The sequence below is a fragment of the Streptomyces sp. NPDC086549 genome (assembly GCF_044746205.1).
Classification (GTDB): Bacteria; Actinomycetota; Actinomycetes; order Streptomycetales; family Streptomycetaceae; genus Streptomyces.
In genome coordinates, this window is record NZ_JBIVBS010000003.1 from 647,346 (window position 1) to 702,980 (window position 55,635).

The following is a 55,635-nucleotide window of genomic DNA, read 5'->3' on the forward strand; positions in this document are numbered from 1 at the left end:
GGGCTCAGACGCCGAGTTCCGAGCCGTCTTTCCAAGGAACGGGTGGAGGGCCTCAGGGGGGCCCCCCCCCCCCCCCCCCCGCGGGGGGGGGGGGGGGGGGGGGCCCCCCCCGCCCCCCCGGCCGGCTGCTGTAGCGGACAGGGACGCGGTGGGCGTGGAACACGCCGAGCCGGTGCGGCAGCGGCACAGAACTGTCGTCGAGGGCGCTCCTCGCCCGGTAAAGGTCTCCGCCGCGTCGACAACGGCAACGCGAGCCTGCCGCCCCGGCATCCCGGAGCCCGGTTCCGGTCAGTGCGGGGGCCAACCGGCCCCAGGCATCGGGTGGTTCGCCCGTCACGGGTCCGCATACCGCAGCGCCCCGCTCGCCCCGGTGTCGCGGCGCGTCGGGCGTGGCCGGACGGTCCCGGTGGTGCGGCCGGGCGGTATTGGCGCGTACCGGATGCACCGGATGCACCGGACGCACCGGATGCACCGGATGCACCGGATGCACCGGATACACCGGAGCGCGCGGAACGCGGGTCACCGGAAACACGCCGGACACAGCCTCGGCCACGCGCCGAATTCCGGCCCGGATTGCCGCGAAGCGCTTTCTTGGCGAGGACTTGGCCTCACGTACCGTCGGGCGTCACATCGGCGCCACCGGACCCTTCCCTGACGTTTGCTGCTCTTGGAACACTCGCACCGCGCACGATCCGACATCTGTTCCAAGTTCCGGCCATCCCGCTCATCAGGATGAGAGGTTCCTCGCTCATGCCCGAAGTCAACCGGCGCCGATTCCTCCAACTCGCGGGCGCCACCACGGCGTTCACCGCGCTCTCCAGCAGCATCCAGCGCGCCGCCGCACTGCCCGCGAACCACCGCACGGGATCGATCGAGGACGTCGAGCACATCGTCGTCCTCATGCAGGAGAACCGCTCCTTCGACCACTACTTCGGCTCTCTCAGAGGCGTCCGCGGCTTCGGTGACCCGCGTGCGGCCGTCACCCGGCAGGACGGCAAGCCGGTCTGGTACCAGTCGGACGGCACCAAGGACCTCCTGCCCTTCCACCCGGACGCCGACGACCTCGGCATGGCCTTCGTCCAGGACCTCCCGCACGGCTGGAACGACGGCCACGCGGCCTTCGACGGCGGCAAGTACGACAGGTGGGTGCCGTCCAAGGGGTCCACGACGATGGCGTACCTGACCCGCGACGACATCCCGTTCCACTACGCGCTCGCCGACGCCTTCACCATCTGCGACGCCTACCACTGCTCGTTCATCGGCTCGACCGACCCGAACCGCTACTACCTGTGGACGGGCTACACCGGCAACGACGGCCAGGGCGGCGGCCCGGTCCTCGGCAACGACGAGGCCGGCTACAACTGGACGACCTACCCCGAGCGCCTGGAGAAGGCCGGGATCTCCTGGAAGATCTACCAGGACGTCGGCGACGGCCTGGACGCGAACGGCTCCTGGGGCTGGATCCCGGACGCCTACCGCGGCAACTACGGCGACAACTCGCTCCTCTACTTCAAGCAGTACCAGAACGCCCAGCCCGGCGACCCGCTGTACGACAAGGCGCGCACCGGCACCGACGCCCGCAAGGGCGAGGGCTTCTTCGACCGGCTCAAGGCCGACGTGAAGGGCGGCACGCTGCCGCAGATCTCCTGGATCGTCGCCCCCGAGGCCTTCACCGAGCACCCCAACTGGCCCGCCAACTACGGCGCCTGGTACGTCGCCCAGGTCCTCGACGCGCTCACCTCCGACCCGAAGGTGTGGGCGAAGACGGCCCTGTTCGTCACGTACGACGAGAACGACGGCTTCTTCGACCACCTGGTCCCGCCGTTCCCGCCGGCCTCCGCCGCGCAGGGCAAGTCGACCGTCGACGTAGGCCCGGACCTCTTCAAGGGCGACGGCAGTCACGTGGCCGGTCCCTACGGTCTCGGCCAGCGCGTCCCGATGCTCGTAGTCTCCCCGTGGAGCAAGGGCGGCTTCGTCTGCTCCGAGACCCTCGACCACACCTCCGTCATCCGGTTCATGGAGCACCGCTTCGGGGTGCGCGAGCCGAACATCTCGCCCTGGCGGCGCGCGATATGCGGCGACCTGACCGCCGCGTTCGACTTCTCCCGCAAGGACACCCGGCCGGTCACGCTCCCGGACACGGCCGGCTACCGGCCGCCGGACAACGTCCGCCACCCGGACTATGTGCCGACGCCGCCCGCCAACCCCGCCCTGCCCGTGCAGGAGCGCGGCCACCGGCCCACCCGCCCGCTCAGGTACGCGCCCTTCGTGGACGGCTCGGCGGACAGCGCGGCCGGGAAGTTCACGCTCACCTTCGCCTCCGGCGTCAAGGCCGGGGCCGCCTTCCTCGTCACCTCCGGCAACCGCACCGACGGCCCCTGGAGCTACACCACCGAGGCCGGCAAGACGGTCGCCGACACCTGGAACTCGGCGTACTCGAACGGGTCGTACGACCTCACCGTGCACGGTCCGAACGGCTTCCTGCGCGTCTTCCAGGGCCCAGGCAAGGCCGCCGGCCCCGAGGTCACCGCGCGGCACTCCGGCGACGACGTCGAGCTCACCTTCACCAACAAGGGCTCCGGCACGGTCGAGCTGAAGCTCGTCAACGGCTACACCGGTACCGGGCGCCCGCTGACGTTCCAGGTGCGGCCCGGCGCCACCGTGCGGCACGCCGTCGACCTGGCGGCGAGCCGGCGCTGGTACGACCTGACCGTCACGTCCGACGAAGCCCCGGGCTTTGTGCGGCGGTTCGCCGGACATGTCGAGAACGGTTGCCCCGGTGTGAGCGATCCCGCGATCGTTACGGAGTAACAGGGCGATGAATCCCGCATCGTGGGGACTGGTCAGGTACCGGTCAGCTCAGGGTAGTGTGCCCCGGTGACCACGCAATCGAACACTCCTGCAGGCTGGTACCCCGATCCCCACGGGGCAGCCCAGACGCTCCGTTACTGGGACGGTGCGCAGTGGACCGACCACACCAGCCCGGCCCAGCAGGGCACCCAGCAGGCGCCGCCGCAGGCCGCCGTTCCGCACCAGGCGGGCGGCGACGCGAAGGTGCAGCGTCAGGTGCAGCAGCAGGCCGGGGTCGCCGCGGGCGGTCCCGGCGGCGGCACCCTGTTCACCGAGCCGGTCCTGGTGGTGAACCAGAAGGCCAAGCTGATCGAGCTGACCAACGAGTACAAGGTCATGGATCAGAACGGCCGCGAGATCGGCTCGGTCGGCGAGGTCGGGCAGGGCGTACTGAGGAAGATCTTCCGCTTCATCTCCAGCTGGGACCAGTTCCTCACCCACAAGCTGGAGATCCGCGACGCCCACGGCCAGCCGCTGCTGCTGCTGACCCGGCCCGCGAAGATCTTCAAGTCCCGGGTCATCGTGACCCGCCCGGACGGGTCGCCCGTGGGTGAGATCGTCCAGAAGAACATGATCGGCAAGATCAACTTCGCGATGAACGCGAACGGCCAGCAGGTCGGCGCGATCAAGGCGGAGAACTGGCGGGCCTGGAACTTCGCGATCGTCGACCACGCGGACAACGAGGTCGCCCGGATCACCAAGACCTGGGAAGGCCTCGCCAAGACGCTGTTCACGACCGCGGACAACTACGTCCTGCAGATCCACTACCAGCTCCCCGAGCCGCTGCTGAGCCTCGTGGTGGCGACGGCCCTGACGGTCGACACGGCGCTGAAGCAGGACAGCAGGGGCTGGGGCTGACCCAGGCCGGAACCAGAACGAACGGCGACGGCGGCCGGTGCACGCGGAGTTCCGCAGGCACCGGCCGCCGCCTTTGTGTCCGTTGTGTCCGTCTACAGCGGGGTGAGGTGCCCCGAGTCCGACTTCCGCGGTCGCGGCACGAACGCCGGTTCCGGGGACGCCGTACGCGGCTCCAGCGCGAGCACCGCGGCCACGGGGTGTTCCTCGTCAGGGTCGGCCGGGCCGGGCGCCACCCGCGTCAGCAGCACCACGCCCCAGGACGCCAGCCCCGCCCCGGCCAGCGCGAGGAGCACGCCCGCCACGCCGCCCTGGAGGCCCTGTCCGAGCAGCGTCAGGCCGATCGCCGCGGCCGCCAGCGGGTTGACGAGCGTCACCACCGCCAGCGGGGCGCCGAGACCGCCGCGGTAGGCCGTCTGCGACAGCAGCAGCCCGCCCGTGGCGAACGCGGCGACGAGCAGTGCCACCACGACCACCTCCGTACCGAGCAGCGGACCCGTGCGGTCCGTCGCCGCCACGGTCACCGTCTGGGTGAGCGCCGAGGCCACGCCGGAGGCGAAGCCGGACGCCGTCGCGTGCCGCAGGCCCGGCCGGGCGCCGGGCCGGGACAGGGCGCCGATCAGGACGGCGGTCGTACCGGCGACCGCCAGCGCCTCGGTCAGGCTCAGCACGCGCTCGGGTGCCGGACCCGAGGCGGTCACCAGCAGGGCGGCCAGCCCCAGCAGGGTCAGGGCGGTGCCCCGCCACTCGGCCGTGCTGACCCGCCGCCCGGCCGCCCGTGCCCCCATCGGGACCGCCGCGACCAGGGTGAGCGCGCCCAGCGGCTGCACCACGGTCAGCGGACCGTACTTGAGGGCCGCGACGTGCAGCAGCGCGGCGGCCGCGTTCAGCCCGACCGCCGACCACCACGCGCCGGTGCCGAGCAGCCGCAGCAGGCCGGAGTCGGGGCCGCGGGCGGCGAGCCGGGCCTGGGCGACCGCGGCGGCCGCGTAGGCGACGGCCGAGACCAGGGACAGGGCGACGGCGACCAGGACGGCGGTCATCGGCCCGCTCCCACCAGGACGGGCTCCTCGGCCGGTACGAGTATGGGTGTGCCGCGTCCGGCCGTGATCGCCGTGCGGTGCGGCGGGTGGATGAGCGCGAGCGCGAGACCCAGCATGGCCGTGGCGACGATCGCGTCGAGCCAGTAGTGGTTGGCCGTGCCCACGATCACCAGCAGGGTGACCGCCGGGTGCAGCAGCCACAGCCAGCGCCACCGGGAGCGCGTCGCCACGATCAGGCCGACCGCCAGCATCAGCGCCCAGCCGAAGTGCAGCGACGGCATCGCCGCGAACTGGTTGGAGAGGTGGTCGGTCCGCGGCGGGCCGTACACGGACGGGCCGTACACCCGGGCGGTGTCCACCAGGCCGGTCGCGGCCAGCATGCGCGGCGGGGCGAGCGGGAACGTGAAGGGCAGCACCAGGGCGGCGGTGGTGACCGCGGCGAGGATCCGGCGGGCCCAGACGTAGTGCGCCGGGCGCCGCAGATAGAGCCAGACCAGGAAGGCCAGGGTGGCCGGGAAGTGGACGGTCGCGTAGTAGGTGTTCGCGAGGCGCACGAGGGTGTCGCTGTGCAGCAGCGCGGACTGTACGGAGCCCTCGCCGGGAAGGTGCACGGTCCGTTCCAGGTCCCACACGCGGTGGGCGTTGTGGAGAGCCTCGCCGGTGTGGCCCGTGGCCAGCTGCCGGCCGAGCTTGTAGACGAGGAAGAGTCCTGCGACGAGCAGGAGCTCACGGACGAGCGGGGGCCGGGTTATGGCTCCTGGCTCGGGTTCTGCAGGCTCGGTGCGGGCATTCATCCCCCGGCCCCTTCGCTGACGGTGGTGCGTGTGGTGGTGCGTGTGGTGGTGCGTGTGGTGGTGCGTGCCGAGTCCGGGCCGCGGCCCGGACTCGGCACGTCGCCGTACCGATACGCGAGTGTACCGATACGAACGAGTACCGATACGTCAGTGTACCGATACGCTTGAGTACCGGTACACTTGCGTATCGATAGACGTACGACACACTGGATACAGGTTTCGCAGCCGCGATCGAGGACCGCTTGAGACGGGGTCGAGGACCGGCAGGGCACACAAGTTGCACACGAGTGAGGAGAGAGGGCATGACGCCGCAGGCCGCGGACGGACCGGGGACGGTCGCCGCCACGAGCCGCTCCAAGATCACGCCGGAGCGTGAGCGGGAGTTCTTCGACGCCGTGCTCGAACAGATCCGTGAATGCGGCTACGACTCCCTCACCATGGAGGGCGTGGCCGCCAGCACCCGGTGCAGCAAGTCCACGCTCTACCGCCAGTGGAGGACGAAGCCCCAGTTCGTGGCGGCGGCACTGCGCGCCAACCGCAAGGTGCGCTTCGCCGGCATCGACACAGGATCACTCGCGTCGGACCTGCGCGAGGCCGCGCAGGCCGCGGGCGACGACTGGTCGGGCAAGGACACCCGGCTGCTGCAGGCCCTCGGCCACGCCATCACGCAGGACCCCGAGCTCCAGCAGGCGCTGCGCGAGACCCTCATCGACCCCGAGATCGCCGCGCTCAAGGAGATCCTCAGGCGCGCGGTGGAGCGGGGCGAGGTGCGGGCGGAGCATCCGGCGCTGGAGTACATCCCGGCCATGATGTTCGGCGTGCTGCGCGCCCGGCCCGTGCTGTGCGGTCAGTACGCCGACGCCGACTACCTCGTCCGGTTCGTGGATGCCGCCGTGCTGCCCGCGCTCGGGCTGACCTGAGACCCAGGCCGCCGTCCACGGGATGACTGGACGGCGACCTGCTCGCGCCGCACCGTGGGGACGGGGGCGGCGCGCACCCCCCGGCCGGGTGGGATTCCTCTTGAGCGGAGGGGAATCCCACCCGGCCGCAGTATGCGCGGGGCGTCCGGGGGCCGGCCGGGCGGTCAGACGTTCTGGCCGCTGCCGCCGCCCGACGACACCTTGATCCCCTCGGTGATCTCGTCGATGACCGACAGCTTCTCTCCGACGTCGACGCCGAAACGCACCACCACGATCTGCCGCGGGCGCGCCGGGGAGGGGAAGGCGAGCGACTCGACGTAGCCGTCGGCGCCCTTGCTGGTGACCGCCTTCCAGCGGACCAGGTAGCCCTTCTGCCCGGCCACGGTCACCGCCTTGGAGGCCAGCACCTCGTGCGAGGTGATGCTGCCGTAGGTGGTACCGCCGTAGGACTCCTTGGCGTTCGCCGCGATGTCGGCCTTGGCGACCTCCTCGGCCGTGCTGCCCAACACCTGCGCGGGTGCCGAGTAGGCACCGCCGGCCGTGCAGTCCTTGGACGTGTCGCCGGGGCACTTGTAGGACTTGCCCGACGTGACCGCGGCGCCCGCGATGCCCGCCTTCCCGGTCCAGCCCTTCGGCACGGGCAGACTGATCCCGTTGACCGGGTCCGGCACGGTGCCGCCGCCCTGGATCTCCGGCGCCTCGGACCGGCCCGGCGACGGCGACTGCCCGCCGGAGCCCCCCGAACCGCCGGAGCCACCCGAACCACCTGAACCACCCGAACCGCCGCCGGGTCCGCCGAACGGGCCGCCCTCGCCGCCCTGTCCGTTCGGGCCCTGCTGCGAACCGGCCCGGTCGCCGCCGCCGGAGCCGCTCTTGGAGAGCGCGTACACGCCGACCCCGATGCTCGCGAGCACCGCGGCGGCCACCACGACGGCTATGCCCGTGCGCAGACCGCGCCGGGTGCCGGCCGGCGGCTGGGCGGGATACCCGGGGTAGGCGGCGTAGGCCGGGTACGGCCCGGCGTCCTGCGGCTGCGTCGGGGGACCCCATACGGCGGCCGAACCGGCGGGGCGGGTCTGGTCCGTCCATGCCTTGCCGTCCCACCAGCGCTCGGTGGGCGGACCGTCATTCGTCTGCCCGGGGTCGGGGTACCACCCGGGAGGAGTCACCTGCGTCATGAGCCCACCGTATGAGGCGTCGGTGAAAGCGGGATGAGAGGGCCCGGCAACAGTTCGGTGCCGGCGTCCCGCGACAGTGGATTCCCGGCCATGGTCACTCCAGTTCCAGCCGTACCGGCGCCCGCCGCGCGGGCGGCGGCAGCCGCAGCCCGTCCCGCCCCGGAGTCACCGACCCCAGAATGCTCGGATGCCGGGCGCCGGTGCTGACCGGTTCGGTGCCCGCGAGCCCGTGCGCGGTGAGGAACCCGAGGACCGCGAAGGCGTACGCCTCCTTGGCCTGCGACGGCAGCCCCAACGCGTCGGAGACGCGCACCGCCACCCCGGGCAGCCGGTGCCGCAGCATCGCCATCAGGGCTGGGTTGCGCGTGCCGCCGCCCGAGGCGACCACCTCCGTGGCGCCCACGGACCGTACGGCGTCGGCGACCGTACGGGCCGTCAGCTCGGTGAGCGTCGCCAGCACGTCCTCGGCCGGCAGGCCGTCGACTCCGGCCGCCCGCAGATACCCGGAGTGGAACAGCTCCTTGCCCGTGGTCTTCGGCGCGGGCCGCGCGTAGTACGGCTCCGCGAGCAGCCGGTCCAGCAGCGGCCCGTGCACCCGGCCGCGCGCGGCCAGCGCGCCGTCGGCGTCGTACGCGAGGCGCCCGCCGCTGAACTCCCACGCCGCCGCGTCGGTCAGCGCGCAGCCGGGCCCGGTGTCGAAGGCCGTCCCGTCGGGCGCGGTGAGGTTGGCGATCCCGCCGATGTTGAGGGCGACCGGTGTGCCCGCCCTGCCCCGCAGCCACAGCAGGTCCACCAGGCTGACCAGCGGCGCGCCCTGGCCGCCGGCGGCGACGTCACGCGGCCGGAAGTCGGCGACGACGGGCAGCCCGGTCGCCTCCGCGATCCAGGCCGGCTGCCCGAGCTGCAGCGTGCCGTGCACCCGGCCGCCGTCCGCCCAGTGGTAGACCGTCTGCCCGTGCGAGGCGACCAGCTCGGCCCGCCCGTCGCACAGTTCACGATCGGCCCGGACGGCCGCCGCGGCGAACGCCTGCCCGATCCGGGTGTCGAGCCGGCACACCTGGGCGAGGGGGACGGCCGCCGGGGGCAGCGCCGCCGCGAGCAACTCCCGCAGCGCGCCGTCGTACGGCTCGCTCACCGTCCCGAGCGGCTTCAGGACGAGGGCGTCACCGTCGAGGCGCAGCTCGGCGGCCGCCGCGTCGACGGCGTCGTACGACGTCCCGGACATCAGACCGATCACCAGCACCTGGTCGACCCACCTTCCCGGCCGGGCGCACCAGGAGCGCGAGCGCGCTCACCGCGCAGGCCGTCGCCGCGTAGTACGCGGGCACGTCCGCATTCCCGGTGCGTCGCACCGTCTCCGTGATGATGAGCCCCGCGCACCCCGAGAACACGGCATTGGACAGGGCGTAGGCGAGTCCGAGGCCCGTACAGCGCACGCGCGTCGGGAACATCTCGGCGAGCAGCGCGGGCCCCGGCCCCGCCATGAGCCCCACGACCGCCCCCGCACCGCACACGGCCGCCCCCTTCACGGCGCTCGAAGTCCCGCCGCTCTGCAGGAGGTCGAACAGGGGCACCGCCAGCGCCACCACCAGCACCGCCCCCGTCAGCATCACCGGCCGCCGCCCGACGCGGTCGCTCAGCAGCCCCGCCGGGATGATCGTTGCCGCGAAGCCCAGGTTGCCCAGGACCGTCGCGATCAGCGCCTGCCGGAAGCCGGTGTGCAGCGTGGTCTGCAGATACGACGGCAGCACGACGAGGAAGGTGTACCCGGCCGCCGACCAGCCCATCACGCGCCCGGCCCCGAGCGCGACGGCCCCCACGACCTCCCGCACGGTCGGATCCGGCACGCCCTCCGGCACTGACGGATCCGGCACGCCCTCCCGCGCGGACGGCTCCCGCGAGGCCCTCTCCCGCTCCCTGAACGGCGGCGTCTCGTCCAGTCGCACCCGCAGCCACAGCGCCCCCAGCCCCATCGGCAGCGCGAGCAGGAACGGCAACCGCCACCCCCAGGCGGTCAACTGGTCCTCGGTCAGCACGGTCGCCAGAGAGGCCGCCGCACCCGCCCCGCCCAGCAGCCCCAGCGCCACGGTGAACGACTGCCACGACCCGTACAGCCCACGCCGCCCCGGCGGGGCGAACTCCGTCATCACCGAGACCGCGCCGCCGAACTCACCACCGGCCGACAGCCCTTGGACGACCCTCAGGAACGTGAGCAGCCAGGGGGCCAGGACGCCGGCCGTGTCGTACGTCGGCAACACGCCGATCAGCGTCGTCGCCCCGGTCATCAGCGCGACCACCAGGATCAGTACCGGCCGACGCCCCGTCCGGTCGCCCAGCCGGCCGAACAGGGCCGCGCCCACCGGCCGGAAGAAGAACGCCAGCGCGAACGACGCGTACGCCTTCACCAGCCCCTCCACCGCGCCGCCGCCCTCCGGCGTGAAGAACCGCTGCGCGACGACCGTGGCGAAATAGCCGTAGACACCGAACTCGTACCACTCGATGAAATTACCGACCGAACCCGCGGCCAGCGCCCGCAGCGAGGACGCCTTCGCCGTGTCCCGGCGGTCTTCGAAAATCAGCTTCATTTCCAGGCCCGTTCACCAGTGCGTCGCTCCACAGCGGCCGGCCCGGGCCGGGGCGTGTCGTCCGCGCGCGCTCCCGTTCACCCGGCACGGCAACACCTGCCCGGACCGGCCTCCCCCCAGCCAAGCCGACGACTACGCTCGTGGTCTGTACGTCGTCCGGGCGACATCGGGGAGGTAACGGGATGACGGAGGCACGGCCCCCTGTGGCCGCCTCGGCCTCCCTGTGGGAGCGCGAGGCGGAGATCGCCGCCGTGACAGAGGCGCTCGACGCACTGTGCGCGGACCGCTCGTCCTGCGGGAACCTCCTTGTGCTCCAGGGGGAGGCGGGACTCGGCAAGACGGCACTGCTCGCCGAGACGCGCCGCATCGCCGAACGGCGCGGCTGCACCGTGTGGTCCACCCGCGGCGGCGAGACGCTGAAGTCCGTTCCGTTCAACGTGGTGCGGCAGTTGCTCCAGCCCGCGCTCGTGTCACTGATGCCCGAGGAGGCCCGCGAGTACCTCGGCGACTGGTACGACATCGCCGGCCCCGCCCTCGGCGTCACGGACCCCGGCGACCGGCAGACCGACCCGCGGGGCGTCTGCGACGGCCTGGTCGCCGCCGTACGCAGGCTCGCCAAACGGGAGTGGCCCCTGGTGCTGCTGATCGACGACGCGCACTGGGCCGACCAGGAGACCCTGCACTGGCTCGCCGCGTTCACCGAGCGGCTCGACGACCTGTCCGTGCTGGTCGTGGTCGCCCGCCGCCCCGGTGAGGTGAGCGGAGACAGCGCCCGCCTCCTGGACACGATCGCCGCCGCGGCGGGCCGCCCCGCCACCACCCTGAGCGCCCTCACCCCGGACGCCACCGCCGGACTCACCCGGGCCACCCTCGGCCGGCACGCCGACGCCCCGTTCTGCCGCGAGGTCTGGGCCGTCACCGGCGGCAACCCGTACGAGACCGTCGAACTCCTCGCCAAGGTGCAGGACAGCGAGTTGGAACCGGTCGAGGCCCACGCCGGTGAACTCCGCCCCCTGAACCGCTCCGCCCGCGGCGGCGGACTCGTCGCCCGCTTGGAAGGCCTCGGCATCGACGCCACCCGGTTCGCCTGGGCCGCCGCCATCCTCGGCACCGGCATCACCGTGGACCTGGTCGCCCAGCTCGCCACCCTGAGCATGGACGTCGCACAGCGCTGTGCCGAACTGCTGTGCGGCGCCCGCATCCTCACCGGACCGGATCCCGCGGGGGCCCGGCCGGACGACGGGGACCTGGAGTTCGTCCACCCGCTGATCGCCTCCGCCGTCTACAACTCCATCCCCGAGGCCCTGTGCACCGCCATGCACGGCATCGCGGCCGAGGTCGTCACCGACTCCGGGCGCGGTGCCGCCGCGGCCTCCCGCCACCTCCTCCAGGTGCACCCGGACGACGACGAGGAACTCGTCGTGCAGCTCCGCGAGGCAGCCCGGGAACACCTCGCCGTCGGCGCCCCCGACGCGGCCCGCCGCTGCCTGGAACGCGCCCTGCTCGAACCGCCCCTGCCCGAGGTCCACGCGCACGTGCTCTACGAACTGGGCTGCGCCACGCTCCTGACCGCGCCCGCCACCACCATCGAGCACCTGCAGACCGCGCTCGGCCTGCCCGGCCTCGACGGCGCCGAACGCGTCGACGCCGTCGTCCGCCTCTCCCAGGCCCTGCTCCACAACAACCAGCTGGAGGAGGCCGTCCGCACCGTCGAGGCCGAGGCCGCCCGCCACGAACCCGGGCCCGCACGGATGCGCCTGCAGGCCGTGCAGTACATGTGCGAGGGCATCCACGCGGGCGAGGCGACCTCGGCCGGCCGCTCCGAACGCCTGGCCGAACTGGCCCGGACGTGCACCGGCAGGGACAACTCCGAGCGCGCCCTGCTGATCCTGCGCGGCTTCGACGCCATGGCCCACGGCGAGAGCGCGGAGGAGGCCGCCGCGCTGTGCGACCGGGCGCTCGTCAACGGCCGCCTGGCACCCGGGCTCGGCTGGACCGACACCGAGTGGGGCATCGAACTCCTGCTGATGCTGGCCATCGCGTACGCCTACACCGACCGCCTCGACCGGGCGGACGCCCTGTACACCGAAGCCCTGCGCACCTACGAGACCGCCGGGTGGAGCGGCGGTCATCTCGCCCTGGCCCACGCGTACGTCGGCTTCGGACACCGCAGGCGGGGCCGGCTCAGGGAGGCGGAGACGTCCCTGCGGGAGTCGCTGCGCCTCGCCGAGCGCGTCGGCCGCGGCCTGCCCCTGTACTGGGCCGCCACCTGCACCCTCATCGACACGCTGCTCGCCCGCGGACGGGCCGACGAGGCCTGGTACATCGCCGGGCAGTACGGATTCACCCCGCCGTACCCGTCGGCGATCGTGCTGCCGGACCCCCGCTCCGTGCGCGGCCGGCTGCTGCTCGCCGTCGGCCGCAGCGACGAGGGCATCGACGAACTGGAGGCCGCCGGGAAGGCGGCGGCCGTCCGCGGCCACCACAACCCGGTGATGGTCCCCTGGGCGGCCGACCTGGCACGGGCGCTCGCCACGAAGGACCCGGCCCGCGCCGCCCAGCTCGCCACCGAGACCCGCCGCCGGGCCGAGCGCTTCGGCACGGACACCGCCATCGGCGAGGCCCTGCGCTGCGCGGCCGCCCTGGAGACCGGACAGCGCGCGGTCCGTCTCGCCGCCCAGGCCGTCGCCTACCTGGAGGCCTCGCCCTGCCAGTACGAACACGCGGCCGCCCGCGTGGAGCACGGCATCGCGGCCCGCTCGGTCGCCGAGCTCAACCGGGGCCTGGCACTGGCGCGGTCGTGCGGAGCGGACGGACTGGTGGCGCAGGCCAGGGAGGCGCTGGAGAGGGACCACGGACTGCGCTGACCCGGTCGCGCCGACCTGGGCCGCGCCGGCTCAGATCGCCAGCAGCTGGTCGGTGACCGCCGCCAGCCGCTTGCGTACATCGGGGTCGTACGTCGCCTCGTGCGCCCGTGACGGACTCGTGCCGTCGAAGTAGCGGCCCGTGCCCAGGTCCTGGGTGGCCAGGGCCAGGACGCCCGGCGCGCCGTCGGCGACCGTGTTCCACGGCGCCACGCCCGCATCGCGCACCATCGTCGTGTCCATGTAGGTCGCCGGGTGCAGCACGTTGACGGACACCCCGGTGCCCGCCGACTCCTCCACGAGGGAGAACGTGTGAGCCGCCAGCGCGAACTTGCTGCGGCAGTACGCCGACACGCCGCTGTAGCCGCGGGTCAGCTCCGGGTCGGCGAAGTCCAGCGGTTCCTGGCCGGCCGAGCCGACGTTCACGATCCGGGCGGGCGGGTTGGCGCGCAGGACCGGCAACAGGGCGCGGGTCAGTGCCACCGGCGCCAGGTAGTTCACCGCGAGCCGTAGCTCGTGCCCGTCGGCGCTCAGCTCGCGACCGGAGCCGCGCGGACCACCGCCGACGCCCGCGTTGTTGATCAGCACGTCCAGCTCGGGATGGGCCTCGGCGACCCGGGCGCCCAGCTCGCGCACCTGGGCGAGCGAGGCCAGATCGGCGACGAATCCCTCCGCCCGGCCCTCGGTGCGCAGCTCCAGGACCAGCTGCTCGGTGCGCGACCGGTCGCGGCCGTGGGCGAGGACGAGATGGCCGGCCCGGACCAGTTCGAAGGCGATGTACCGGCCGAGCCCGGAGGTGGCGCCCGTGATCAGAACAGTCGACATGGTCCCACCCTAGACACGGCGCGCGCACGGGAAGGAGGTGCTGCTGAAGCTACGACCAGCAGGGTCACCCTCGGCCGGGCGTTTTGTCCTCGTCCCCCTCGTCCTCCTCGTCCTCCTCGGTGAGTACCCGCTGGGCCGTCGCGAACGCCGAGTTGGCCGCGGGGACCCCGCAGTACACCGCGGTCTGCAGCAGCACCGCGCCGATCTCCTCCGGCGTCAGCCCGTTTCGCCGGGCCGCCCGCACATGCATCGCGAGCTCGTCGTGGTGGCCGTGGGCGACCAGGGCGGTCAGCGTGATCATGCTGCGCTCGCGGCGGGTTAGGGTCGGGTCGGTCCAGATCTCGCCCCACGCGTACCGGGAGATGAAGTCCTGGAAGCGGGCGGTGAACGGCGTCTGCCTGGCCTGCGCCCGGTCGACGTGCTCATCGCCGAGTACCTCCCGGCGCACCGCCATTCCCCGCTTGGCGCCCCCGCCGAGATGCGCCCGCAGCGCCGTCAGCACGGCCTCGGGGCACTGCGCCGGCGCCAGGTGCGAGGCCCCGGGGATCTCGACGAGCGCGGCGCCCGGCACCGCGTCCGCGATCTCCCGCAGGTGGGCGGGCGGTGTCGCGGGGTCCTGACGGCCCGCGACCAGCAGGGTCGGTACGGTGATCGCGTCGAGGCTGTCGCGCAGGTCGAACGCGGCCAGGGCGTCGCAGCAGGCCGCGTACGCACCCGGGTCGGCGTTCCGGTGGTCCCGGAGGAGCTGCGGCACCGTGAAACCGGGGGTGAACCAGCGGGCTTCGGCGCTCTCCACCAGCCACCCCAGGCCCTCCCGGCGGACCCGTTCGGCCCGCTCCTGCCACGGCCCCGCGCCGTCGAAGTGGGCCGAGGAGCAGATGACCGCGAGGGAGGTGAGCCGCTCGGGGTGGTGGACGGCCAGGTGCAGACCGACCGCGCCGCCCAGGGACACGCCCGCGTACGCGAACCTCTCGATGCCGAGGGAGTCGGCGAGCGCGAGCACCAGATCGGCCAGGTCGCCGACCGTGGCCCCGGGACCGATCAGGTCCGCCGCCGAACCGCCGTGCCCCGGCAGGTCCCAGCGGACCACCCGGTGAGTGATCGACAGCTCGGGCGCGACGGTGTCCCACAGCGCGTACGACGTGCCGAGGGAGGGGCCGAGCAGCAACGGCGGAGCCGAAGCGGGGCCGTCGGTGCGGTGGTTGAGCAGCTCACTTGTCAACGTCGCTCCAGAGCACGGTCGGTGAGGGCTGCGGCGGAGCCGGTGCAGCGGGCCGGATCGGTGGGCTCTTCGAGGTCGAGGTCCTTCAACTCCGGTTCCTCACGGAGAAGTTCGGCGAGGCTGCGGTTCTCGGTGTGGGTGCGGCGGGCGAGCTCGGTGAGCAGTTCCTTCGCGCGGGCGCGGCCCAGGACCGGAGCCAGCTCGGCGGCCAGCCGCTCGGTGACGATCAGCCCCCGGGTGAGGCCGAGGTGCCGGCGCATGGCCTCCGGGTGCACCCGCAGCCCCTCGGCCAGGTCCGCGGCGTCCCGTGCCGCGCCGCCGGCCAGCCGGAGCAGGTCGCGCAGCGGCTCCCACTCGGCGTGCCAGGCCCCGGCCGGGCGCTCGTCCTCCGCCGCCAGCGATCCGTACAGCGTGGCGGCGAGCTGCGGGGCGCGCCGGGCGGCGGCCGCGATCACGGTCGCCCGTACCGGGTTCGCCTTGTGCGGCATCGCGGAGGAACCGCCGCCCGCACCCTCGGTGACCTCGGCGATCTCGGTACGGGAGAGGGTCAGGACGTCGGCGGCGAACTTGCCCAGCGCTCCGGCCGTGAAGGCGAGCCCGCCCGCGAGATCGGCGATCGGGGTGCGCAGGGCGTGCCAGGGCAACTCCGGTTCGGCGAGACCGAGTTCCCGTGCGTAGGCGGCCGTGAGCGCTCGCGGATCGTCCGCCCCGTAGGCGCTGAACGCGGCCAACGTGCCCGCCGCGCCGCCCAGTTGAGCGGGCAGCCCCTCCCGTACGGCCCGTACCCGGTCCCGTGCGTCCAGCACCAGCGACCGCCAGCCCGCCGCCTTCAGCCCGAACGTCGTCGGCACCGCGTGCTGGGTGAGCGTCCGCCCCGGCATGACCGTGTCCCGGTGCCGCGCGGCGAGCCGGGCCAGCGCCCGCTGCGTACGCTCCAGGTCCGCCAGGACCGGATCCAGCGTGCGCACGGCGACCAGCATCGTCGCCGTGTCCAGGATGTCCTGGCTCGTGGCGCCCCGGTGGACATACGGTCCGTACTCCCCGCCGACCGCCTTCGTCAGATCCTCGACCAGCGGGATCACCGGGTTCCCGCCGCCGCGCGCACGCCGGGCGAGGGAGCGCACGTCGTAGCGGTCCGGGTCTGCGGCCCGGGTCACGGCCGTCGCCGCCGCCCGCGGAGCCAGCCCCATCGAGGCCTGCGCCCGGGTCAGCGCGGCCTCCGCGTCCAGCAGCGCCCGCAGATACGCGGTGTCGCTCGTCGCGGACGCGGCCGGGGAACCGGCCCACCCGGGGGCGAGCAGGCCGGTGTCCAACTCGTCAGGGTTCACCGGAACTCCAGGAAGACCGTCTCGCCTTCGCCCTGAAGGCGGATGTCGAAACGGTACGTTCCCCGGCCCTCGTCGGCGGCGATCAGCGTGCCGCGTCGCTCCTCGTCCAGCTGCGAGAGCAGCGGGTCCGCGGCGCGCGCCGCCTCGTCGCCCGGCAGATAGATCCGGGTGAACAGGTGGACGAGCAGACCGCGTGCGAAGACGCACACGCTGATGTACGGGGCGCTCCGCCCGCGCGCCCCGGGCCGCAGCGTGCGCGCGTACCAGTGTCCGTCGGCGTCTGTCTGGACGCGGCCCCAGCCGGTGAACTCCACGCCGTTGCGGCCGAGGTGGCCGCCGGTGGCCGGGTCGCGCCGCATCGAGCCGTCGGCCTGCGGCACGTTGCCGTCCGGATCCGGCCCCCACAGCTCCACGAAGGCGTCCGGCAGCGGGTTGCCCTCGCCGTCGTACACGTACCCCCGAAGGGTGATGGCGCTCGGGTGGCCGACCGGCGCGATGTCACCGCCGCCCGGGAACGGCAGCGCGTACCCGTAGAACGGGCCGACCGTGTGTGAGGGGGTGGGCAGCACGCTCTGCGGCCTGCTCGTGTCGGTCTTCGTCATGCGGGTCGGCGTCCTTCCTCGATCCAGGTGGCGTGCGGGCCGTCCAGCACGATGTCCCAGTGGTAGCCGAGCGAGAACTCCGGCACCGACAGGCTGTGGTCGTACGTCGCGACCAGCCGCTGCCGTGCCGCGTCGTCCGTCACGGACTGCAGGATCGGGTCGTAGGGGAAGAGCGGGTCGTTCGGGAAGTACATCTGCGTCACGAGCCGCTGCGTGAACGCCGTCCCGAAGAGGGAGAAGTGGATGTGGGCCGGGCGCCAGGCGTTGACGTGGTTGCGCCAGGGGTACGGTCCCGGCTGGACGGTGGTGAAGCGGTAGCGGCCGTCGTCGTCCGTGAGCGTGCGCCCGACACCCGTGAAGTTCGGGTCCAGCGGTGCGTCGTGCTGCTCGCGCCGGTGTGCGTACCGGCCGGCCGAGTTGGCCTGCCAGATCTCGATCAGCTGACCGCGCACCGGGTGTCCGTCGCGGTCGAGCAGCCGGCCGGAGACGGTGATCCGCTCGCCGACCGGCTCGCCCCGGTGGTGCTTGGTGAGATCGTTGTCGGTCTCCGTGATGTCCCGTTCCCCGAAGGCCGGGGAGGAGAGTTCCACCAGCTCCGGGTCCTTGGCGACGTCTATCGTGACCGGCGGCCGCCCGGGGTGACGCAGCACGGACGAGCGGTACGGGGCGTAGTCGCGGCGCGGGTGGTGCTCGACGGGTGCGCCGTCGGCGATCCGCTTCTCGTACGCGGTGTGCTCGGCCGCGATCTCCTGGTCGATGTCGTGCTGAGTGAGAGCCATCGGGACTCCTAGCGTTCGAGGAAGAGGGCGAGGCCCTGGCCCACGCCGATGCAGAATGTGACGCGGACGTCCCTCACGGCCGGATCTCCTCGGGGACGCGCACCTTGGCGGCGGTCTTCGCCGTGATCTCCTGCGCCGTGACGCCCGGCGCGGTCTCGACGAGCACCAGGCCGTTCTCGCTCACGTCGAGGACGCCGAGGTCGGTGATGACCCGGTTCACGCACGCCTTGCCCGTGAGCGGCAGCGCGCACTCCTCGAGGATCTTCGGGGAGCCGTCCTTGGCGGTGTGCGTCATCACGACGATGACGGTGCGGGCGCCGTGCACCAGGTCCATGGCGCCGCCGATGCCGGTGATCAGCTTGCCGGGGACGGCCCAGTTGGCCAGGTCGCCCTTTGCGGACACCTGCATCGCGCCCAGCACGGCGACGTCGATGTGCCCGCCGCGGATCATCGAGAAGGACAGCGCGGAGTCGAAGAAGGAGGCGCCGGGCAGGACGGTGACCGTCTCCTTGCCCGCGTTGATCAGATCGGGGTCGACCTGGTCCTCGGTGGGGTAGGGGCCGGTGCCCAGGATGCCGTTCTCCGACTCCAGGATCACCTCGACGCCGTCGGGGAGATGGTTGGGGATCAGGGTCGGCAGCCCGATGCCGAGGTTGACGTACTGCCCGTCGCGCAGCTCGCGTGCCGCGCGGGCGGCCATCTCCTCGCGTGTCCAGGCCATCAGCTGCTCACCGTCCGCTGCTCGATCCTCTTGTCCGCCGCCTGCTCGGGGGTCAGCGCCACGACCCGCCGCACGAAGATGCCGGGCACATGCACCGCGTCCGGATCGATCTCGCCGGGCTCGACGAGCTCCTCCACCTCCGCGACCGTCATCCGCCCGGCCATTGCGGCCAGCGGGTTGAAGTTGCGGCTCGACCTGTTGAAGACGAGGTTCCCGTGCCGGTCGCCCTTCGCCGCGCGCACCAGCGCGAAGTCGGTACGGATCGCGCGCTCCAGGACGTACTCCGTGCCGTCGAACTCCCGGACCTCCTTGGCCGGCGAGGCGAGCGCCACGCCGCCGGAGCCGTCGTAGCGCCAGGGCAGTCCGCCCTCGGCGACCTGTGTGCCGACCCCGGCCGGGGTGTAGAAGGCGGGGATCCCGGCGCCACCGGCGCGCAGCCGCTCCGCCAGGGTGCCCTGCGGGATCATCTCGACCTCCAGTTCCCCGGCCAGGTACTGCCGGGCGAACTCCTTGTTCCCGCCGATGTACGAGCCGGTCACCCGGGCGATCCGGCCCGCGGCCAGCAGCACCGCGAGGCCGGACTCCATCGCCCCGCAGTTGTTCGACACCACGCCCAGACCGGTCACCCCGCGCTCGTACAGCGCCTGGATCAGCACGTTCGGCACACCGCTCAGCCCGAACCCGCCCACCGCGAGCGACGCGCCGTCCGGCACGTCGGCCACGGCCTCCAGGGCCGTGGCGACCACCTTGTCCATAGGTGAAGCCCCATCCCTTCCTGGTGCCCGACCGCGGGAAGGCCGCGAATTAGTCAGGGCACTGAGTATTTTGCCGAGATGGTCTTCACGCTGCCACTGCGATGTGGACCAGTCAAGGCCTCAGATGATGTCGAGGGGAGAGGCAGACAGGCGCAAGGGTGGCGGGTATCGTTCAGTGCACCAACGAATTCGGGACTGGCTGATTCGGACCGACTGATTCGATGACGGGAGTGAACATGGCCGCGGTGGACCTCACCACCCACCCCGGGCACCTGGCCCGGCGGCTGCAGCAGGCGCACTACCTGCTGTGGAACACGATGGTCTCCGAGGAGATCACCTCACCGCAGTTCGCGGTCCTGAACGCGCTCGTCGCCGAGCCGGGTCTCGACCAGCGCACCGTCGGGGACCGGGTGGGCCTGGACCGGTCGACCATCGCCGAGGTGATCAGCCGCCTGTCCCGCCGCGGTCTTCTCGACAAGGTGCGCGACCCGGACGACGGCCGCCGCTTCCTGCTGCACCTCACGGACGACGGCCTGCGCACCCACCGCAAGCTGACGGTGCGCACCGCCCGGATGAACCAGGTCTTCCTGGCTCCGCTCTCCGCGGAGGAGCAGACGCAGTTCTTCGCCCTGATCCGACGGGTCTCGGACGCGGCGGAGGGGCTCCGCAACCCGGCGGAACCCCTCGTCGCACAGCCCTGATCAGGCAGTGTGCTGCTCATCAGACCGTGGACTTCTGATCAGGTCGTGGACCGTCGATCAGGCCGTGGACTGCGCGAACACCACCCACACCTGGCCCTTCGCGAAGTTCAGCGGTGCGCCGTCCGGGGCGGTGAACTCCGTGCCGTCGGCCGCGGTCGCTCGGGTCCAGGTGGCGTCGAAGGCGCGCCCGTCCCGCAGCACCTCCGCCTTCCCCGAGCCGACCGTCTCGGTGTACGGCGTGTTGTTGCCGAGCACGTCGTGGTACGCGGACTCGCGCACCGTCACGTACTGCACGACGACCGTCGCGGGAGCGACCGGCTTCCCGCCGGCCGTCCCGGTGGGCGAGCCGTCCATCGCCACCAGCCAGCGGTGCCGGCCGGCGGACCAGGTGAAGGTGAAGCGGGCCGACGGGTAACGGACGGTGCGCGAGGTCTCGGTCCGGCCGCCCGCCGGTGCCGCGCCGTAGTGGAAGCCGGCGGTCAGTGCGGCCCGGCCCGGGGCGGAGGGCAGCAACCGGTCCGGACGCAGATAGAGGTTGTGCGGTGCCTGCTTGTCGGCGCCGCGGAAGAACGCGTGGGACGTCTCGTCCGGTGTCACCGCCCGCAGCGGCGCCTTGTCGATCAGCGGCAGCAGTTTGTGCTGCGCCCCCGAGAAGGCAAGCGTCGGCCGGTCGAACTGGCGCAGCAACTCGAGGTCGGACTCGCGGGCGCTGCGCACCGGCCCGACGACCTTCGGCAGCCTGGACGCGTACACCGCCATCAGGCGGCTCAGCCCGCCCTCGACCTGTTCCGCGTACACGACGTCCGCCGCGTCCAGCCCGGTCTGCGGGCGGGCGCCGGGCGCGTTGTCGATCTTCACGGCGAGCACCGGGCCGGTGCCGGTGCCGGCGTCCGTGCTCCGGCTCGGTGATGCCGGCGCGCTGGTCCCGGCGCGGCCGTCGTCGGCCGGCCCGCGTCCCGTCCCCGTCGTCGTGCAGCCCGCCGCGAGGCAGGCCGTCAGCGCGGCGCCCAGCAGGGCCGCCGTCGTCGTGGCGCGCCGCGCGCGCGATCTGTGCCCCATGCGCCCCATGCGCCCCATGCCCACCGTTGCCACCAAGTCTGTGTCATCGATTGCCCGCTTATAGGTACATCGATGGTCATACCCGACTGATTCTGTCGTGATTCGGGGAAAGGTGCGCGGGTACTCGGGCCTCGACCTTGCGCCGGGCGCCCGGGTGGCCGGCGCGCACGCCATGGAGGGAGAGCGCCATGAAGGCAGTGACGTGGCAGGGCAGGCGGGATGTACGGGTGGAGGACGTGCCCGACCCCCGGATCGAGGAACCCACGGATGCCGTCATCCGGATCACGTCCACCGGGCTGTGCGGCTCCGATCTGCACCTGTACGAGGTGCTGACGCCGTTCATGACGCCGGGCGACATCCTCGGCCACGAGCCGATGGGCGTCGTCGAGGAGGCCGGCCCGCAGGTGCCGGGTCTGCGGCCGGGCGACCGGGTCGTGGTGCCGTTCCAGATCTCCTGCGGCCACTGCTTCATGTGCTCGGCGGGACTGCAGACCCAGTGCGAGACGACCCAGGTCACCAGCGAGGGCATGGGTGCCGCCCTGTTCGGCTACACCCGCCTGTACGGCGCGGTGCCCGGCGCCCAGGCCGAGTACCTGCGCGTCCCGCAGGCGCACTACGGACCGATCAAGGTGCCCCAGGGCCCGCCCGACGACCGCTTCGTCTACCTCTCCGACGTGCTTCCCACCGCCTGGCAGGCGGTCGCGTACGCCGACGTCCCGTCCGGCGGCACCGTAGCCGTCCTCGGCCTCGGCCCGATCGGCGACATGGCCTGCCGGATCGCGCGCGTCCGGGGTGCGGAGCAGGTGTTCGGCGTCGATCTGGTGCCGGAGCGGCTGGAGCGGGCACGCCTGCGCGGAGTGGAGACCTACGACCTGCGGGAGTTCGACGACGAGAAGGAACTCGTCACCGCGATCCGCGACGCCACCGGTGGCCGCGGTCCCGACGCCGTGATCGACGCGGTCGGCACCGAGGCCCACGGCAGCGCCGCCGCCCGCCTCGCCCAGCAGGCCTCCGCGATGCTGCCCCGGAAGATCGGCGTGCCCCTCGCGGAACGCTTCACCGTCGACCGGCTCGCCGCCCTGTACACCGCCATCGACCTCGTCCGCCGTGGCGGCACGCTCTCGCTCATCGGCGTGTACGGCGGCACGGCCGACCCGCTGCCCCTGCTCACCATGTTCGACAAGCAGATCCAGATCCGCATGGGACAGGCCAACGTGCGCCACTGGACCGACGACATCCTCCCGTACCTCACGGACGAGGACCCCCTGGGGGTCGACGACTTCGCCACCCACCGGCTTCCGCTGTCCGAGGCCCCGCACGCGTACGAGATGTTCCAGCGCAAGCAGGAGGGCGCGGTCAAGATCCTCATGCGGCCGTGAGACCGGTCAGCCGCGCGTGCCCAGGATCTCCGCCAGGTCGTAGCGCACCGGCTCCTCCAACTGGGCGTAGGTGCAGCTCTCGGGGGTGCGGTCGGGGCGCCAGCGACGGAAGCGGGCCGTGTGCCGGAAGCGGACCCCGTTCTCCATGTGGTCGTACGCCACCTCGGCCACCCGCTCCGGCCGCAGCGGCACCCAGGACAGGTCCTTCTTGCCCGACCAGCGGCTGGGCGCCCCGGGCAGCCGGGCCGTCTCGTGGGCGGCCTCGTCCGACCAGGCCGCCCACGGATGCCCGGCCGCCTCCTCCATGCGCAGCGGCTCCAGCTCCTCGACCAGCTCGGCGCGCCGCTTCATCGCGAAGGCGGCCGATACGCCCACGTGTTGCAGGGCGCCCCGGTCGTCGTACAGGCCGAGCAGCAGCGAACCCACCACCGGACCGCTCTTGTGGAAGCGGTAGCCCGCCACGACCACGTCCGCCGTACGCTCGTGCTTGATCTTGAACATGGCCCGCTCGTCCTGCAGATAACGCAGCGTGGGAGGCTTGGCGACGACTCCGTCCAGGCCCGCCCCCTCGTACTGCTCGAACCACTGCCGGGCCACCTCCGCATCGGTCGTCGCCGGTGCCAGGTGAACGGGTGCCGTCACACCGGACAGCGCCCTGGCAAGCAGCGCGCGCCGGTCCGTCAGCGGCACGTCCAGCAGCGACTCGTCGGCCAGTGCCAGCAGGTCGAACGCGACGAAGGAGGCGGGCGTCCGCTCAGCCAGCATGCGCACCCGCGAGTCCGCCGGGTGGATGCGCTCGGTCAGCGCGTCGAAGTCGAGCCGCCCCTCCCGGGCGATCACGATCTCCCCGTCCAGCACGCAGCGCTGCGGCAACCGCTCCTTCAAGGCCGCCACCAGCTCGGGAAAGTACCTGGTCAGCGGCTTCCCGGTACGACTGCCCAGCTCGACCTCGTCGCCGTCACGGAACACGATCGCCCGGAACCCGTCCCACTTCGCCTCATAGTGCATGTCCGGCGGGATCTTCGCCACCGACCTGGCGAGCATCGGCTTCACGGGCGGCATCACCGGCAGATCCATGCTCCGATTCTGCGCGCTCACGTCGGGTGCCGCCCGGTGTGCGAGGCCCGCGCGGTCCGCCTACCGTGGCCGCATGGGTGACGCGGTCGAACTGGAGGCGGGCGGCCGGACCGTGCGGCTGTCCAGCCCGGACAAGGTCTTCTTCCCGGAGCGCGGTTTCACCAAGCTGGACCTCGCGCGGTACTACATCGCGGTCGGCCCCGGCATCCTGCGCGCCCTGCGCGACCGTCCCACCACCCTGGAGCGCTACCCGGACGGCGTGACCGGGGAGTCCTTCTTCCAGAAGCGGGCGCCCAAGAACATGCCCGACTGGATCCCCACCGCCCACATCACCTTTCCCAGCGGCCGCACCGCGGACGAGATGTGCCCCACCGAGGAGGCCGCCGTGCTGTGGGCCGCCCAGTACGGCACGCTCACCTTCCACCCCTGGCCGGTGCGTCGCACCGACGTCGACCGGCCCGACGAACTGCGCATCGACCTCGACCCGCAGCCCGGCACCGACTTCGAGGACGCCGTGCGCGCCGCGCACGAACTGCGCTCCGTCCTCGACGAGTTCGGCGGGCTGCGCGGCTGGCCCAAGACCTCCGGCGGCCGCGGACTGCACGTCTTCGTGCCCATCGAGCCCCGCTGGACCTTCACCCAGGTGCGCCGCGCCGCGATCGCCGTGGGCCGCGAGCTGGAACGGCGGATGCCGGACCAGGTGACGATCAAGTGGTGGAAGGAGGAGCGCGGCGAGCGTATTTTCGTCGATTACAACCAGACTGCCCGAGATCGCACCATTGCGTCCGCGTATTCCGTCCGTCCCCGCCCGCACGCCCCGGTCTCGGCCCCCCTGCGCTGGGAGGAGGTGGGCGACGCCCGCCCCCGGGACTTCGACCTCGCGACCATGCCCGCCCGCTTCGCCGAACTCGGCGACGTGCACGCCGACATGGCCGACCACGCCTTCTCCCTGGAGGCCCTGCTCGAACTCGCGCGCCGGGACGAGCACGACCACGGGCTGGGCGACCTGCCGTACCCGCCCGAGTACCCGAAGATGCCCGGAGAGCCCAAACGGGTCCAGCCCAGCCGGGCGCGCCGCGAGGAGCGGCAGCCGTCACCGCCGGATCAGGACGCCCCTAGGACCCCCTAGGGCGGCAACGCCGGTCCAGCACGCCCTCCTCGCGACGAGAGCGCTCTCACCCCGCTTCTCGCGCGGGGCTATCCTGATCCGCAAGCGCCGGTGAGGAGTCCCGAAGTGAGCGAGGCAGCGTCGCGTCCCACGCTGGAGGCCGTGGCCGCGCGGGCGGGGGTGTCGCGTGCCACCGTGTCCCGGGTCGTCAACGGCGGGGACGGGGTCAGGGAGCCGCTCGTGGAGCGGGTCCGGCAGGCGGTCGAGGAGCTCGGTTACGTCCCCAACCAGGCGGCGCGCAGCCTCGTGACCAAGCGCCACGACGCCGTCGCCGTCGTCATCGCCGAACCGGAGACCAGGGTCTTCGCCGACCCCTTCTTCGCGCTCCAACTGCGCGGGATCAGCAAGGAGCTGACTGCGCACGACAACCAGCTCGTCCTGCTGCTGACCGAGGGCCGGGACGACCACGGGCGCGTGGCCCGCTATCTCGCCGGAGGCCATGTCGACGGCGCGCTCGTCTTCTCGCTGCACCTCGACGACCCGCTGCCCGGGCTGATCCGGGGCGCGGGCGTGCCCACGGTGTTCGGCGGCCGGCCGGGGTGGAGCGACGGGACGCACCGCGCCGTGTACGTGGACAGCGACAACCGGGGCGGGGCCCGCGAGGCCGTACGGCATCTCGTCGGCCTCGGCCGCAGGCGGATCGCGCACATCACCGGCGCCCTCGACCAGACCTCGGCGGTGGACCGCGTCGACGGGTTCCGGGACGTGATGCGGGACGCCGATCCGCTGCTGATCGTGGAGGGCGACTTCACCCCGGCCGGCGGTGAACGCGCCATGCGGGAACTCCTCGACCGCTGCCCCGACGTGGACGCCGTGTTCGCCGCCAACGACCTGACCGCCTCCGGGGCCCTGCGGGTGCTGCGCGAGCGTGGCCGGCGGGTGCCCGAGGACGTCGCCGTGATCGGCTTCGACGACATGCTGCCCGTCGCCGAGCAGACCGACCCGCCCCTGACGACGATCCGTCAGGACATAGAGGAGATGGGCCGGTTGATGGCCCGGCTCCTGCTCGGCGGCCCGGACCGCCAGGACCCCGGTGATCCCGAGCAGGACGCGCCGTCCGGCGTGATACTGCCGACGACACTGGTACGACGCGCCTCCGCGTAGGCCACAGGCAGCTCCCGGCCGGGCCCGTGACGGCTCAGCCCTGCTGCGACTCGCTCTTGATCACCGCGAAACGGGCGCCGTAGGGATCGGCGAGCTTGGCCATGCGGCCGACGCCCTCCATGGTCGTGGGCGGCATGCGGACCTTGCCGCCCAACTGCTGCGCCTTGTCGACCACGGCATCCGTGTCCTCGACCTCGAAGTACGGCAGCCAGTACGCCCCGGCCTCCGCCTCCGCCGGGTCGTGGGCCAGCGGGACGATGCCACCGAACATGGCGTCCTCACCGCCCTCCGCGGGGTTGAGGCAGGTGTACGTGCCGCCGGGGAAGGGCACGCCGGAGGTCTCCAGTGCGAGCACCCGGTCGTAGAACGCGGCGGCCGCGGCCTCGTCCGGCGTGTACAGCTCGACCCAGCACAGCGAACCGGGTTCGCCCGCCAGATCCACGCCCTTGTTCTGCCCGGGCTGCCAGATCCCGAAGGGCACGCCCGCCTGGTCGGCCAGGATCGCCATGTGGCCCTGTCCCATCACATCCATGGGCTGGAGGAGCACGCTCCCGTGCGCCTCCTCGGCGACCTTCGCCGTGTGCTGCGCGTCCTCGCTCTGGAAGTACACCGTCCAGGACGGCGGACCCTGCTCCGGGGTGGTCTGCATTCCGCCGGCCACGGTCCTGCCGTCCAGTTGGAAGAAGCCGTAGCCGCCGGCCTTGGGCCCCGCCGACTGGAACTGCCAGCCGAAAAGACCGCCGTAGAAGGAAATGGCGCCCTCGATGTCGGACGTGCCGACGTCGACCCAGTTCGGAGCGCCGTTGACGAAACGGGTGGTGAGCATCTTCGCCCTCCTCGGAAGGGTCCCGTCCTCTGTGCACTGCCGAGTCTCGCACCGCCCACTGACAATCGCTGCCGAAGCGCGCCCGCGGACCGGACCATCCGTCGCGATTACCCTGGGTGACCGGCCGCGTTCCCCTTGTTTTCATCCGGCTCCGCGCGCCGCCGTGCGCCGTCGCGTCCCGCGGGAGCATCATCGGGGGCGGCCAAGGGCCCGGGGCGGCGGCGTTGACCCGGCGTTGATCGAACGTTTTTCGCCGCACGGCACGATCCTGCTCATGCACATCGAAACGATCACCTCGCCCGACCTCGCATGGCAGGAGGAGGCGTTGTGCGCGCAGACGGGGGCGGACTTCTTCTTCCCGGAGCCCGGCAGTTCGGTACGGGAGGCCAAGCGGATCTGCGGCATGTGCCCGATCCGCTCCGCCTGCCTGGAGTACGCGCTCGACAACGACGAGCGCTTCGGCGTCTGGGGCGGCATGTCGGAGAAGGAACGGCTTGAGCTGCGGCGCATGTCGTGCTGAGCCGTACGACTGTGCGGGCTTCGGAGGTTAGGATCCGGGGACGCGGCCGGACGTAGCGCAGAGGCAGTCGCGCCACCTTGCCCAGGTGGATACGCCGGTTCGAATCCGGTCGTCCGGGCCGCGCGCGGGGGTCGGTAGCGCAGAGGCAGGCGCACCTGCATGGCATGCAGGACACGCCGGTTCGAATCCGGCCCGACCCACGACGCGGCACGAACGGGGCAGGGGTGTATGCACGGTTCGTAAATCCGTGCGGCCGCGGCCGCGGTGTGCGGTTAGGATCCGGGAGCGCACCCGGACGTGGCGCGGAGGCAGGCACAGCGCCCTGCGGAGGCGACCACACCGGATCGAATCCGGTCGTCCGGACGCGTCACTCGGTCCTGTAGAGCAGAGGCAGACTCGCCACCCTGTCAAGGTGGATACGCCGGTTCGAATCCGGCCGGGACCACGGTACGGCGGACACGGGGCGGGTACGGATGGGCGAGGCGGTCACCGGCGGGGTCACCGAGGCGGAACTGGCGGTGTTCCACCAGGTCGTGGGCAAGCTGCGCACGCTGCCCGTAGACGACCCGGTGCGGCTGCGGGCCGAGCAGGTCGCCGCGTCCTTCGCGCGCGACGGCCGGCTGCGGCGCCGCAAGGCGCGGGGCGCCGAGACCTCGGCGGCCGACGCGGCGGCGATGGCCGCGACCGCGACCGGCGCCCTGGACCGGCGCGAGGACGCGCCGCTGGCCGAGCCGGGCGCCGGGGGAGTCTTCCACAAGCCGCGCACCTGCTACGTCTGCAAGTCGCCCTATCGGCAGGTCGACTCCTTCTACCACCGGCTCTGCCCCGAGTGCGCCGCCGACAACACCACCCGACGCGCCCTGAGCACCGATCTGAGCGGGCGCCGGGCGCTGCTCACCGGCGGCCGGGTGAAGATCGGCTTCCAGCTGGCGCTGATGATGCTCCGGGACGGCGCGGAGGTGCTCGTCACCTCGCGCTTCCCGCACGACACCGTGCGCCGCTTCCGGCAGGCCGAGCACAGCGCGAAGTGGCTCGACCGGCTGACCGTGCTCGCCGTCGACCTGCGCGACCCGCGCCAGGTGCTGGGCCTGTGCGAGGAACTGCGGCAGGAGGGCCGGCCGCTGGACATCCTCGTCAACAATGCCGCGCAGACCGTGCGGCGGCCACCGGAGTCGTACGCGCTGCTGGCCGCCGGGGAGTACGACGCGCTGCCCGCGGGGGCCCGGCAGGCGCCCGGATTCCGGCCGATGCGGATGCTGGAGGGTTCTGCCGCGGCCCTGCCCGTCGCCCTGCGGGAGGCCGACGAGGCCGGGCTGCTGCCCGACCCGTCCCCGGAGAACTCCTGGTCGGCCCGGCTCGGCGCGCTCGACCCGGCAGAGGTCCTGGAGACCCAGCTCGTCAACGCACTGGCCCCGGCCCTGCTGTGCGACCGGCTGCTGCCCCTGCTGCTCGCCGCGCCGCATCCACGCCGGTACGTGGTCAACGTGACCGCCGTCGAGGGCCGCTTCGCCGTCCGCAACAAGATGCCGGGCCACCCCCACACCAACATGGCCAAGGCGGCCCTGAACATGCTCACCCGCACCAGCGCCGCGGAACTCGCGGCCCAGGGCGTGCACATGTGCGCGGTCGACACCGGCTGGATCACCGACGAGAACCCGGCGCCGAAGAAGGACCGGATGGCCGGGGCCGGGTTCCGTACACCGCTGGACATCGTGGACGGGGCGGCCCGGGTGTACGACCCGATCGTGCGCGGCGAGGCTGGGGATCCGGTGTCCGGCGTGTTTCTCAAGGACTATCGGGAGGCGCAGTGGTGAGCGAGGGCCGGGCAGCGGAGACGGGGGCTTCGGGGGCCTTCGCCGGTGTGCCGTACGTCGTGCCGCGCCCCCTGGCCGAACTCGCCCCGCTCCTCGACTGGTTGCGCGCCGGACGCCCGGCCGGGGAGCGGCTGGACTTCACGGCCGGCACGGCGCTGCCGGACGGCCGGCTCGACCTGTGCAAACAGGGGGTCGGGGCGGAGGGCGCCGCGCTGGTCGCCGACGCCCTCGCCCAAGGGCCGTCTCCGGTACGGCATCTGCTGCTCGGCACCGACGGGCTGGGCGACGACGGAGCGGCCGCCGTCGCCGAGAAGCCGGGCGACGTCGAGACCCTGTACCTGGGCTGCAACGGGATCACGGCGGGCGGCGCCTGCCGGATCGCCGACAACCTGCGCGCCTCGCCGCAGGTCGTCACCGGCGTCTGGCTGAAGAGGAACCCGCTGGGCAGCGCGGGCGGGCGCGCCGCGGCCGAACTCATCGAGTCCGCGCGCTCGCTGCGCACCCTCGACCTCGTCCAGACCGGACTCGACTCGGCGGGCGCCGCCGTCCTGGCCGACGCGCTGTGGGCGGCCGCGGAGGGCGGGCGCCGGATCGAGCGGCTCTTCGTCGGCGGCAACCCGCTGGGCGAGGCGGGCGCGCGGGCGCTCACCGCCGTGGTGGCCCAGGGCGCCGTCGGCGAACTGTACGTGTCCGCCGCCCGGTTGTCAGACGCGGGCGCGCTCCGGCTCGCCGAGGCCCTGGAACGCGCGCCGTACGGGCGGCTCACCCGGCTGTCCGTCGCCAGCAACGGCATCGGGCCCGGCGCCGCCGCCCGTCTGGTGACGGCAGCGACCGGGGCCGGTGTCACCCTGCTCGACCTCGGCCGGGTCCGGGCGGCGGCGGTCCTCGGCGCGGACGACAACCAGGTCGATCTGGCGGCGGCCGAGGCCATCGCCCGGGCTCTCGCGGGCGGTGAGCACCGCCTCGCCCACCTCGTCCTCACCCACACCGGCATGCGCAGCCGCGAGGCCCACCGCCTCCTCGACCACGCGGCCCACGCCACCACGGCCACCCGCTTCCGGCTCGGCAGCGGCATCGCCGCCAGCATCAAACGCCGCCTGGACACCCTCAGCGCACACGTCCCCGCGCCGACGGTCCCGGCTGACGTGGCGGCCGTACGCAGCGTGCACCGCACGGCGCCACCGGGGGAGTGAGCGGGGCCCGTGGCGCGGCCCCGGGCCCCTTCAGCTCCGCCGCATTCCGGTGAACACCTCGGTCCAGAACCGCTGCTGCTGCTCCGACGCCCCCACCAGATACGTCGCCCGCAGCTTGGGCGGCAGCAGCGGCACCAGCCGGGTCACCACCGACCGGTGCTTCTTCAGCTGGGACAGCTCCGCGTTGGCGAGGATCTGGTGGACCACGTCGCTGTCGTCGCCGCCCTCGTCCGACTGCCCGGCCGCCCGGCGCAGGCGGGCCTCCCACGCGTCGGCGTCCCGGGCGAGCTCGCGCAGACCCGTGACCGGGCGGCCGCGCAGGCGGTCGATCAGGGCCGTGAGCGGCACGGGCGCGTACTCGCCGTCGCCGAGGTAGACCGTGCCCATCTCCAGCGGCAGCCCGCGCCGGTGCAGCTTGATCAGCCGCTCCAGCGTGCGCTTGGTGATCCAGGCGCGGCCGTCGTCGTCGATGTCGTGCTTCCACCACTCCAGGACCGTCTCGGCGTCCGTGCCGTACCGCGCGAGGAGCCACTCGTTGGCCGGTATGTCCTCGGGCTCGACGGTGAGCGAGGCCGTGAAACGGGTCGCCTGGGCGATGTTGTTCCGGGAGACGAGGAGCTTGCGGCCCAGGTGGTACGGCGGGTTCTGGACCGCTATCTGGGCCCGCAGGTTCTCGATCCGCCGCCCCGCCAGCGACCACTCCTGAGTGACCTCCATGAGCTTGGCGAACGCGGCCTTGTCCTTGGGCCGGTTGTACTCGTCCCACACGATCGCCTTCGGCTCGGGGCCGGTGAAGCGATCGGCCAGCAGGTTGTTCAGCGTGCCGTCCGGGGACGGGATCGGCGCGCACAGGTCCTCGACGTTCGTCACGGGCAGCGAGAAGTACAGCGCGTCCCGGCCGAGGCCCTCGCGCACGGTCTCGCGCACCAGCTCCGTCTTGCCGCAGCCCGGCGGGCCCTGCAGCAGCACCGTCCACCGGTTGCGCAGCGCGGCCCGCACGACCTGCCGTACCGGGTCGGGGACGGTGGCCGGGTTGGCCACGCCCAGCGCCCCGGCGATCCGGTCGAGGATCTCCGAGGTGCGGTTCTGACCGGGGCGGCCGTCCGGTCCCGGCTCGGCCAGCCGCAGCCGCTCGCCGTCGACCAGGGGCAGGCCCCAGCGCAGCGGGAAGCCCTCGCTGGCGTTGGCCAGGACGTGGTCGAGGGTGCGCGGGGAGAGCAGCTCGCGCAGCGCGGGGGAGAGCGACGCCCACAGGGAGAACACCGGACCCAGGTTCCACTGGCGGTACCTGTCCGCCAGATGGCGCCGCCAGGACGTGTCGTTCGCCGTGATCCGGATGGTGACCATGCGGTCGAGCAGGGCGAGGTCGCCGCGCCGCGCCGACGTCTCGGCCAGCGACTCGTTGTCCGTCAGGAAGACGCCGACGCAGCCCAGGGCACGCAGATCGTGCTCGCCCAGGGTCCAGTTGCAGGCGATCTGCATCAGCTGCGACTGGATCGTGTCGCCCGCCTGCAGCGAGTCGTCGATGAGCAGCACGAAGGGCGTGCCCGGCTTGAGCTGGCTCATCACCAGCTGGCGCAGGACCAGTTCGCCCGTGTGCGGGTCGCGCACCGGCGCGTTGACGAGCAGGTCGTCCGGCGTCAGGTTCGCCGCGGGGACGTACACCAGGGTGGCGTCCGGACGGGACCGGGCGATGTGCGAGAAGAACGTCGCCGTCTTGCCGATGCCGTGCTCGCCGAAGACCTGACCGGTCTGCCCCATGTCGATCATCGCGTCGATGAAGGCCTCCAGGCGCGAGGCGGTCGACTGCCGTGGGCCCGTGTGGCCCGTGTGGTCGGTGTGCTGTGCTTCCGTGGTCATCTACCGTGATCCTGTGGTGACGCGATGGCAGTCCATCGCCGGTGTGTGCGTCTCGGGCCAGTCGTTGCCGCCCTGGGTGATCAGCCAGATCCATTTCTCCGGCTCGGCGGGTGTGATCGGCGGGGCGTATCCGTCGGTGAGCATCACGACGGCGTCCGGGGTCACGTCGAACCGGCGCCCGTTCACCTCCGTACGGCCCTCCACGTAGTCCGCGACCGCCTGGAAGCTCGTGCCACCGCCGCCGTACACCCTCTCGCCCGGTCTGAACGGCATCACCACGGCGTCGAAGGACAGCCAGTGTGCCTCCACCCCGTCGATCCGGCCGACCAGTTCGGTGAGCCAGCCGATCACGTGGTCCGGCATCGAGCCGGAGGTGTCGTACGCGATGACCAGCACCTTGTCCCGCACCGGGCCACGGCGCGCGAGCATCGGGTCCTGCCCCAGGGCCGTGAGCAGCGCACCCCGCTTCTTCGGGTACACCAGCCGCTCGCCCTCGCGCAGTTTCGAGCCGATCACGTCGACCAGCCAGCGCTGCCACCAGTCGACCGTACGCGTGCGCGTGGTCTCGCCGCGCAGCATGCCCGCGCCCAGGCTGCCCCAGATCCGGGCGGCCCGTGCCGAGCCCTCCTCGGTGCGGCCCATCAGGTCGAGCAGCTCCCGCTCCGCGCCCGTGTGCCCGCGCCGGGCCGCCAGCAGGGAGTTGAGCAGCGCGGAGGACGCCACCGCGTCGACGGTCTCCTGGTCGGCGGGGACGAGCCCGTCCACCAGGTGCACGCACAACCGCCCCTCGGGGACGGGGGGACGGCGCATCCGCTTCAGCTCGCTGTACACCCGCATGTCCGTCTCGGTGAACGTCTCGTAGGCCACCGGCTCCAGGCCGTGGTTCGTGAGGTCCTGCCGGTAGGCGTCGTACACCTTGCGCGGATCGACGCCCGTGGGCCGGCCGTCGAGCAGCGGCAGCTCCTCGCGGTCCAGCCGGACCAGTGCCACGTGGTTGATGGACACCTCGGCCGCGAGCTCGAAGACCGGGTCCTCGCGCAGCTCGGCGTCGGCGAACAGATGGCGGTGCACCAAGTGCCGGGCCTCGTGGAACAGCACGAACTTCACGCCGCCCAGGCCGATTCCGACGAAAAAGTCCGGGTTGTACAGCAGCAGACAGGTGCCGTCGCCGGAGGCGGCCACGGCCGCCGTGTCCACCGCCGTCGTCGGGATCTGGTGATGGCACTTCGCGTACAGCCAGGACGCCACCGCCGACTCGGTCAGCCCGAAGTCCAGCAGCGCGGCCTCCTTCAGCCGCCGCGCCTCCTCGACGACGGCCGGATCGGCCGGCCGGTACCGCTCAAGCGCCCTGCGGTCGGCCAGGTCGACCACAGGAGGACGTCGTCGCCCCCGCTCCCCGTACGCCATGTGAAGCCCCCGTGCCCCCTGTACCGCGCTTCCGTACTGTGCTTCCGTACCGCGCTTTCCCCAGTGCTTCATTGGTACCAGCCCGCACTGACAACGGGCCAAGGCATTACGCTCGGCGGCAAGGGCGGGGCCGTAGCGCAGAGGCAGGCGCACCGGTCTCCAAAACCGGAACACGCCGGTTCGAATCCGGCCGCCCCGCCCCCTCGCCCTACGGCTCAGGCGATCGCGCCCGCGGTCATCAGCAGTTCCGGTGCGGTGCCGTGGAACGTGCCGATGAGCTGCGCCAGCACCGCCCAGGCGTCCTCGCGGTCGCCCAAGTGGTCACGGACGAGCGGGCGCAGGGCGTTCTCGGCCTCGCGGACCCGGGTCGGGAACAGTACATGGCCCATGGACAGCACCTGCAGGACGCGCAGGGCGGGGCGGTACGTCGTCGCGTACTCGGGCGGGCCGTCGAGAACACCCGCCTGCCGTACCCGATGGGTGAACTTGCGGTGCGAGCCGAACTGCGCGCGCAGCGCGGGCGGGCAGTCCGGGCGTACGGACAGCGCCCAGCGCGCATACCCGGGCAGCGGGCGCTCCCCGTCGGCCTCGGTGACGGCGCGCCAGTCGGCGCGGGTCAGGACCATGGACTCGGCCGACCGGGCCTCCTTCATGGTGGTGGCGTCCCGCAGTGCGCCGACGAGGCCGTGGCGGACATAGCTCTCGGGCACCTCGGGTTCCTGGGTGCGCAGGGCCGGGGACACCGGGACGGCCTCCGTGCGGCCGGATCCGAACGGCACCCCGCGGGCGACGGCCCGCCGCAGGCCGGAGTCCGTGGTGATGAACCGCCAGACCACGGCGTTCAGTTCCGGATCGTCCTCCTCCAGGACCCACAGGATCAGGGAGGCCGGCAGGTCGTGGGCCCGGGTCCAGGCGCGGCTCAGCCGGCCTCGCGCCGCCTCGGGGGCCTCGGGTCCGGGCAGGCCGATCCGCCTCCGGACCCGTGCGGCGGTGTCCTCGTCGGTCAGGCCGAGCAGGAATCCGACCGCCTGTTCCGCCGTGCTGAAGTCACGCATGGCGGCATGATGCCGCAGGCCACTGACAGGGCGCACCGGTAAATCGGTGCGCCCCGCATGCCGCCGGTCAGGCCCCGGCGCGCGCTGCCATCCGCGCCTTGCGGGCGGCCAGCTTCTCGTCGAACTTCAGGGCCTCCGCGTCGAGGCCGCCCATGAACAGGCCGAGTTCGTCCTGCGCCTGCTGACCCTCCGGGCCGAGTCCGTCGATCTCCATGACCTTCAGGTGGCGCAGGACGGGCTGGAGGACGTCGTCGTGGTGGATGCGGAGGTTGTAGACCTCGCCGATCGCCATCTGCGCCGCGGCGCGCTCGAAGCCGGGGATGCCGTGGCCGGGCATGCGGAAGTTCACGACGACGTCCCGCACGGCCTGCATGGTGAGGTCGGGGGCGAGTTCGAAGGCGGCCTTCAGCAGGTTGCGGTAGAAGACCATGTGGAGGTTCTCGTCGGTCGCGATGCGGGACAGCATGCGGTCGCAGACCGGGTCGCCGGACTGGTGGCCGGTGTTGCGGTGCGAGATGCGGGTCGCGAGCTCCTGGAAGGCGACGTAGGCGACCGAGTGCAGCATCGAGTGACGGTTGTCGGACTCGAAGCCCTCGCTCATGTGGGACATGCGGAACTGCTCCAGCTTGTCCGGGTCCACCGCGCGCGAGGCGAGCAGGTAGTCGCGCATGACGATGCCGTGCCGGCCCTCCTCCGCCGTCCAGCGGTGCACCCAGGTGCCCCAGGCGCCGTCCCGGCCGAAGAGCGAGGCGATCTCGTGGTGGTAACTGGGGAGGTTGTCCTCCGTCAGGAGGTTCACCACCAGGGCGGTACGGCCGATCTCGGTGACCTTGGACTGCTCCTTGCCCCAGGCCTCGCCGTCCTCGAAGAAGCCGGGGAAGTTACGGCCGTCGCTCCACGGCACGTACTCGTGCGGCATCCAGTCCTTGGCGACCTTGAGATGGCGGTTCAGCTCGGTTTCGACCACTTCCTCCAGCGCGTACAGCAGCTTCGCGTCGGTCCACACGGACGGGCTGCCGAGGTGGGGAGAGGTGATCGTCACAGGAACTCCAAGGGGGCGCCGGGCAAAGGGGGATGAAGGGGGGGTGAACCGGCGAGCGGTGCCGGAACCTACGAGATCGTAGGCTACGAAGCCGTAGGTTACGAAGCCGTAGGTTAAGTACGGCGTAAAGATCGCTGATCAGGCGACGTGGCCCAGTCGTCCCCGGACATGCCGAACGGCCCCGGGACACGCAGGTCCCGGGGCCGGAGGAGTGAGGGGATCACCCGGTCAGTCGTACAACCCCCGTAGCCGCACCGAGAGACACGTCACACAACCCTCGAGCTTCTCGAACTCGCTGATGTCCACCGTGACCACCTCGTGGCCGAGGTCGGTGAGGAGTTCCTTCGTCTTCGGCGCGCTGTCCGCCATCAGCAGCTTGCTGCCGCCGAGCAGCACCACGTGCGCGCCGGACTCCTCGGGCACCGCGAGGAAACCCGGGAACAGCGAGGGCCGGTCCACGTGCGGGATGTGCCCGATCACCGTGCCGTCGGGCAGCGCGGTGACCGCCGACTTCAGATGCAGCACCTTGGTCACCGGTACGGCCACCACTCGCGCGCCCAGCGGCTCGAAGGCGGCCCGCATCTGCTGCACCCCGGCCGCGTTGGTGCGCCCGCCCCGGCCGACGTAGATCGTGTCGCCGACCTTCAGGACGTCACCGCCGTCCAGCGTGCCCGGCTCCCAGATCCAGTTCACCGAGCAGCCCAGGCGCGCCACGGCCTCCTCGACCCCGGCGGTCTCGTCCCGCCGGGACTCGGCACCGGGCCGCGTGATCAACGCCACGTTCTTGTACATGACGACGGTGTCCTCGACGAACACCGAGTCCGGGCAGTCGTCGGCCGGGTCCACCTCGACCGTCTCCCAGCCGTGCTCGCGCAGCGCCTCGACGTACGCCTCCCACTGCTCGACGGCGAGTTCTGCGTCGACCGTCTCCCGCTCGATGTGCGTCACCAGGCCTTCGGCGAGGCGCGGGCTGGGGCGGCGGACGAGGGCCTTCTTGCTGGGCACGACGGGTCTCCGTATCGGCGGGACGATTCCGGCGTCCATGATGCGACGCCGGTCAGCCATCATGCAGGGCGCGTCGGCCCGCACAAAACCCCCGTTGCCAGGCTGTGCCCCTCCTGAGACGCTCGGCCGGGGCCGAACGGGTGGGACCCTCGGACGACGAGCGCGGCTCGCCCGCCGCGCGGCTGACGGCCCCTGCGCGGAGGCCGCCCGGGTACCGCAAGGCTCCGCAGGTGTCGTGACTTCGCCGAAGCCGCCCGGGTGTGTCGGGGCTCCGCGGGAGGCGGCCCGGGCGTTGCTGGGCGCCGTCGAAGCCGGCCCGGGTGCCGAGGCCTGACCGATGGCGGCCCGGGTGTCGCGGGGGTTTTGAGGGAAGTCGTCCTGATCTCGCGGGGCTTCGCCGAAGCCGGGCCGGGTGTCGGGGCTCCGCCGGAGGCCGCCGGGGTCTCGCGGCCTTGCGCCGAAGGTCGCTCGGGGTACGGGGGATCCGACGGAAGTCGCCCGGTTTAGCAGGGTTTTGGCTGATCCACCGGCCGCCGGCCCGCACCCGGTCGGCCCGGCGGTCGGTGGCTCGGCCGGGGCGGGGGACGGCGGCCGAGGTGCGGAACGGCGGCCGGGGGCGGTTCGGCCGGATGTCTACGCCGGGTTTCCGGCCTCCTCCGGCGTGGTCTCCCTCAGTTCTCCCTCCTCCAGGAGCAGCCAGCGCGTGATGCCGAGCGACTTCAGGAACGGCAGGTCGTGGCTGGCCACGATCAGGGCTCCCTCGTAGGACGCCAGGGCGGTCGTGAGCCGGCGGACGCTCGCCATGTCGAGGTTGTTCGTCGGCTCGTCGAGCATGAGGAGCTGCGGCGCGGGCTCGGCCAGCATCAGCGCGGCCAGGGCCGCGCGGAAGCGTTCGCCGCCGGACAGGGTCGCCACCCGCTGGTCGGCCCGGGCGCCCCGGAACAGGAAGCGGGCCAGGCGGGCCCGGATCCGGTTGTTGGTGGCGCCCGGTGCGAACCGGGCGACGTTCTCGACGACGGTCAGCTCGCCGTCGAGGACGTCCAGCCGCTGCGGCAGGAACCGCAGCGGCACGTGCGCCTCCGCCTCGCCCGCCACCGGTGCCAGTTCCCCGGCGATGGTGCGCAGCAGCGTCGTCTTGCCCGCGCCGTTGCGCCCGATCAGCGCGATCCGCTCCGGACCGCGCAGGTCGAGCAGGCCGTCGATGCGAGCCCCGTACGCCGGCTCCAGGTTTTGCAGGGTGAGGACGTTCCGGCCCGGCGGCACGGCCGTGTACGGCAGGTCGACGCGGATCTCGTCGTCGTCCCGTACGGCCTCCGTCGCCGCGTCGAGCCGTTCCCTGGCCTCGGCGAGCTTCTCCTCGTGCAGGATGCGGTGCTTGCCCGCGGACTCCTGCGCCGCGCGCTTGCGTGCCCCCATGACGATCTTCGGTTCGCGCTTCTGGTCCCACATCTTCTGTCCGTACCGCTTGCGGCGGGCCAGCTTGAGCTCGGCGTCGACCAGTTCGCGCTTCTGCTTGCGGAAGTCCGCCTCGGCGACCCGCGCCATGCGTTCGGCCGCCTCCTGTTCGACGGCGAGGGCCTCCTCGTAGGCCGAGAAGTTGCCGCCGTACCAGGTGATCTCCCCGGAGCGCAGGTCGGCGATCTGGTCGACCAGTTCGAGGAGCTCGCGGTCGTGGCTGACGACGATCAGCACGCCCGGCCAGGAGGCGACGGCCGCGTACAGCCGCCTGCGCGCGTACAGGTCGAGGTTGTTGGTGGGCTCGTCGAGCAGGAGCACGTCCGGGCGGCGCAGCAGCAGCGCGGCCAGGCGGAGCAGTACCGACTCGCCGCCCGACACCTCGCCGACCGTGCGGTCCAGCCCGATGTGCCCGAGGCCGAGTTCGCCGAGGGCGGCCAGCGCGCGCTCCTCGACGTCCCAGTCGTCACCGACCGTCTCGAAGTGCTCCCCGGCCGCGTCGCCCGCCTCGATGGCGTGCAGCGCGGCCCGCCGGGCGGCGATGCCGAGCGCCTCGTCGACGCGCAGGGCCGTGTCGAGCGTGACGTTCTGCGGGAGGTAGCCGATGTCGCCGGCCACCTTGACGGTGCCGTCGGACGGGGTGAGTTCCCCGGCGATCAGCTTCAACAGGGTGGATTTCCCCGATCCGTTGACGCCGACCAGCCCCGTCCTGCCGGGGCCGAAGGCCACGTCGAGGCCGTCGAGGACGGGGGTGCCGTCGGGCCAGGTGAAGGACAGGGACGTACAGGTGAGGGAAGTGGACATACAGGCCTCGCGGTTGCTTGGTGTGGTCGGGGCAAACGCGTGTCGAGACACCGGGAGGCAACCGGATGACCTGGGGCAGGGAAGAACCCTGTGCCGGAGGACGGCTCGGACGCCGAGGTCGCACTGCACGCACACACCTGACGTGTGTGACGCGGTGTCTCAGGACCTCAGACGAGCAACGTCCTTCTCCAATCGGCGGCAACAGGAACGCGATACACCGTAGGAGGGGGCTCGGTGAGGCGTCAACGCATTAAACGAGGGCCCGCCGGACCCCACGTTCGTGTCGGATTCCTGCCAGCCTTCGCCCGCCACCGGCTGGTTGAGTCGTCCGCATGACGAACCAGAGCACCCTGCGGGACCACGCCCTCGCCTTCCACGCCCTGCACATCCCGGGGCGTCCGCTCGTCCTGCCGAACGCCTGGGACGCGGTGAGCGCCCGGCTCGTCGAGGACGCGGGCGCCGCCGCGGTGGCGACCACCAGCGCCGGGCTCGCCTGGGCCCTCGGCGCCGCCGACGGCGACCGGCTGGGCCGGGACCGTGCCCTGGACGCCGTCGCGCGCATCACCGCCGCGGTGCGGGTTCCGGTCAGCGCCGACATCGAGAGCGGCTACGCCGAGGACCCGGAGGGCGTCGCCGACACCGTCCGCGCGGTGCTCGCCGCGGGCGCGGTGGGCGTCAACATCGAAGACGCGCTGTACGAGGAGGGGAGCGGGCCGCTGCGGCCGGTGGCCGAGCAGGCCGAGCGCATCGCCGCCGCCCGTGAGGCCGCCGATGCGGAGGGCGTGCCGCTGTTCGTCAACGCCCGGATCGACACCTTCCTGCGTGGCGCCGGGGCAGTGGACGCCACCCTGGAACGGGCCGCCGCCTTCCGTGCCGCGGGGGCCGACGGGATCTTCGTCCCCGGGGTCGTCGACCCGGAGACGGTCAGGGCGCTCGTCAAGGGCGTCGACGGGCCGCTCAACGTCCTGGTGGGCCCCGGCGCGCCGCCCGTCGCCGAACTGGCCGCCCTCGGTGTGGCCCGGGTGAGCGCCGGGTCCAGCCTGGCCGAGGCCGTGCACGCGGTCGCCCGCCGCGCCGCGCGGGAGCTGCTGGACGCGGGAACGTACGGGGCGCTGGCGGACGGGCTCGCCTACGGCGAGCTCAACACCCTGCTGGCCGGGGAGCGCTAGCTCAGCAGGCGTCCCGCATCAGCTCGGCCAGGTCGTGGTCGAGGTCCAGCTGGAGGTGTTCCAGACCGACGGGGACGAGGTCGCTCGTGGCCTGCAGGAACCGGCGGATCTCGCCCGTGCGGACGTGCACCACGGCCGTGCCCTCGGGGGCGTGGAACTCCAGCACGGTGCGGTCGAACCCGTACGGCCGCACCTGTACGTCGCCGTGGCCCTCCGGGCCGTGCAGACCCGCCGAGAGCAGCTCGCGGGCGAAGGTCCAGCACACCTCCACGCCCTCCAGGGTGGCCGGGGCGGGGAAGGTCATCTGGACGGCGAACGGGTCGTGCCGGTCGTAGCGCAGTGTGGCGGGAATGCTCGGCATGCGCGGTGCGGCGGCGACGAGGCGGGCCTCGACGGGCTGCTCGATGACGGTGGACAACGCCTTGCTCCCTTGTGACGGCTGGACGAACTTCCGGGTCGATGTGCCCTGACACTGGAAGAGACGCCGGAATCGACCAATCCGTGCCCACGGATTTCGAGTGACCTCGGTCACCGCGGCTCCACGCGCGCGTGGAGCCGGAGCGTTCCGCCGTGCAGCGAGGGGCACTTGGGCCCCCTGGACGGCAGCGAGACCGTGGGCTAGCTTCGCCCGCCATGAGGCGCTTGGGGAGCACGCGACGAACGAGACGTACGAACCGAACGAGCCGGGCGAGCCGAACGAACCGGGCGAGCCGATCGAGCAGGGTGGTGGCCGCGGGGGTGGCCTGCGGGGCCGCACTGGCCGCGCTGACGGTCGGACCCGCGCAGGCCGCGCCGCCCGGCCACCGCGCACCGCACTGGGAACTCAAGGACACCGGCACCCCCGGCGTCCGCTTCCGTGGCCTGTCCGCCGTCAGCCGTGACACGGCCTGGCTGGCCGGGACCGGCGGCACCGTCCTGCGCACCACGGACGGCGGGGCGAGCTGGCGGAACGTCTCTCCGCCGGGCGCGGCCGACCTGCAGTTCCGGGACGTCGAGGCGTTCGACGCGCGGCGCGCGGTGGTGCTGGCCATCGGAGAGGGCGAGGCCTCCCGCGTCTACCGCACCGACGACGGCGGGGCGACCTGGACCGAGTCGTTCCGCAACACCGACCCGAAGGCGTTCTACGACTGCCTCTCCTTCTTCGACCGCCGCCACGGCCTCGCCCTGAGCGACCCGGTGGACGGAAAGTTCCGCATCCTGTCCACCGGCGACGGCGGCCGCACCTGGCGGGTGCTGCCCGCCGAGGGCATGCCCGCCGCCCTGGACGGCGAGGCGGGCTTCGCCGCGAGCGGGCAGTGCCTGGTCACCTCCGGTCCCAAGGACGCCTGGCTGGCCACGGGCGGCGGCGCCCACGCGCGCGTGCTGCACTCCGCGGACCGCGGCCTGACCTGGACGGCCGCCGACACGCCGGTCCCGGCCGGCGACCCGGCGCGCGGTGTGTTCGCGCTCGCCTTCCGTGACCGCACCCACGGCCTCGCCGTCGGCGGCGACTACCGCGCCGACCAGCCCTCCCCGCAGGCGGCGGCGCTCACCCCGGACGGCGGCCGCACCTGGCAGCCCGCCGCCACGCCCCCGCCCGCCTACCGTTCCGGCGCCGCCTGGCTCCCGCACAGCCGCACCACCGCGCTCGCCGTCGGCCCCACCGGCACCGACCTGACGACCGACGCCGGCCGCACCTGGCGGACGGTCGACACCGGGTCGTACGACACGGTGGACTGCACCCCCGACCTGGGCTGCTGGGCGGCGGGGGAGAAGGGGCGCGTGGCGCGGCTGGAGAGCTGATGCGCCGGGCCGGGAGCGGGTACCCGTGCACCGCACACGAAAGGAAGTGAGCGGTCATGCCACGCGGTTCCAGCCCCAAGCGGGAACGGCAGTACGAGCACATCAAGGAGAGTGCGCAGGACCGCGGCGAGAGCACGGGACGCGCCAAGGAGATCGCCGCGCGGACGGTGAACAAGGAGCGTGCCAGGGCGGGTGAGTCCAAGACCGCGAGCCGCACGTCGACCGAGGACATGTCGTCCGGCAAGCGGGGAGGTCAGCGGTCCGGCAAGGGCTCCCAGGGTCCCACCTACGACCAGCTGTACGAGGAGGCCAGGCGGCGCGACATCGAGGGCCGTTCGGACATGAACAAGCAGCAGCTGCAGCGTGCGCTGGACCGCAGGAAGAGCTGACCGGGGACGGGACTCAGCCGAGCGTCTCCCGGTAGCGCTCCAGCTCCGGTGCCGTCTTTGTGGCGGCGAACTCCGTGACGCGGTACGCGCACACCCCGGCGGTGACGAACGGGTCGCCCGCGGCGATCTCCTCGATGCGCGCGCGGTCCTCCGCGACGGCCAGGATCACCCCGCCGTCGCGAGGGTTCTTGCGCCCGGAGGCAAGGAAACGGCCCTTCTCGTACTGCTCGTCGAGCCAGGCCACGTGCGCCGGCAGGACGGCGTCGACGGCATCGAGCGGCGCGGTGTAGGTGAGTTCCAGTACGAACATGATCGCGAGACTACCCCCGGACACCCCGGCGGTTCCCCCGGGCTCGTACAGTCGTACCCACCATGACGACCGTACGCGTTCCCGCGGGCTGGCCCGCGACCGAGGAGCAGGCCCGCGCCGTACAGGACGAACTGTGCGGGCGGGTGGTCCTCGACGAGCCGGGGCCGCCGCCCGGGACCGGGCACGTCACGGGGGTCGACGTCGCCTACGACGACGAGCGGGACGTCGTCGTGGCCGCGGCCGTCGTGCTCGACGCGGCGACGCTCGACGTGGTCGCCGAGGCGACGGCCGTCGGGCGGATCTCCTTCCCGTACGTCCCCGGGCTGCTCGCCTTCCGTGAGATCCCCACGGTCCTGGCCGCCCTCGACGCCCTGTCCCGTCCGCCGGGCCTGGTGGTGTGCGACGGCTACGGACTGGCCCACCCCCGCCGCTTCGGCCTCGCCAGCCACCTCGGCGTGCTCACCGGCCTGCCCACGATCGGCGTCGCCAAGAACCCGTTCACCTTCACGTACGACGACCCGGACCCCCGGCGCGGCGGCGGCACCCCGCTCCTCGCGGGCACCGAGGAGGTCGGCCGCGCCCTGCGCACCCGGGACTCCGTCAAGCCCGTCTTCGTCTCCGTCGGCCACCGGGTGAGCCTGGACAACGCCTGCGCCCACACGCTGGCGCTCACCCCGGAATACCGGCTCCCGGAGACGACCCGCCGGGCGGACGCGCTGTGCCGCCGCGCGCTGCGCGAGGCGACACGCGGGCGGAGTCCCCTCGTCGAGCTCGCGGCCGCGGATCCCCGACGGAGCTGGGGCCGTTCCCTGTTCGAGCGCCAGCCCCTTCCCGTCGTCTGGGCGGGCCGGGTGCTCCGGGCGGCGGCGGAGGGGCTGGGCCGTACGCCGGAGATCGATGCCGCGCTGGACCTCGCGGACGACCGCGACCGGTGGAGCCAGGGGCGCGAGGTGTTCGGGCTGGTCCGCGGGCGAGGGCTGGAGGCCTGGCAGCATCCCACGGAGGAGCACCAACTGCTGGTCCACCTCGCGGAGCTGGTCGGCAAACTCGCCCACAACGAGGCGGGACCTCCGCGCTTCTACGACTATCACGCGGGGTGGCAGATCGGCCCCACCGCCGTCCGGCTCGCCACCCTCGCGCACGATCCGTCCGTGCGGGACCGCATCGCGGACGCGCTGGGGGACTGGCCGCCGGCTGAGCACGCCGGCTGAGCACGACGGCCGGGCACGACGGCCGGGCACGCCGTCTGAGTAGGTCGCCTGAGTAGCTCTGCGGATGTGGACGCCCCGCGGTGACCGGCAGGCTGTGGCGCATGACGACACACCGCGCCGCGAAGCCCCTCGCCGATCCCGACCGTCCCGTCGAGCGTGCCGTGACGGCCGCACTCGTGCTCGCCGTGGTGGCCGGGCTCACCTGGATCGGCGGGATGATCTTCACCGTGGTGGGATGGACGCTGTAGGTGGGACGGACGCTGCAGTGCCGTGTCAGCGGCTCGCGGCGACCCGGAACGTGATCCCCGCCCCGCGCAGCCGCTCCGTCAGCGCGTCGCCCATCGCCTGGACCGTCGTGACCTGGCCGGCCGTCGGGGGCAGGTCGTCGAAGGCCAGGGACAGCGCCGCCTCGGCGAAGATCTTCGCCGTCTCGTCGTAGCCCGGGTCGCCGCCCGCGACCTCCGTGAACACGCGACGGCCGCCGCCCTCGCCCACGAAGCGCACCGAGAACCAGCTCTTCGCACGCTTCTCGGCGCTCGGCCCGTCCCCGGGCTTGAGCCGGTCGGACAGCCAGCGCCGGGCGGGCGGCAGCTGGGCGGCCGCGGCGACCGCGCCCACGGCCGCGACCCCGCCCAGTGCGACGGGCAGCCGCCTGACGGCCGCGTAGTGCCGGTAGCGGAAGTCGGGGCCGTAGCGGTCCAGCGCCTTCGCCGACCGCCGCACGATCTGCGCGTCGATGGTCGGGAGGGGAAGGGCCCAGGCGCCGACCTCCTTGGCGAACCGAGGCGCTCCCGCGGGCGCCGTCGCCCGGCGTTCCACCAGCCGCGGTTCGTGGCGGCCGCGGTCGCGCGCGGCGGCGCGCATCTGCCGTCCGCGGGCCAGCTGGTTCAGTGCCGAGGCGAGCGTGCCGCCCGAGAAGGCGGCGTCGGCGGTCACGTATCCGTCCACGGTCAGCGGCACACCCTCGGGCAGCTGCCGGACCGTGAAGTACGCCCCGAGGTCGTGCGGAACCGAGTCGAAGCCACAGGCGTGCACCAGCCGGGCGCCGGTCTCCCGCGCGCGTGCGTCGTGCCGGACGTACATCAGGTCCACGAACTCGGGCTCGCCGGTGAGGTCGAGGTAGTCGGCGCCGGTGTCCGCGCACGCGGCGACGAGTTCCTCGCCGTAGCGGACGTACGGGCCGACGGTGGAGGCCACCACGCGCGCGTGCTCGGCGAGTTCGCGCAGCGTCTCCGGTTCGGCGACGTCCGCCCGCAGGATCGCGACCTTCTCCCCACCGGGCAGCCGCTCGCGCAGCGCCGCCAGCCGCTTCTCGTCACGGCCCGCGACCGCCCAGCGCAGGCCCTCGGGCGCGTGCGCGGCGAGGTACTCCGCGGTGAGCGTCCCGACGAAGCCCGTGGCTCCGAAGAGCACGATGTCGTAGGGACGGTCCGTCCTGTTCAGCCTGCTCATGACACCCCTCGGTGGTGCAACCCGCGCCGTTGTCGGTGGCTGAGGCTAGCGTGAGGTGCGGGGAGCTCGACGACCAGCCCTGGTGACAGCCGGTGACGCCGTCCGGGTAACTTGACTAAGCGCTTGCTCGTCCGGTCTTGTGTCCGGTGGAACAGGTTCTTAGCATCACTGGTGTTACATCAGTTGTGTCACATGACTGGGGGCGCCATGACGACGGCAAGGACGCCGACGCCGGGACACGGCCCGCTCGCGGGCGTACGCGTGGTCGAGCTGGCCGGCATCGGGCCCGGCCCGTTCGCCGCGATGCTCCTCGCCGACCTGGGCGCCGACGTCGTGCGCGTGGACCGGCCGGGCGGCAACGGCCTGGCCGTCGACCCGGCGTACGACGTCACCAACCGCAACAAACGCTCGGTGCTCATCGACCTGAAGTCGGCGGACGGACCCGCGCGCGTCCTCGATCTGGCCGAGCGGGCCGACATCCTCGTCGAGGGCTACCGCCCCGGCGTCGCCGAGCGCCTCGGCGTCGGCCCCGGCGACTGCCACGCCCGCAACCCCCGGCTGGTGTACGGCCGGATGACCGGCTGGGGCCAGGAGGGCCCCCTCGCCCACCGCGCCGGCCACGACATCGCGTACATCGCCCTCACCGGCACCCTCGGCATGATCGGCGCCCCGGACGAGCCCCCCGCCATTCCCGCCAACCTGGTCGGCGACTATGCGGGCGGCTCCCTCTACCTGGTCGTCGGCGTTCTCGCCGCGCTGCACCACGCGCGCGCGACCGGCACCGGCCAGGTCGTCGACGCCGCCATCGTGGACGGCGCCTCGCACCTCGCCGCGATGATCCACGGCATGCTCGCCGCGGGCGGCTGGCAGGACCGGCGCGGCGCCAACCTCCTGGACGGCGGCTGCCCCTACTACGGGACCTACGAGACCGCCGACGGCAGGTACATGGCCGTCGGTGCCCTGGAGCGGCAGTTCTACGAGGAGTTCCTGCATCTGATGGACCTCGACGACCTGGCCCCGGCCCGCAAGGACTGGACCCGCTGGGGCGAGCTGCGCGAACGCGTCGCCGCCCGCTTCAAGTCCCGCACCCAGGACGAGTGGACGGCCGTCTTCGAAGGCTCCGACGCCTGTGTGGCCCCCGTCCTGTCCCTGCGCGAGGCCCCGCACCACCCGCACCTCGCCGCCCGCGGCACCTTCACCGACCACGGCGGCATCACCCAGCCCGCACCCGCCCCGCGCTTCTCCGCGACCCCCGCCACCATCCGCACCGGCCCCGCCCTGCCGGGCGCCGACACGCCGGACGTGGCCCGCGACTGGGACGTACCCGCGCTGCTCAAGAACCACGGCAGGGACCACGGCGAGCACCAGGGGCAGGACCAGGACCAGGGCCAGGACCACGGCCAGGACCAGGGCCAGGACCACGGCAAGGACGGCGACTGATGGAACTCTCGGTCTTCCTCGACTACGCGACCGACCCGCGCGCCGCGGCGGACCGGGCCGCCGCCCTGGAGCCGGCGGGCCTCGACGCCGTCTGGGTCGCGGAGGCCTACGGCTTCGACGCGCCCACGATCATGGGCTACCTGGCCGCCCGCACCGAACGGATGAAGATCGGCTCCGCGATCCTCAACGTCTACTCCCGCACCCCCGCCCTCATCGCCCAGACGGCCGCCGGCCTCGACGCCATGTCGGGCGGCCGCGCGATCATCGGGCTCGGCGCCTCCGGCCCGCAGGTGATCGAGGGCTGGCACGGGAAGCCGTACGACAGGCCCCTCGGCCGCACCCGCGAGACCATCGAGCTCACCCGCCGCATCCTGCGCCGCGAGGTCATCGACCACCACGGCATCACGGACATGCCCCGGCCCGGCGGCCTGGGCAAGCCCCTGAAGATTCTCACCAAGCCGGTGCGCCCCGCGGTCCCGCTGTACGTCGCCTCGCTCGGCCCCGCCAACGTCCGCATGACCGCCGAGATCGCCGACGGCTGGCTGCCCACCCTGTTCGTCCCCGAGAAGGCCCGGGACGTGTGGGGCACCTCGCTCGCGGAGGGCGCCGCCCGCCGCGACCCGGCCCTGGGCCCGCTGCAGATCGTCGCCGGCGGTCTCCTCGCCATCGGCGAGGACGCGGCCGCCGCACGGGACCTGGCCCGCCCGAAGATCGCCCTGTACATCGGCGGCATGGGCGCGCCGGGCAAGAACTTCTACAACGACCTCGCCGTCGCGTACGGCTACGAGAAGGAAGCCCGGCTCGTCCAGGAGCTGTACCTGTCGGGCCGTAAGAAGGAGGCCGAGGCGGCCGTGCCCGACGAGCTGTGCGAGTTCATGTCGCTGTGCGGCCCGGAGAGTTACGTGCGTGAGCGCGTCGCCGCCTTCCGCGAGGCCGGTGTGACGATGCTGAACGTCGCCCCCGTGGGCCCGGAACCGGCCCGCCTGATCGAGACCGTCAAGAGCTGGCTGTAAACCCTCACTCACCCAACCCTCACTCACCCGGAAAGGCTTGTCAGTGAGCACCGAAGCGTACGTGTACGACGCGATCCGCACCCCGCGCGGCCGCGGCAAGGCCAACGGCGCCCTGCACGGCACCAAGCCCATCGACCTGGTCGTCGGCCTCATCCACGAGATCCGCGACCGCTTCCCCGGCCTCGACCCGGCCGCGATCGACGACATCGTCCTCGGTGTCGTCGGCCCGGTCGGCGACCAGGGCTCCGACATCGCCCGCATCGCCGCGATCGCGGCCGGGCTGCCGGACACCGTGGCCGGCGTCCAGGAGAACCGCTTCTGTGCGTCCGGCCTGGAGGCCGTCAACCTGGCCGCCGCCAAGGTGCGCGCCGGCTGGGAGGACCTCGTCCTCGCCGGCGGCGTCGAGTCGATGTCCCGGGTGCCGATGGCCTCGGACGGCGGCGCCTGGTTCAACGACCCGATGACCAACCTCGCCGTCAACTTCGTGCCGCAGGGCATCGGCGCCGACCTGATCGCCACCATCGAGGGCTTCTCCCGCCGGGACGTCGACGAGTACGCGGCTCTCTCACAGGAGCGCGCGGCCACCGCCATGAAGGAGGACCGCTTCGAGCGCTCCGTCGTCCCCGTCAAGGACCGCAGCGGACTCGTGGTCCTCGACCACGACGAGTTCCCGCGCCCCGGCACCACCGCCGACTCCCTCGCCAAGCTGAAGCCGTCGTTCGCCGACATCGGCGAGCTGGGCGGCTTCGACGCCGTGGCCCTGCAGAAGTACCACTGGGTCGAGAAGATCGACCACGTCCACCACGCGGGCAACTCCTCCGGGATCGTGGACGGCGCCTCGCTCGTCGCGATCGGCTCCAAGGAGGTCGGCGAGCGCTACGGACTCACCCCGCGCGCGCGGATCGTCTCCGCCGCCGTCTCCGGCTCCGAGCCGACCATCATGCTCACCGGACCCGCGCCCGCCACCCGCAAGGCTCTTGCGAAGGCCGGGCTGACCATCGACGACATCGACCTCGTCGAGATCAACGAGGCGTTCGCGGCCGTCGTGCTGCGCTTCGTCAAGGACATGGGCCTGTCCCTGGACAAGGTCAACGTCAACGGCGGCGCGATCGCCCTCGGCCACCCGCTCGGCGCCACCGGCGCGATGATCCTCGGCTCGCTCGTCGACGAACTGGAGCGCCAGGACAAGCGCTACGGCCTCGCCACGCTCTGCGTGGGCGGCGGCATGGGCATCGCCACCATCGTCGAGCGCATCTAGTCCCCAGCGGCAGCAGAGACTTCAGACCTCAACGGAGACCCCTGACATGACCGAGAGCACCACCATCCGCTGGGAACAGGACGACACCGGCGTCGTCACCCTCGTCCTGGACGACCCGAACCAGTCCGCGAACACCATGAACGCGGCGTTCCGCGACTCCCTCGCCGCGGTCACCGACCGCCTGGAGGCCGAGAAGGACTCGATCCGGGGCATCGTCCTCACCTCCGCCAAGAAGACCTTCTTCGCGGGCGGCGACCTGCGCGACCTCATCCGCGTCACCCCCGAGACCGCCCAGGAGCTGCTCGACGGCGGCCTCGCCATCAAGCGGAACCTGCGCCGCATCGAGACCCTGGGCAAGCCGGTCGTCGCCGCGATCAACGGCGCGGCCCTGGGCGGCGGTTACGAGCTCGCGCTCGCCTGCCACCACCGGGTCGCCCTCGACACCCCCGGCACCAAGATCGGCTGCCCCGAGGTCACCCTCGGCCTGCTCCCCGGCGGCGGCGGAGTCGTCCGCACCGTCCGCCTGCTGGGCATCGCCGACGCCCTGCTGAAGGTCCTCCTCCAGGGCACGCAGTACAACGCGCGGCGCGCCCAGGAGAACGGCCTGATCCACGAGGTCGCCGACACCCCCGAGGAACTCCTCGCCAAGGCCCGCGCCTTCATCGACGCCAACCCCGAGTCGCAGCAGCCCTGGGACAAGCCGGGCTACCGGATCCCGGGCGGCACGCCCGCGAACCCCAAGTTCGCGGCCAACCTGCCCGCCTTCCCGGCCACCCTGCGCAAGCAGACGGGCGGCGCCCCCTACCCGGCCCCGCGGGGCATCCTCGCCGCGGCCGTCGAGGGCTCCCAGGTCGACTTCGAGACCGCCCAGGTCATCGAGGCCCGCTACTTCGTCGAGCTGGCCGCAGGCCAGACCTCGAAGAACATGATCCAGGCGTTCTTCTTCGACCTCCAGGCCGTCAACTCCGGCGCCAACCGGCCCAAGGGCATCGAGCCGCGCCAGGTGCGCAAGGTCGCCGTGCTGGGCGCCGGGATGATGGGCGCGGGCATCGCCTACTCGTGCGCCCGCGCGGGCATCGACGTCGTCCTGAAGGACGTGTCCGCCGAGGCGGCCCAGAAGGGCAAGGCCTACTCCCAGAAGCTGTGCGCCAAGGCCGTCGCCAAGGGCCGTACCAGCCAGGAGAAGGCGGATGCGCTGCTCGCCCGCATCACGCCCACCGCCGAGGTGGCCGACCTCGCCGGCTGCGACGCGGTCATCGAGGCCGTCTTCGAGGACACGTCCCTCAAGCACAAGGTGTTCCAGGAGATCGAGAGCGTTCTCGCCCCCGACGCGCTGCTCTGCTCCAACACCTCCACCCTCCCCATCACCGCCCTCGCCGAGGGCGTGGAGCGCCAGGCCGACTTCATCGGGCTGCACTTCTTCTCGCCCGTCGACAAGATGCCCCTCGTCGAGATCATCAAGGGTGAGCGCACCGGCGACGAGGCCCTGGCACGCGCCTTCGACCTGGTCCGCCAGATCAAGAAGACGCCGATCGTCGTCAACGACTCGCGTGGCTTCTTCACCTCCCGGGTGATCGGCCACTTCATCAACGAGGGTGTCGCGATGGTCGGCGAGGGCATCGAGCCCGCGTCCATCGAGCAGGCGGCCGCGCAGGCCGGCTACCCGGCCAAGGTGCTCTCCCTGATGGACGAGCTCACCCTCACCCTTCCGCGCAAGATCCGGGGCGAGTCGAAGCGGGCCGTCGAGGAGGCGGGCGGCACCTGGGCCGCGCACCCCGCCGAGGCCGTCATCGACCGCATGGTGGACGAGTTCGGGCGCCCGGGGCGCAGCGGCGGCGCGGGCTTCTACGAGTACGGCGAGGACGGCAGGCGGGCCCTGCTGTGGCCGGGGCTGCGCGAGCACTTCACCAAGCCCGGCTACCAGATCCCGTTCGAGGACATGCAGGAGCGCATGCTCTTCTCGGAGGCGCTCGACACCGTCAAGCTCCTCGAAGAGGGCGTGCTGACGTCCGTCGCCGACGCCAACATCGGCTCGATCTTCGGCATCGGGTTCCCGGGCTGGACCGGCGGTGTGCTCCAGTACATCAACGGCTACGAGGGCGGTCTCGCCGGATTCGTGGCACGCGCGCGTGAGCTCGCCGAGCGCTACGGCGAGCGGTTCCAGCCGCCTGCGCTGCTGGTCGAGAAGGCGGAGAAGGGGGAGACCTTCACGGACGCGCGCTGACGCGACCGTCACGCGGTCGGAGCATCCCCGGTGCTCTGCTCACCGGGCTGCTCCGGCCGCGTGCCCTTGAGCCAGATGCCCAGTTCCTCCCGCAGCGACCGCTGGAAGGCCGTCAGCAGGGCCTGCACCACCAGCGGCTGCATATGGGCCGACAGCGACCGCACGTCGTGCGCGTCCCGGTCCGAGACCTCGCCGCGCAGCAGCCAGGTCAGTTCGTGGGCCGCGGCGCGGGCGTGCCCGAGCAGCACACCACGGGCGGCGAGGATGGCCTCCTGGGACAGCGGCACGTCCAGGAGCTCCACGCCGAGACGCAGCAGACCCAGGTCGACGCGGTACGCGTGGCCGGTCCGCTCCACGACGCCCATCGCCGCGAGACGGTCCAGGTCCCGCTCCTCCAGCGGACGCCCGGCCCGCCGCTGGAGCTCCTCGCGGGCCAGCGTCTCGGCCGCGTCCGGGGACCAGGACGACACCATGGCGCGGTGCACGGCGAGGTCGCGTGCGGTCAGGTCCGCCGGCAGCCGGTCCAGATAGCGCTCGATGGCCGCCAGGGTCATGCCCTGGTGCTGCAACTCCTCGATCAGGGCCAGACGCGCGAGGTGCTCCCTGCCATAGCGACCGACGCGGCGCGGACCGAGCACCGGGGGAGGGAGCAGGCCCTTGGTGCCGTAGAAGCGGACCGTGCGCACCGTGAGGCCCGACCGGGCGGCCAGCTGGTCGATCGTGAGGGTCGGCTCCTCGGTATCGGTCGTCATGTGCACCAGTATTGCTGTCTCACTGATGGTGCGAAACCTCTGCCGAACGTCGTACAAACCCTGCGAGGAGCAGGTCACGGCCACTGTCAGTGGCAGCGCCGACACGGCGCTGGCCCGGCTCGCCGTCGAAGTGATCGAACTCGGCGCGTCCGTGCACATGCCCCGCATAGGCTGCGGTCTGGCAGGCGGGAAGTGGTCCCGGATCGAGCCGCTGATCACGGAGCGGCTGGTGCGGCGCGGGATCGCGGTGACGGTGTACGACCACGGGGAGGGCGGGGGATGAGCGGCGAGACCGACGTTCTGGTACTGGGCGGGGCGGGCGTGGACACGATCGTCTACGTCCCCGAGCTGCCGCTCCCGTACGCCGACAGCTATCCGATCGACTCCGGGATCCGTACCCGCGCCGGGCAGACCGGCGACTTCGTGGCGGTGGGCCTGAGCGCCCTCGGCCTGCGCGTCCACCACCTCGACCTGCTCGGCGACGACCCCGAGGGCGAGCTCGTCCGCGCCCTGCACCGGGAGCGGGGCATCCCGCTGACCACGGTCCCGCAGCCGGCCGGCACCAAGCGCGCGGTGAACCTGGTCGGTCCGGACGGACGCAGACTCTCCCTCTACGACACCAGCCGCGCCCACGCCGACGACCGCCTCCCGGAGCGCATGGTCCGGGACCTCGCCGCGTCGAGCCGGCACGCCCACGTCGCCATCACCCACCCGTGCGCCCACGCCCTGCCCGCGCTGCGCGAGACCGGCGTGACCCTCTCCACCGATCTGCACGACTGGGACGGCGAGAACCCCTATCACGAGCCCTTCGCCCACGCGGCGGACATCGTCTTCCTCTCCACGACCGCGCTCACCGACCCCGAGCGGACCATGCGCCGCATCGTCGAACGGGGCAGAGCCCGGCTGGTGGTCGCCACCGCAGGCGCCGAGGGCGCGTACCTGCTGGCCGACGACGAGCTGTGTCACATCCCGACGGTGACACCGCCCGCGCCGGTGGTGGACTCCAACGGCGCGGGCGACGCCTTCGCCGCCGGGTTCCTCTTCGGCCACCTCGCGGGGGAGCCGCCCCGGCGCTGCGCCCTGTACGGGGCGGTGGCCGGGGCGTACGCCTGCACGGTGCCGTCGACGGAGACGGACGCCAACGGCCGGGAGGAACTGCTGGGCCGGGTGGCGGAACTGGAGTCGGCCGGCGCGTGAGCCACGGGCCCGAGCCGGCCCGGCCAATGACGCCAAGAACTGTTCAGCCGGTGCGCCGTGCGTGGCGCATTGCCCGTAGGGCGGCGTAGAGTTCGGCGGCGTCGACCGGCCGTGTCGGGGCGCGACCGGTCAGCTCTGTGATGCGCGAGATCCGGTAGAGGACCGTGTTGCGGTGGCAGTGCAGCAGGCGTGCCGCCTCGGCGGTCGAACCGTCCGCGGCGAACCATGCCTCCAGGGTTTCGAGCAGGCCGTCGGCTTCTTTGGATGCCAGTGGTCCGAGCACGTTCTCGCAGAGCTCGGCGGCGGACTCTGCGTGCGACGCGATGAGGGCGTCCAGCGGGGCGGTGCCGTAGTGGTGTACGCCGGCGACGGCCGGGGAGACACACTCCAGCGCGATCCGGGCCTGCCGCACTGCCATGGTCGCCGCCGTCAGGGAGGTGAAGCGGCGGCTGACTCCCACGCGCGAGATCGCCGCCGTCTCGACGATCCGCAGCGCGGCGGCGCCGTCGGCTTCGCCGACGGGGGCGATCAGGCCGAGGCGTTCCCCGAGTTCCGTGGTCCACACGGAGGCGACGTGGGCGCACGCGAGCCGTGAGGCGATACCGGGAAGGGGGTCACGGCCGTCCTCCTCGGCCTCGCCGACCACCACGTAGTACGTCGCCTTCTCCGGCACGCCCAGCACGCGGGGCACGCTCGCTGTGCCGCCCTTGCGTATGCCGCTCGTGCCCTCGAAGACGCTCAGCAGGGTAACCCTGCGGGTCACCAGTTCCTGCCGCTCCCGTTCGTCGACGACCTGCCGGTAGGCGTCGGTCGCGGCGGTGGTGAAGCGGTCGAGCACCCCCCAGAAGTGCGACGACCTGTGGAGCAGCGCGCTCGCCTGTTCACCGTTCGCGGCACGCGCGATGGCCCAGTCCCAGATCTCCAGCCCTCCGAGCCGGAAGCCGTGCAGCAGCCCCGCCAGCGGCAGGCCGCGCTCGGCCTTGATACGCCCCGCCCAACGTGCCGCATCCTCGCCAGCGTCCGCGTCGCTGCCCTCCGAGCGGAGGATGGCCTCGATATTGGCCCCCACAATGCTGCGGAGCAGCTCCACCGGGAGCCGGCTGTCGGCGTAGTCCTGCTCGCTGAGGAGGATCTTCTGTACGGCCGCGTCCGTGAGTTCGTCGACGGAGTCGAGGAGCTCCGTGAAGATGTCGGCCTGGCTTAGGGTGTCGTCCCCGGGGGTCCGGCTCATACACGCAATGTATATGGGTCGGCCCCTTGTTCTTGTGCTGCTGCACAAAGAGTTGTCGTCCATCCTGCGGCGTCGGCCCATAGGCGGTGGGTCTCATGTAAGTCATCTTTGCCTGGCCCGGGTTTTTTGTGGGGCAACACAAGACCAGCACCCCGTGCCGTCGGCTGCGACGTCGCGGACTAGGAGGTCATCATGGCCACGACGGCCACCGAAAGCGATCCGACGGCTCCTGGGGGCATGTCCGAGCTTGATGCGATCGTCTCCGAGCTTGCCGAGGGCGAGCGCCGCTGGGCTGCGACGTCCCTGGCCGAGCGTGCTGCGCTGCTGAGGCGTGTCCATGCCGGCGTGGGTGCCGAGGCCGAGGCGTGGGTGCGCACCGCGAGCCTCATCAAGCGTCTGCCCGAGAAGTCTCCGTTGGTCGGTGAGGAGTGGATCTCGGGACCGTACCCGGTGCTGACCTCTTTGGAGGCGCTCGCCCGCACACTTGAGGTGATCGCCTCGGGGAGAGGTCCGCTGGACGGCGCCCGGTTCACACAGGCTCCGGGCGGTCGGGTGAGCGTGCCCGTGCTGCCGCTGACCGCGCACGAGCGGCTTCTGCTCCACGGATTCAGCGCCGAGGTGTGGATGCCCCCGCACGTGGACGCGGACACCGTGCGTCGCCGCGCCGGCCTCGGGGCACTGCACCCCGAGCGCACTGCCGGTGTCGGTCTCGTGCTGGGGGCGGGCAACATCACCTCGATCGCGCCCCTGGACGTCCTGTACGAGCTGATCGCGCACAACCGCGTCGTCGTACTGAAGCTCAATCCCGTCATGGACGACATGTTGCCCGTCCTCGAACACGCCCTGGCACCGCTCATCGAGCATGGAGCCCTGCGGGTCGTGTCCGGCGGCTCAGACGTCGGCGGCTACCTCGCGCACCATCCGCGCATCGCCAATGTCCACATCACCGGCAGCCTCACCACGCACGACGTGATCGCCTTCGGCCCGGGTGAGGAGGGCCGGGCCCGCAAGGCCGCCGGCACGCCGATCCTGCGCAAGCCGATCACGAGCGAGCTCGGCGGTGTCTCCCCGGTCATCGTCGTTCCCGGCGCCTGGAGCGACAGTGACCTGCGCTTTCAGGCAGAGCACATCGCCACGCAGCGCCTGCACAACAGCGGCCACAACTGCATCGCCACGCAGATGGTCGTGGTCAGCAGCGACTGGCCGCAACGCCGGGCCTTCCTCGACGCGATGCGCGAGGCGCTGACGAAGACCCCGGGGCGGCCGGTGTGGTACTCGGGCGGTACGGATCGGCTCGAGCACGCGGCGGCCTGCTACCCGCAGGCGGAGCGCCACGGCCCGGACGGCTCCCGCGTCCTCATCGATCTCGACAGCGGTCCAAGCGCCGACATCCTGCAGACGACGGAGTACTTCTCCC

Annotated in this window: 47 protein-coding genes, 5 tRNA genes and 2 pseudogenes (1 of these 54 cut by a window edge); 28 read left to right on the plus strand and 26 right to left on the minus strand. The window is 72.5% G+C overall.

Annotation, left to right across the window (positions count from 1 at the left end; translation table 11 throughout):
• The first annotated feature begins 750 nt into the window (after positions 1 to 750).
• Together ACIPSA_RS13830 and ACIPSA_RS13835 are read left to right on the plus strand one after the other, a co-directional pair.
• Entirely contained in the window at positions 751 to 2,811 is a 2,061-nt protein-coding gene (locus ACIPSA_RS13830; protein ID WP_402633261.1) for a phosphocholine-specific phospholipase C, read from the plus strand.
• 66 nt (positions 2,812 to 2,877) lie between these two features.
• Positions 2,878 to 3,708 carry a phospholipid scramblase-related protein gene (locus ACIPSA_RS13835; RefSeq protein ID WP_402633264.1) on the plus strand — a complete coding sequence of 277 codons (831 nt, stop codon included), beginning with the start codon at positions 2,878 to 2,880 and terminating at the stop codon, positions 3,706 to 3,708.
• A gap of 92 nt (positions 3,709 to 3,800) precedes the next feature.
• Here the strand turns inward: ACIPSA_RS13835 and ACIPSA_RS13840 are convergent, their stop codons facing one another.
• Together ACIPSA_RS13840 and ACIPSA_RS13845 are read right to left on the minus strand one after the other, a co-directional pair.
• Positions 3,801 to 4,748: a hypothetical protein gene (locus ACIPSA_RS13840; RefSeq protein ID WP_402633266.1), complete on the minus strand. Its 948-nt coding sequence runs from the start codon at positions 4,746 to 4,748 to the stop codon at positions 3,801 to 3,803.
• Positions 4,745 to 5,542 (minus strand): phosphatase PAP2 family protein, encoded by a 798-nt coding sequence (locus tag ACIPSA_RS13845; RefSeq protein ID WP_402633269.1) that lies wholly within the window; start codon positions 5,540 to 5,542, stop codon positions 4,745 to 4,747. The genes ACIPSA_RS13840 and ACIPSA_RS13845 overlap by 4 nt, the downstream gene beginning before the upstream one ends.
• Positions 5,543 to 5,844: 302 nt before the next feature.
• Here ACIPSA_RS13845 and ACIPSA_RS13850 point away from each other — a divergent pair, with 302 nt between their 5' ends.
• Positions 5,845 to 6,462, plus strand: a complete 618-nt coding sequence (locus ACIPSA_RS13850) for a TetR/AcrR family transcriptional regulator C-terminal ligand-binding domain-containing protein (RefSeq protein WP_402633272.1) — start codon at positions 5,845 to 5,847, stop codon at positions 6,460 to 6,462.
• Between the two features lie 164 nt (positions 6,463 to 6,626).
• Here ACIPSA_RS13850 and ACIPSA_RS13855 read toward each other — a convergent pair whose 3' ends face one another.
• The 3 genes from ACIPSA_RS13855 to ACIPSA_RS13865 all read right to left on the minus strand — a co-directional run bounded on the left by ACIPSA_RS13855 (position 6,627) and on the right by ACIPSA_RS13865 (position 10,225).
• Entirely contained in the window at positions 6,627 to 7,640 is a 1,014-nt protein-coding gene (locus tag ACIPSA_RS13855) for a DUF2510 domain-containing protein (RefSeq protein WP_402633275.1), read from the minus strand.
• Positions 7,641 to 7,734: 94 nt separating this feature from the next.
• Positions 7,735 to 8,883: an anhydro-N-acetylmuramic acid kinase gene (locus tag ACIPSA_RS13860; RefSeq protein ID WP_402633277.1), complete on the minus strand. Its 1,149-nt coding sequence runs from the start codon at positions 8,881 to 8,883 to the stop codon at positions 7,735 to 7,737.
• Complete coding sequence (locus ACIPSA_RS13865; RefSeq protein ID WP_402633280.1) at positions 8,804 to 10,225, minus strand: MFS transporter; 1,422 nt, start codon at positions 10,223 to 10,225, stop codon at positions 8,804 to 8,806. The genes ACIPSA_RS13860 and ACIPSA_RS13865 overlap by 80 nt, the downstream gene beginning before the upstream one ends.
• Positions 10,226 to 10,407: 182 nt before the next feature.
• Here ACIPSA_RS13865 and ACIPSA_RS13870 point away from each other — a divergent pair, with 182 nt between their 5' ends.
• Positions 10,408 to 13,092, plus strand: a complete 2,685-nt coding sequence (locus tag ACIPSA_RS13870; RefSeq protein ID WP_402633283.1) for an ATP-binding protein — start codon at positions 10,408 to 10,410, stop codon at positions 13,090 to 13,092.
• A gap of 30 nt (positions 13,093 to 13,122) precedes the next feature.
• Here ACIPSA_RS13870 and ACIPSA_RS13875 read toward each other — a convergent pair whose 3' ends face one another.
• The 7 genes from ACIPSA_RS13875 to ACIPSA_RS13905 all read right to left on the minus strand — a co-directional run bounded on the left by ACIPSA_RS13875 (position 13,123) and on the right by ACIPSA_RS13905 (position 19,321).
• The gene (locus ACIPSA_RS13875) at positions 13,123 to 13,914 is read right to left on the minus strand and encodes an SDR family NAD(P)-dependent oxidoreductase (RefSeq protein WP_402633286.1); all 792 of its coding nucleotides are present in this window, start codon (positions 13,912 to 13,914) and stop codon (positions 13,123 to 13,125) included.
• Between the two features lie 64 nt (positions 13,915 to 13,978).
• A complete protein-coding gene (pcaD, locus tag ACIPSA_RS13880; RefSeq protein WP_402633289.1) occupies positions 13,979 to 15,136 on the minus strand; it encodes a 3-oxoadipate enol-lactonase in 1,158 nt (385 codons plus the stop codon).
• Positions 15,133 to 16,464, minus strand: a complete 1,332-nt coding sequence (gene pcaB / locus ACIPSA_RS13885) for a 3-carboxy-cis,cis-muconate cycloisomerase (protein WP_402633292.1) — start codon at positions 16,462 to 16,464, stop codon at positions 15,133 to 15,135. The genes pcaD and pcaB overlap by 4 nt, the downstream gene beginning before the upstream one ends.
• A complete protein-coding gene (gene pcaG, locus ACIPSA_RS13890; protein ID WP_402633295.1) occupies positions 16,461 to 17,066 on the minus strand; it encodes a protocatechuate 3,4-dioxygenase subunit alpha in 606 nt (201 codons plus the stop codon). The genes pcaB and pcaG overlap by 4 nt, the downstream gene beginning before the upstream one ends.
• Positions 17,063 to 17,845, minus strand: coding sequence for a protocatechuate 3,4-dioxygenase subunit beta (gene pcaH / locus ACIPSA_RS13895; RefSeq protein ID WP_402633298.1), 783 nt, complete (start codon positions 17,843 to 17,845; stop codon positions 17,063 to 17,065). Before pcaH ends, pcaG begins: the two co-directional genes overlap by 4 nt.
• 73 nt (positions 17,846 to 17,918) lie before the next feature.
• The gene (locus tag ACIPSA_RS13900) at positions 17,919 to 18,566 is read right to left on the minus strand and encodes a CoA transferase subunit B (RefSeq protein ID WP_402633300.1); all 648 of its coding nucleotides are present in this window, start codon (positions 18,564 to 18,566) and stop codon (positions 17,919 to 17,921) included.
• On the minus strand, positions 18,566 to 19,321 hold the full coding sequence (locus ACIPSA_RS13905) for a CoA transferase subunit A (RefSeq protein ID WP_402633303.1): 756 nt from the start codon (positions 19,319 to 19,321) through the stop codon (positions 18,566 to 18,568). The genes ACIPSA_RS13900 and ACIPSA_RS13905 overlap by 1 nt, the downstream gene beginning before the upstream one ends.
• Positions 19,322 to 19,557: 236 nt before the next feature.
• Between ACIPSA_RS13905 and ACIPSA_RS13910 the strand changes: the two genes are divergently transcribed.
• The gene (locus ACIPSA_RS13910) at positions 19,558 to 20,022 is read left to right on the plus strand and encodes a MarR family winged helix-turn-helix transcriptional regulator (protein ID WP_402633306.1); all 465 of its coding nucleotides are present in this window, start codon (positions 19,558 to 19,560) and stop codon (positions 20,020 to 20,022) included.
• A 57-nt stretch (positions 20,023 to 20,079) separates the two neighbouring features.
• On the opposite strand, the gene ACIPSA_RS13915 is transcribed toward ACIPSA_RS13910, so the two are convergent.
• Complete coding sequence (locus ACIPSA_RS13915) at positions 20,080 to 21,081, minus strand: DUF3048 domain-containing protein (protein ID WP_402633309.1); 1,002 nt, start codon at positions 21,079 to 21,081, stop codon at positions 20,080 to 20,082.
• A gap of 188 nt (positions 21,082 to 21,269) precedes the next feature.
• On the opposite strand from ACIPSA_RS13915, the gene ACIPSA_RS13920 reads away from it, so the two are divergent.
• On the plus strand, positions 21,270 to 22,460 hold the full coding sequence (locus ACIPSA_RS13920; RefSeq protein WP_402633312.1) for a zinc-dependent alcohol dehydrogenase: 1,191 nt from the start codon (positions 21,270 to 21,272) through the stop codon (positions 22,458 to 22,460).
• Positions 22,461 to 22,466: 6 nt separating this feature from the next.
• Here the strand turns inward: ACIPSA_RS13920 and ACIPSA_RS13925 are convergent, their stop codons facing one another.
• A complete protein-coding gene (locus ACIPSA_RS13925) occupies positions 22,467 to 23,537 on the minus strand; it encodes an ATP-dependent DNA ligase (RefSeq protein ID WP_402633315.1) in 1,071 nt (356 codons plus the stop codon).
• A gap of 73 nt (positions 23,538 to 23,610) precedes the next feature.
• On the opposite strand from ACIPSA_RS13925, the gene ligD reads away from it, so the two are divergent.
• Both ligD and ACIPSA_RS13935 read left to right on the plus strand, forming a co-directional pair.
• A complete protein-coding gene (ligD, locus tag ACIPSA_RS13930) occupies positions 23,611 to 24,666 on the plus strand; it encodes a non-homologous end-joining DNA ligase (RefSeq protein ID WP_402633318.1) in 1,056 nt (351 codons plus the stop codon).
• A 105-nt stretch (positions 24,667 to 24,771) separates the two neighbouring features.
• A complete protein-coding gene (locus ACIPSA_RS13935; protein ID WP_402633321.1) occupies positions 24,772 to 25,809 on the plus strand; it encodes a LacI family DNA-binding transcriptional regulator in 1,038 nt (345 codons plus the stop codon).
• A 34-nt stretch (positions 25,810 to 25,843) separates the two neighbouring features.
• Here the strand turns inward: ACIPSA_RS13935 and ACIPSA_RS13940 are convergent, their stop codons facing one another.
• On the minus strand, positions 25,844 to 26,635 hold the full coding sequence (locus ACIPSA_RS13940) for a VOC family protein (RefSeq protein ID WP_402633324.1): 792 nt from the start codon (positions 26,633 to 26,635) through the stop codon (positions 25,844 to 25,846).
• Between the two features lie 274 nt (positions 26,636 to 26,909).
• Between ACIPSA_RS13940 and ACIPSA_RS13945 the strand changes: the two genes are divergently transcribed.
• The 7 genes from ACIPSA_RS13945 (at position 26,910) to ACIPSA_RS13975 (ending at position 30,162) form a co-directional block, all read left to right on the plus strand.
• A complete protein-coding gene (locus ACIPSA_RS13945) occupies positions 26,910 to 27,155 on the plus strand; it encodes a WhiB family transcriptional regulator (protein ID WP_402633326.1) in 246 nt (81 codons plus the stop codon).
• A 46-nt stretch (positions 27,156 to 27,201) separates the two neighbouring features.
• Positions 27,202 to 27,273: transfer RNA gene (locus ACIPSA_RS13950), tRNA-Gly, on the plus strand.
• A 10-nt stretch (positions 27,274 to 27,283) separates the two neighbouring features.
• Positions 27,284 to 27,355: transfer RNA gene (locus ACIPSA_RS13955), tRNA-Ala, on the plus strand.
• 91 nt (positions 27,356 to 27,446) lie between these two features.
• Positions 27,447 to 27,518: transfer RNA gene (locus tag ACIPSA_RS13960), tRNA-Arg, on the plus strand.
• Positions 27,519 to 27,528: 10 nt separating this feature from the next.
• Positions 27,529 to 27,600 (plus strand) — tRNA-Asp (locus tag ACIPSA_RS13965).
• 28 nt (positions 27,601 to 27,628) lie between these two features.
• Positions 27,629 to 28,969 carry an SDR family NAD(P)-dependent oxidoreductase gene (locus tag ACIPSA_RS13970; protein WP_402633329.1) on the plus strand — a complete coding sequence of 447 codons (1,341 nt, stop codon included), beginning with the start codon at positions 27,629 to 27,631 and terminating at the stop codon, positions 28,967 to 28,969.
• Positions 28,966 to 30,162: a ribonuclease inhibitor gene (locus tag ACIPSA_RS13975; protein ID WP_402633332.1), complete on the plus strand. Its 1,197-nt coding sequence runs from the start codon at positions 28,966 to 28,968 to the stop codon at positions 30,160 to 30,162. Before ACIPSA_RS13970 ends, ACIPSA_RS13975 begins: the two co-directional genes overlap by 4 nt.
• Before the next feature lie 30 nt (positions 30,163 to 30,192).
• Here ACIPSA_RS13975 and ACIPSA_RS13980 read toward each other — a convergent pair whose 3' ends face one another.
• Positions 30,193 to 32,022, minus strand: a complete 1,830-nt coding sequence (locus ACIPSA_RS13980; protein WP_402633334.1) for an AAA family ATPase — start codon at positions 32,020 to 32,022, stop codon at positions 30,193 to 30,195.
• Positions 32,023 to 33,429, minus strand: coding sequence for a hypothetical protein (locus ACIPSA_RS13985; protein ID WP_402633336.1), 1,407 nt, complete (start codon positions 33,427 to 33,429; stop codon positions 32,023 to 32,025). It lies immediately after the preceding gene.
• 124 nt (positions 33,430 to 33,553) lie between these two features.
• Here ACIPSA_RS13985 and ACIPSA_RS13990 point away from each other — a divergent pair.
• Positions 33,554 to 33,629 (plus strand) — tRNA-Trp (locus tag ACIPSA_RS13990).
• Positions 33,630 to 33,644: 15 nt separating this feature from the next.
• Here ACIPSA_RS13990 and ACIPSA_RS13995 read toward each other — a convergent pair.
• From ACIPSA_RS13995 to ACIPSA_RS14010, 4 genes are all read right to left on the minus strand, one after another.
• The gene (locus ACIPSA_RS13995; protein WP_402633339.1) at positions 33,645 to 34,484 is read right to left on the minus strand and encodes a hypothetical protein; all 840 of its coding nucleotides are present in this window, start codon (positions 34,482 to 34,484) and stop codon (positions 33,645 to 33,647) included.
• Between the two features lie 67 nt (positions 34,485 to 34,551).
• A complete protein-coding gene (locus tag ACIPSA_RS14000; RefSeq protein WP_402633342.1) occupies positions 34,552 to 35,526 on the minus strand; it encodes an acyl-ACP desaturase in 975 nt (324 codons plus the stop codon).
• Between the two features lie 228 nt (positions 35,527 to 35,754).
• Positions 35,755 to 36,531, minus strand: coding sequence for a dimethylargininase (ddaH, locus tag ACIPSA_RS14005; protein ID WP_402633345.1), 777 nt, complete (start codon positions 36,529 to 36,531; stop codon positions 35,755 to 35,757).
• Positions 36,532 to 37,164: 633 nt separating this feature from the next.
• A complete protein-coding gene (locus tag ACIPSA_RS14010) occupies positions 37,165 to 38,790 on the minus strand; it encodes an ABC-F family ATP-binding cassette domain-containing protein (RefSeq protein ID WP_402633347.1) in 1,626 nt (541 codons plus the stop codon).
• Positions 38,791 to 39,122: 332 nt separating this feature from the next.
• Here ACIPSA_RS14010 and ACIPSA_RS14015 point away from each other — a divergent pair, with 332 nt between their 5' ends.
• Positions 39,123 to 39,959: an isocitrate lyase/phosphoenolpyruvate mutase family protein gene (locus tag ACIPSA_RS14015; protein ID WP_402633349.1), complete on the plus strand. Its 837-nt coding sequence runs from the start codon at positions 39,123 to 39,125 to the stop codon at positions 39,957 to 39,959.
• Between the two features lies 1 nt (position 39,960).
• Here ACIPSA_RS14015 and ACIPSA_RS14020 read toward each other — a convergent pair whose 3' ends face one another.
• On the minus strand, positions 39,961 to 40,377 hold the full coding sequence (locus ACIPSA_RS14020; protein ID WP_402633352.1) for an SsgA family sporulation/cell division regulator: 417 nt from the start codon (positions 40,375 to 40,377) through the stop codon (positions 39,961 to 39,963).
• 320 nt (positions 40,378 to 40,697) lie between these two features.
• Between ACIPSA_RS14020 and ACIPSA_RS14025 the strand changes: the two genes are divergently transcribed.
• Together ACIPSA_RS14025 and ACIPSA_RS14030 are read left to right on the plus strand one after the other, a co-directional pair.
• Positions 40,698 to 41,741, plus strand: coding sequence for a WD40/YVTN/BNR-like repeat-containing protein (locus ACIPSA_RS14025; protein WP_402633785.1), 1,044 nt, complete (start codon positions 40,698 to 40,700; stop codon positions 41,739 to 41,741).
• Between the two features lie 56 nt (positions 41,742 to 41,797).
• Positions 41,798 to 42,130 (plus strand): plasmid stabilization protein, encoded by a 333-nt coding sequence (locus tag ACIPSA_RS14030; RefSeq protein WP_402633355.1) that lies wholly within the window; start codon positions 41,798 to 41,800, stop codon positions 42,128 to 42,130.
• Between the two features lie 13 nt (positions 42,131 to 42,143).
• Here ACIPSA_RS14030 and ACIPSA_RS14035 read toward each other — a convergent pair whose 3' ends face one another.
• Entirely contained in the window at positions 42,144 to 42,440 is a 297-nt protein-coding gene (locus ACIPSA_RS14035; RefSeq protein ID WP_402633357.1) for a YciI family protein, read from the minus strand.
• A gap of 62 nt (positions 42,441 to 42,502) precedes the next feature.
• Here ACIPSA_RS14035 and ACIPSA_RS14040 point away from each other — a divergent pair.
• A pseudogene (locus tag ACIPSA_RS14040) lies at positions 42,503 to 43,186 on the plus strand (endonuclease V); the annotation flags it as partial.
• A 566-nt stretch (positions 43,187 to 43,752) separates the two neighbouring features.
• Positions 43,753 to 43,899, plus strand: coding sequence for a morphogenic membrane protein MmpA (gene mmpA, locus ACIPSA_RS14045; RefSeq protein ID WP_402633360.1), 147 nt, complete (start codon positions 43,753 to 43,755; stop codon positions 43,897 to 43,899).
• Between the two features lie 25 nt (positions 43,900 to 43,924).
• Here the strand turns inward: mmpA and ACIPSA_RS14050 are convergent, their stop codons facing one another.
• Entirely contained in the window at positions 43,925 to 45,103 is a 1,179-nt protein-coding gene (locus tag ACIPSA_RS14050) for a saccharopine dehydrogenase family protein (RefSeq protein WP_402633362.1), read from the minus strand.
• A 207-nt stretch (positions 45,104 to 45,310) separates the two neighbouring features.
• On the opposite strand from ACIPSA_RS14050, the gene ACIPSA_RS14055 reads away from it, so the two are divergent.
• From ACIPSA_RS14055 to ACIPSA_RS14070, 4 genes are read left to right on the plus strand one after another with little or no spacing between them, the layout of a single operon-like run.
• The gene (locus ACIPSA_RS14055; protein WP_402633365.1) at positions 45,311 to 46,543 is read left to right on the plus strand and encodes a CaiB/BaiF CoA transferase family protein; all 1,233 of its coding nucleotides are present in this window, start codon (positions 45,311 to 45,313) and stop codon (positions 46,541 to 46,543) included.
• Positions 46,543 to 47,556, plus strand: coding sequence for an LLM class F420-dependent oxidoreductase (locus ACIPSA_RS14060; RefSeq protein ID WP_402633368.1), 1,014 nt, complete (start codon positions 46,543 to 46,545; stop codon positions 47,554 to 47,556). Before ACIPSA_RS14055 ends, ACIPSA_RS14060 begins: the two co-directional genes overlap by 1 nt.
• Positions 47,557 to 47,599: 43 nt before the next feature.
• Positions 47,600 to 48,814: an acetyl-CoA C-acetyltransferase gene (locus ACIPSA_RS14065; protein WP_402633371.1), complete on the plus strand. Its 1,215-nt coding sequence runs from the start codon at positions 47,600 to 47,602 to the stop codon at positions 48,812 to 48,814.
• Positions 48,815 to 48,860: 46 nt separating this feature from the next.
• Positions 48,861 to 51,038 (plus strand): 3-hydroxyacyl-CoA dehydrogenase NAD-binding domain-containing protein, encoded by a 2,178-nt coding sequence (locus tag ACIPSA_RS14070; protein WP_402633374.1) that lies wholly within the window; start codon positions 48,861 to 48,863, stop codon positions 51,036 to 51,038.
• A gap of 8 nt (positions 51,039 to 51,046) precedes the next feature.
• On the opposite strand, the gene ACIPSA_RS14075 is transcribed toward ACIPSA_RS14070, so the two are convergent.
• The gene (locus tag ACIPSA_RS14075; protein WP_402633377.1) at positions 51,047 to 51,790 is read right to left on the minus strand and encodes a MerR family transcriptional regulator; all 744 of its coding nucleotides are present in this window, start codon (positions 51,788 to 51,790) and stop codon (positions 51,047 to 51,049) included.
• 100 nt (positions 51,791 to 51,890) lie between these two features.
• Between ACIPSA_RS14075 and ACIPSA_RS14080 the strand changes: the two are divergent.
• Both ACIPSA_RS14080 and ACIPSA_RS14085 read left to right on the plus strand, forming a co-directional pair.
• Positions 51,891 to 52,073, plus strand: a pseudogene (locus tag ACIPSA_RS14080) (Appr-1-p processing protein); the annotation flags it as partial.
• The gene (locus tag ACIPSA_RS14085; protein WP_402633380.1) at positions 52,070 to 52,987 is read left to right on the plus strand and encodes an adenosine kinase; all 918 of its coding nucleotides are present in this window, start codon (positions 52,070 to 52,072) and stop codon (positions 52,985 to 52,987) included. The pseudogene ACIPSA_RS14080 and the gene ACIPSA_RS14085, both read left to right, overlap by 4 nt.
• 43 nt (positions 52,988 to 53,030) lie before the next feature.
• Here ACIPSA_RS14085 and ACIPSA_RS14090 read toward each other — a convergent pair whose 3' ends face one another.
• On the minus strand, positions 53,031 to 54,218 hold the full coding sequence (locus ACIPSA_RS14090; protein WP_402633383.1) for a PucR family transcriptional regulator: 1,188 nt from the start codon (positions 54,216 to 54,218) through the stop codon (positions 53,031 to 53,033).
• A gap of 237 nt (positions 54,219 to 54,455) precedes the next feature.
• On the opposite strand from ACIPSA_RS14090, the gene ACIPSA_RS14095 reads away from it, so the two are divergent.
• Positions 54,456 to 55,635, plus strand: the 5' portion of a protein-coding gene (locus tag ACIPSA_RS14095) for an aldehyde dehydrogenase family protein (RefSeq protein ID WP_402633385.1). The gene runs 512 nt beyond the window's last position; the window shows 1,180 of its 1,692 coding nt (coding positions 1-1,180); its start codon is at positions 54,456 to 54,458; its stop codon lies off the right edge, out of view.

What these genes read in the sequence shown, in the direction of transcription:
- ACIPSA_RS13830 (WP_402633261.1), top strand. Translation starts at nt 751, where the DNA reads ATGCCCGAAGTCAACCGGCGCCGATTCCTCCAACTCGCGGGCGCCACC.
- ACIPSA_RS13840 (WP_402633266.1), bottom strand. Translation starts at nt 4,748, where the DNA reads ATGACCGCCGTCCTGGTCGCCGTCGCCCTGTCCCTGGTCTCGGCCGTC.
- ACIPSA_RS13845 (WP_402633269.1), bottom strand. Translation starts at nt 5,542, where the DNA reads ATGAATGCCCGCACCGAGCCTGCAGAACCCGAGCCAGGAGCCATAACC.
- ACIPSA_RS13850 (WP_402633272.1), top strand. Translation starts at nt 5,845, where the DNA reads ATGACGCCGCAGGCCGCGGACGGACCGGGGACGGTCGCCGCCACGAGC.
- ACIPSA_RS13855 (WP_402633275.1), bottom strand. Translation starts at nt 7,640, where the DNA reads ATGACGCAGGTGACTCCTCCCGGGTGGTACCCCGACCCCGGGCAGACG.
- ACIPSA_RS13865 (WP_402633280.1), bottom strand. Translation starts at nt 10,225, where the DNA reads ATGAAGCTGATTTTCGAAGACCGCCGGGACACGGCGAAGGCGTCCTCG.
- ACIPSA_RS13870 (WP_402633283.1), top strand. Translation starts at nt 10,408, where the DNA reads ATGACGGAGGCACGGCCCCCTGTGGCCGCCTCGGCCTCCCTGTGGGAG.
- ACIPSA_RS13875 (WP_402633286.1), bottom strand. Translation starts at nt 13,914, where the DNA reads ATGTCGACTGTTCTGATCACGGGCGCCACCTCCGGGCTCGGCCGGTAC.
- pcaG (WP_402633295.1), bottom strand. Translation starts at nt 17,066, where the DNA reads ATGACGAAGACCGACACGAGCAGGCCGCAGAGCGTGCTGCCCACCCCC.
- pcaH (WP_402633298.1), bottom strand. Translation starts at nt 17,845, where the DNA reads ATGGCTCTCACTCAGCACGACATCGACCAGGAGATCGCGGCCGAGCAC.
- ACIPSA_RS13900 (WP_402633300.1), bottom strand. Translation starts at nt 18,566, where the DNA reads ATGGCCTGGACACGCGAGGAGATGGCCGCCCGCGCGGCACGCGAGCTG.
- ACIPSA_RS13905 (WP_402633303.1), bottom strand. Translation starts at nt 19,321, where the DNA reads ATGGACAAGGTGGTCGCCACGGCCCTGGAGGCCGTGGCCGACGTGCCG.
- ACIPSA_RS13910 (WP_402633306.1), top strand. Translation starts at nt 19,558, where the DNA reads ATGGCCGCGGTGGACCTCACCACCCACCCCGGGCACCTGGCCCGGCGG.
- ACIPSA_RS13915 (WP_402633309.1), bottom strand. Translation starts at nt 21,081, where the DNA reads ATGGGGCACAGATCGCGCGCGCGGCGCGCCACGACGACGGCGGCCCTG.
- ACIPSA_RS13920 (WP_402633312.1), top strand. Translation starts at nt 21,270, where the DNA reads ATGAAGGCAGTGACGTGGCAGGGCAGGCGGGATGTACGGGTGGAGGAC.
- ACIPSA_RS13925 (WP_402633315.1), bottom strand. Translation starts at nt 23,537, where the DNA reads ATGGATCTGCCGGTGATGCCGCCCGTGAAGCCGATGCTCGCCAGGTCG.
- ligD (WP_402633318.1), top strand. Translation starts at nt 23,611, where the DNA reads ATGGGTGACGCGGTCGAACTGGAGGCGGGCGGCCGGACCGTGCGGCTG.
- ACIPSA_RS13940 (WP_402633324.1), bottom strand. Translation starts at nt 26,635, where the DNA reads ATGCTCACCACCCGTTTCGTCAACGGCGCTCCGAACTGGGTCGACGTC.
- ACIPSA_RS13945 (WP_402633326.1), top strand. Translation starts at nt 26,910, where the DNA reads ATGCACATCGAAACGATCACCTCGCCCGACCTCGCATGGCAGGAGGAG.
- ACIPSA_RS13970 (WP_402633329.1), top strand. Translation starts at nt 27,629, where the DNA reads ATGGGCGAGGCGGTCACCGGCGGGGTCACCGAGGCGGAACTGGCGGTG.
- ACIPSA_RS13980 (WP_402633334.1), bottom strand. Translation starts at nt 32,022, where the DNA reads ATGACCACGGAAGCACAGCACACCGACCACACGGGCCACACGGGCCCA.
- ACIPSA_RS13985 (WP_402633336.1), bottom strand. Translation starts at nt 33,429, where the DNA reads ATGGCGTACGGGGAGCGGGGGCGACGACGTCCTCCTGTGGTCGACCTG.
- ACIPSA_RS13995 (WP_402633339.1), bottom strand. Translation starts at nt 34,484, where the DNA reads ATGCGTGACTTCAGCACGGCGGAACAGGCGGTCGGATTCCTGCTCGGC.
- ACIPSA_RS14010 (WP_402633347.1), bottom strand. Translation starts at nt 38,790, where the DNA reads ATGTCCACTTCCCTCACCTGTACGTCCCTGTCCTTCACCTGGCCCGAC.
- ACIPSA_RS14015 (WP_402633349.1), top strand. Translation starts at nt 39,123, where the DNA reads ATGACGAACCAGAGCACCCTGCGGGACCACGCCCTCGCCTTCCACGCC.
- ACIPSA_RS14030 (WP_402633355.1), top strand. Translation starts at nt 41,798, where the DNA reads ATGCCACGCGGTTCCAGCCCCAAGCGGGAACGGCAGTACGAGCACATC.
- ACIPSA_RS14035 (WP_402633357.1), bottom strand. Translation starts at nt 42,440, where the DNA reads ATGTTCGTACTGGAACTCACCTACACCGCGCCGCTCGATGCCGTCGAC.
- mmpA (WP_402633360.1), top strand. Translation starts at nt 43,753, where the DNA reads ATGACGACACACCGCGCCGCGAAGCCCCTCGCCGATCCCGACCGTCCC.
- ACIPSA_RS14050 (WP_402633362.1), bottom strand. Translation starts at nt 45,103, where the DNA reads ATGAGCAGGCTGAACAGGACGGACCGTCCCTACGACATCGTGCTCTTC.
- ACIPSA_RS14055 (WP_402633365.1), top strand. Translation starts at nt 45,311, where the DNA reads ATGACGACGGCAAGGACGCCGACGCCGGGACACGGCCCGCTCGCGGGC.
- ACIPSA_RS14060 (WP_402633368.1), top strand. Translation starts at nt 46,543, where the DNA reads ATGGAACTCTCGGTCTTCCTCGACTACGCGACCGACCCGCGCGCCGCG.
- ACIPSA_RS14070 (WP_402633374.1), top strand. Translation starts at nt 48,861, where the DNA reads ATGACCGAGAGCACCACCATCCGCTGGGAACAGGACGACACCGGCGTC.
- ACIPSA_RS14075 (WP_402633377.1), bottom strand. Translation starts at nt 51,790, where the DNA reads ATGACGACCGATACCGAGGAGCCGACCCTCACGATCGACCAGCTGGCC.
- ACIPSA_RS14085 (WP_402633380.1), top strand. Translation starts at nt 52,070, where the DNA reads ATGAGCGGCGAGACCGACGTTCTGGTACTGGGCGGGGCGGGCGTGGAC.
- ACIPSA_RS14090 (WP_402633383.1), bottom strand. Translation starts at nt 54,218, where the DNA reads ATGAGCCGGACCCCCGGGGACGACACCCTAAGCCAGGCCGACATCTTC.